This is a genomic window from Mesorhizobium sp. WSM4832, from assembly GCF_055811115.1.
This window is the reverse complement of sequence record NZ_JBVVQH010000026.1, coordinates 55,741-103,898: the sequence shown is the minus strand read 5'-3', so window position 1 is coordinate 103,898 and position 48,158 is coordinate 55,741. Positions and strand designations below refer to the sequence as shown.

The window sequence follows — 48,158 nt, the reverse complement described above, 5'->3', positions numbered from 1 at the left end:
TGGCAGAGGTGAAAACCTATGAAGCCGGCTGCGCCGGTGACCAGAATCGGCCTGCTTGACGTCAATGCATGCCCCTAGCATTAAGCCGCCCTTCCACCCTCGCCTCCATAATCCCGGGAAGCATCATCAGAATGATCGATGAAACATCTGGGGAGGCGATCCATAACCGAACCTGATCTCTAGCTCAGGCAAGCCATGCTCCCGGCATATGTGAAGGCACCCGCAGCGGACCAGGATCTTGATGAGGCTCCTCTTCCACCGGGGCCCGCCAAGTGGGTAGAAGTGCGTGATTACGCCCTGGACCAGGGCGGACCTGCGCTGCGGCCATATCCGCGATTGCCAGCCGGGTTTGCGGATATGGGGATCGGTCCTCGGCTGGCCGCCGTTGTAGGGCAGCATCCGCATAAGATCGCTATCCATGACGGCACGGACGAACTCTCATATTCGGCGTTAGGCGCCGCCGTCGAGATTCTATCGCGCCGCGTTGCGGGTGCCGTTCCCGAAGGTAGGCCGGTCGGCATCTGTCAGCCATGCTCCGTCTGGAGCATCGTCGCCATGCTCGCGACGATGGCAGCCGGACGGATTTCAATTCCGCTTAATGCGAGAGATCCCGGTCACCGGGTCAAGGAGATCATGTCAGCGGCCAAGCTCTCGGCCATGCTGGGCATGGGAGACAGGCCCCGCGACCTGACTACGGATATCCAATGGATCGATATGGGCATAAGTTCGGCCTCTGAGCGAGATCTGTTGGCGACGCCCCTTCCAGGACCCTCAGTCGACGAGCCGGCCATCGTTCTTTATACCTCGGGGAGCACAGGGCGCCCCAAGGGCATCGTTAACAGCCAGCGCAGTTTGCTGTGGCGCGTGCAACAATATGTCGAGGCCTGTCACATCAGTTCGGAGGATGTTTTCCTCCCCCTGGCGGGTCTGGCCACGATAGCCGGCTGTCGTGAGATTCTGGCGGCCATTCTTACTGGCGCCACTTTGCAGCTCGTCGAATTGGAAGCGATCGGCCTGCGCGGCGTTCGCACGAGGATGCAAGACCAGGGCACGACCGTCACGTATCTCGTGCCCGCTTTGCTTCGGACGCTGATGGCCGACGCTCCTGCCGATACATTCAGTTCGCTTAGAGTTGTCCGCGTCGGGGGTGAGAAAGTGCTTTGGACCGACATTGCCCTTCTGCGCAAAGTCGTCCAGCCGCATTGCCTCATCCAGATAGGCTATTCGTCCACGGAAACGACAGGATCGCAATGGTTCCTGCCGCCGGAGCCACCGAACGCCGAGCCCGATGTGCCGGTTGGACGCCTTTTGCCGGGGATAGCCTTCTCTGTCGTGGACGAAGCGGGATACGTCGTCCCGCCCGGTGAGGCGGGGGAGCTTGTAATCAAGAGCCCCTATGTTCTCCTTGGACATTGGGAGAATGGCGCCGTCGTCAATGTCGAAGCGGACACCGGCAATCCGCACGAGCGGATTTTTCCGACGGGCGATCTCGTGCGATTGGACAGCGATGGTCTGTTGAGGATCATCGGGCGAAAAGGCCGGCAGATAAAGATCAATGGTCGACGTATCGAGCCGGCTGAGCTGGAAAGGGTACTGCGATCCGCCCCATCGGTTCAGGACGCTGTAGCGATCGTGACTGAGGCAAGGGAACTTGTCGCATTCGCTGTGCCAAGCGATTGCGCGGGTCTGAACTTTGTGGATGACCTGCGCCAGTTGATTGCAAACGCCTTGCCCCCACCGTTGCGGCCTCTGCGGCTCCACCGGGTCGGCGAGATTCCATACCTTGGCGGCGGAAAGATCGACCTGGGCAAACTTGGCAAGATGGACCTCCTGGCCAGGAAGCCGGCTACCGTTGTCCATTCGTCAAACGCTGGTGCCGGTAACGATCCGGCAGTAGGTCCGGCGGTGCGGAAGGCATGGATGAAAGTTCTCAACACGCCAGCAGCCGTGGGCAGGTGGGACGAGGCCGGGGGAGACTCGCTGAAACTGCTGCACTGCGTGATGGAGATCGAGAATATCATCGGCCAGGAACTCGGGCTTGAGAGCTTCACAGTCGAGATGAGCGCCGACGAGATGGTCAAGGCGGTCGTGGCAGCGCAAGCAGCCGCTTCTGGCAACGTCGCGCCCGAGCACAACCCGCCGCTCCTTTTCCTGTTTCCCGGTTCTGTCGGCTACGGTCCAAGTCTTGCCGCCTTTGCCTCGGCTATGGGCAAAACAGCAAAGGTGGTTCCAATCAGGTATCCGGGCCTCCCGTTCATCCTCAGCGGGCAAAACGATCTCGCGAACATGGCAGACGCCGCGGTCCTACAAGTCAGCCGAGCTCAGCCGTCGGGACATGTCAGACTGCTGGGCCACTCGCTCGGCGGAGCGGTCGCGCTGGAAGTCGCGGTGCGCTTGCTGAAGGCGGGACGGTCCGTCAAGTTCTTCGGCATCCTCGACACAAGCCTTGAGGGCGAGCGCAGCCGCCTCTGGGATACGGTCACCCGCACAGCGCGCCGGCTCCGGTCCAACCGCATCTCGTTCCATCGCGTCGCCTGCCGCGCCCTGGCGAAGATCGCGGTCAGAATGGGTTGCGAAGCCCGTCTCGCTGGCGCGATCGACCGCTACACCGAAGGCCAGTTCAACGGAGCATGCTTCCGCATCAAGCTGGAACTGCAGGAAGTGTTGCGGGCTCAGGCGTTTTTCCGCTGGCTGGAGGAACCCAAAGCCGTGCTTCCGATCAATGGCACGCTGTTCCGCTGCGCTCGCCCGGGCATGTCCCGCGCCATCGGCTGGGATCAAGTATTTCGCGACCTGCAGGTGATTCCTATCGTCGGCACACACATCGACCTCGTCGTGGAGCCTCACGTCGCGACCAACCGTCCGCTGATCGAAAAAGCCGTCCTACAAACCTACACGACGGCCGAAACTCTGCAATTGGAGGGCCAGCCGGCGTGATCTCGGGATTTACCAGGGAAGTGCTGGCATTGGATGCCGCCGCGGAGGCGGACCGCATCGTGTCATCGACGCGTGAGCAGGTTCTGGTCACGCTTCGTCGGCGCGGCGTGGTCGTCGGGCTGTCGGGCGGCATCGACAGTTCCGTCGTCGCAGCGTTGTGCGTGCGCGCCTTCGGCAAGGACAAGGTGCTGGGGATCTTCATGCCGGAGCGCGACTCCTCCGGAGACTCGCTGAGGCTCGGGCGCGTCGTCGCGGCCCAGCTAGGCATCGACACTCTGGTTGAAGACATAGCCCCTGCGCTTGATGCCATCGGCGCCTATCGCCGGCAGATCGAAGCCATCCGCTCCGTCGTTCCGGACTATGACGAGGGTTGGAAGTGCAAGCTGGTGCTTACCTCGGTCCTGGAGAGCCAAGGCCTCAACATCACCCGTCTCACGGTTCAAGACCCCGAGGGCAATGTCAACACGGTTAGGCTCCCTATGGCGGCCTATCTGCAGATCGTTGCTGCAACCAACTACAAACAGCGCATCCGCAAGATGACCGAATACTATCACGCGGATCGCCTCGGCTACGCTGTCGCGGGAACGCCGAACCGGCTCGAATACGACCAGGGTTTCTTCGTCAAGCAAGGCGACGGCATCGCCGATGTCATGCCGATCGTGCACCTCTACAAAACCCAGGTCTATCAGCTGGCGGAATATCTCGGAGTGGACGAAGAAATCCGCCGCAGGCCACCGACCACCGACACGTTCTCCATGGCGCAAAGCCAGGAGGAGTTCTACTTCGCGCTGCCTTACCATCTGACAGATCTATGTCTCTATGGCGTCAACCATGGGTTATGCGCCGACGAGGTCGCAGCGGCTGCGGGCCTCACCGGTGGCCAGGTCGAGAAGGTCTTCAAGGACATCGAAGCCAAGCGCCGGGCAGCACGTTATCTGCACGCCCGGCCCTTGCCGGCCGTGCCGATGGATGTGGACTGACGCCTATGTGCGGGATCGCCGGAATACTGGCGCTGAACGCCACCGCCGAACCGCCTTCACGCGAAGCACTGTTGCGCATGGCTGGCGCGCTGGCGCATCGCGGTCCCGACGAACGCGGGCTGTACCGCGACAGGCGCGCAGGGTTGGCGCATGCCCGTTTATCGGTCGTCGATCTTCAGCATGGGCAGCAGCCCCTCGCCGACGCAGACGGCCCGGCGTGGATTGTTTTCAATGGCGAGATTTTCAACTATCTCGAACTGCGCGACAGGCTGTTCGCCCTTGGCCACCGGTTCTGCACCCGCAGCGATACCGAAGTCGTCCTGCATGCCTATCGGGAGTGGGGCCAGGCCGCCTTCGAGCGCATGAACGGCCAATGGGCGCTGGCAATCTGGGATCCGACTGTAGGCCGGCTGGTATTGTCGCGCGACCGCTACGGCATTTGCCCACTGCATCTTTGCGAGCATGGCGGCCGCCTGTTCTTTGCGAGCGAAGTCAAAGCGATTTTCGCGGCCGAGGCCGCAATCCCCCGCGCCTTCGATCCGGCAGGCATAGATCAGACCTTTACCATGTGGGCGGCCGTTGCTCCGCGGAACGTGTTCCAAGGCATCCGCGAACTCCCGCCCGGACATGTGCGCCTCTATGAGAAAGGTGTGGCGCGAGAATACCCGTTCTGGCAACCGCGCTTCCCGCAAACTCCTGATCAGGACCAAGGCCCATTTAGCGGCTCCTTGGACGAGGCGGTCGACGAGGTGCGGCTGGCTCTCGAAGCCGCGACGGCATTGCGAATTTTGCAGGCCGATGTGCCTGTTGGCTGCTATCTGTCCGGCGGGCTGGACAGTTCCTTGGTCGCCACACTCGGCAGACGCTTCGCCGGTGAGCGCTTCCAGACCTTTTCGCTGCGTTTTGCGGATGCCGAATATGACGAGACCGATTTCCAGCGGCTCGTTGCCGCCCACACGGGGAGCGAGCACCATGAACTGATCGTTTCGCGCAGCGACATCGCGGAGATATTCCCCGAGGTGATCCGCCACACCGAGCGGCCGATCCTCAGGACCGCCCCGGCACCGCTCTTCCTGCTGTCAAGACTGGTGCGGGAACACGGCATCAAGGTGGTGCTGACCGGGGAAGGCGCCGACGAGATGTTCGCCGGTTATGACCTGTTTCGCGAGGGCAAGGTGCGCCGCTTCTGGGGACGCCAGCCGGCTTCGACGGGGCGCGCTCGGCTGCTCGAACGGCTCTACCCTTACCTGTCGCGTTCACCGGTCCATCAGCAGGCGCTGGCCCGGCAATTCTTCGGCCGCAACATCGAGGCCCACGCCGTGGCCGGATTTGCGCATGACACGCGCTGGCGTACCACCAGCGCCATCAAACGCCTGTTCTGCCCGGATATGTGCGCCGCCTGCGAACGCCACGACGCCGTGACTGAACTGCTCTCCACGCTGCCGGCCGAATTCAAGCGCTGGAGTTTCCTCGCCCAGGACCAGTATCTGGAGATCCGGACTCTGATGTCGAGCTATCTGCTCTCCTCGCAAGGCGACAGGATGCTGATGGCCCATTCCATCGAGGGCCGGTTTCCCTTCCTGGACGATAACGTCGTCGCGTTGGCGAATGCGCTTCCGGACGCTTACAAGCTGCGGGGTCTCGACGAGAAGCACGTGCTGAAACGCGTCGCATCGCCCATCCTACCGCCGCCGGTTGTCGCCCGAAAGAAGCAACCCTATCGGGCGCCGAATGCAATGAGCTTCTTTGCCCACGCCGCGCCGGCCTACATCGGTGATGCCTTGTCCGAGACGGCAGTGCGGGCAGTCGGCGTCTTCGATCCGCAGTCGGTGAGCCGGCTGGTCGAAAAGTGCCGGGCTCGAACCGGCGGGGGCGACATGTCGAACTCCGACAACATGGCCCTGGTTGGCGTTCTGTCGACACAGCTTCTGCACCAACAATTTGTCGCAAACCGCCCCGCCGGCGCGACAAGGCGGGATCTCAGCATCGACATCGACTACGAACATCGGGAAAGGGCGCCGGCATGATCGATGGTGCCGTACCGCTGCTGCATGATTACCTGATCCACGCCGCCGGCCGGCTCGGCGGCAAGGTGGCGTTGGTTTGCAACAGGAAACGCGTCTCCTACGCCGAAATCGACGAGCGTTCCAACGGGCTCGCACAATGTCTGGTAACAGCCGGCGTGCAACGCGGCGACCGCGTGATGATCTTCGCCGACAACACGGTCGAGACGGTCGTCAGCTTCTGGGCGGTGCTGAAGGCCAACGCCGTCGTATGCATCGTCAACCCGCTCACCAAAAGCCAGAAGCTCGACTACCTTCTTAGCGATTGCCGACCGGCGGCGCTGATCACCGACCAGCATCTGCGCTCCGTGTTCGACGGGCCGGCACACAATTGTCGCTCGCTGCGCAAGATGATCGTGTCGGGGCCGATCAATGACGACCAGTTCAGCCGGCTGCCCTGCGCGATGCGCTGGGAAACAGCGGCCGAAAGAACACCAGCCGCACCGGAACGCAAATCGATCGACATCGACCTCGCCGCGATCATCTATACGTCGGGGTCCACAGGTGAGCCCAAAGGCGTGATGCTGACGCATCGCAACATGACCGCGGCATGCACGTCGATAGCGTCATATCTGGAGCTTCGCGAAGATGACGTGATCCTCAACGTTCTGCCCCTCGCCTTCGACTACGGCCTCTATCAGATGCTGATGGCGTTCCGCACCGGAGCTCGGCTCGTCCTCGAACGCTCTTTCGCCTTTCCGGCGCAGATTCTACAGATCATCAAGGACGAGAAGATTACAGGCTTCCCTGGGGTTCCGACCATCTTCGCATCGCTTGCGGAGCTAAAATCGCTGAGGGATCACGACTTTTCGAGCATCCGCTATGTAACCAATACCGCGGCTGCCCTGCCGCTCAAGCACATCGCCATGCTGAGGGATCTGTTTGCGGGCGCCCGCATCTATTCGATGTACGGCCTCACCGAGTGCAAGCGCTGCACCTACCTGCCGCCGGAAGATTTGAAGCGAAAACCGCTGAGCGTGGGGATCGCGATCCCCAACACGGAAATGTGGATCGTCGACGAGAACGACAGGCGCGTCGAGCCCGGGACTGTCGGCCAGCTTGTTATCCGCGGCGCGACGGTGATGAAGGGCTACTGGGGCAAACCGGAGGCGACCGCCAGGAAGCTCAAACCCGGTCCCGTGCCGGGCGAGCAGGTGCTCTACACAGGAGACTACTGCCGAATGGACGCGGACGGCTATCTCTACTTCGTCGGTCGCGGTGACGAGATCATAAAATCCCGGGGCGAGAAAGTTGCCCCGAAGGAAGTCGAAAACGTCCTGGTGAATATTCCAGGCGTCAAGGAGGCTGCGGTGGTCGGTGTCCCTGACGAGCTTCTGGGCCAGGCGGTGAAGGCCTTCGTCGTTGTCGAGCAGGGAAGGGTTATCGGCGAGAAGCAGCTACAGTTGGAATGCCAGAAGCAGCTTGAAAACTTCATGGTCCCGAAGTCCATCGTCATCGTACCCAGCCTGCCGATGACCGACACGGGGAAACTCAAGAAGGCAGCTCTTTCCTAGCGCTTATTGGACGGCGCGGACCGTATTTTCCTTTTTGCCGGAGGTGGATTGATGGATTCGATTTTGGTGACGAAGCCCGCGGGCGACATTTATACAAAACAAATCCGGGATTTCCTGGCATCGAACTTCTACATCGCCGACGTCAAATCCCTCAGCACGACGGAATCGCTGCTCGACCAGGGCATCGTCGATTCCACCGGCGTGCTCGAGATCATCGGCTTCATCGAGGAGACCTTTGGCATTATCGTCGAAGACAGTGAACTCTTGCCGGAGAACCTCGACTCCATCCAGGGAATAGCGCACTTCATCGCGCGCAAGAGAGGATGAAATCCGAGCTGCGGGTTGCTCAGGCCTGCGGCTTTGCGCATCCGAGCACGACGCGCGGCTCGCCGGCTAGGTTGCTGATGACGCGGATATTGTCGTAGCCCTTGCTGCGCTCCAGCAGGCTTGCGACCTGGCGATCCTGACCCAGGCCGACCTCGAACAGGAGGGCGCCACCGGGCCGCAGATAGCGGTGGGCATCTTTCACTACCCGCATATGGATAGCGATGCCGTAGGGCCCGGCCGCGAAAGCCTCGCGCGGCTCGAGAGCGACCAGATGAGAGCTGTCGCCCTCAAGCCGTTTTTCCGAAATGTAAGGCGGATTGCATACGATAACGTCGATCGTGCCTTGCGGCACCACGGTGGAAAGAGCCTCGAACAAATCGCCCTGCAGCACCGAAACCCGGTCGGCTAGCCCATGGTGGACGACATTCCGGCGCGCCACCTCGACACATGCATCGGTAAGATCGCTTGCCCATACCCGCGCCGTCTGGAGCTGATGGGCGATAGCGCAGGCAAGATTGCCGGCGCCGCAGCACATATCGACAACGCGCGGAGCCGGCAGGTTCATTTGATGCAAGACGTCGACGGCAGTCGAGCCTAACAGCTCCGTCTCCGGCCTCGGGACAAGCGCGCCGGATGCAACAAGCATCTCCACTCCCATGAAGGTCGCGCTACCTTTGCTATAGGCGTCAGCGACATCGACATCTTTGCTCAAGGCTTGCCTCCACAACGAGATCGGGCGCTCGCCGGACGACGCAGAAGCACGAAGCTTATGCTATTGTGCCGCTGCACTCTCCAATTCGTTGCTGAATCTGACTTCGATCGTATCTCCCGGCGCCACCTCGGCGTCCTCGCCGGAAACCTGCTTGCGCCATTGCCCATCGACGTTGCGGACGATCGTCATCTGAGCTCGAACGGTTTCGCCGGCGATTGAAAGCGGCGCGGCGGTTGCACCGAGTGGCTGCAACTTCTGGCTTGCTGCGCGAAGCCTGGTGCCGATGTCGGCCAGCCGAACCTCGGCATCCCGCAATTCGTTCAGCAAAGCGATGCGCCTTTGGTTCTCGTTGCGCTCGAGCTGCCTGGCAAAATCATCCTGCTGGCGCCGTGTTCTCATGAGCTCGACCGATGTTTCCAGCGCCCGGCTGGACGAAAGCAGGACGGCGCGCCGCACGTCGGCGAGCCTGTTATTCGTCAGGTTGCCAGCCTTGAACAGCTTGGTGACCTGCTCCAGGTCCTCTTCGTCAGCCTTTACCCCATCCGATTCATCTTGCGCGCGCTTCATGAGCGCTTCGATCTGCGCTGCGGCATCTTTGGCGCCTTTTTCGACAAAGCTCTGCTCTTGCCGAAAATTGCCGAGGGAAAGCTTGAGCGCCTCCGCTTCGGCCTTCGCTATCCCCGCGGCGAGCGAAGGGGAAAGCGGCGATCCTTGCGGAGGCTGCATGTCGAAGCTTTCCTGCTTGTCGAGCTCCGCGCGCAGGCGCGCGCTGTGCAAGTAGTCCCTGGTGTATTCTCCCCAGATCATCTCATAGTCGCGCCGCAGATCCGTCGGATCCGGGCCCGGCTGGTTGGCCCGCGCCCGCAACAGGCTGAAGCCGCCGGCCACAGCGATCGCCTGTCGCACGGTCATGAGCGGACGATAGGCCTGCTGTCCGGGGGTGAGCACATCGCCGGTTACATAGACGGGACGATATTCGGCAATGACGGCCGTCACGTCGCTCGGTCTGACAACCGCCATCTGTTCACGGCCATCGGGCATGCGGATATGAAAGATCTTGGTCGGCAGAATCGCCTGCATGCGGGTCTGCAATTCGGGAGGAGTCAGGCCGCCGACTGAAACCGTGCCGGCTTCAGGCAGCGCGATTGTGCCATCGATCTGGACAACCGCGCGCTGCGTTCGGTTGGGAATGGATATTATTCCGATTTCGACCGTGTCTCCTGGTGAAATCCGATACGCTGATGAGGGATCGGCCGCCACGGCCACAGGCAGAGTGCTGAGCAGAGCAAGAACCGCAAGGAAGAGTCGGCTAAGGTTGACCATTCGCAACAAGCTCCTTCGGGTCGTGTTGTTTGGGCCAGTCAAGACGGGTCACGAACTCGTAAACTGGCCCGCCAGGCACGCCCCAATTGCTTGACCAAATTACCTGCGAGCCATCCGGAGAAGGCGAGGCATGTGTTTCGCTCCAATAATCGAATGGAACATTTCGTGTCTGCGCAATGCGTCGGACGGCGCCGCTGCCGTCGATCCGAAGCGCAATGACCTCGCGTGCATAGGGAGCCCAGGTTGGATTGGCCGAAACCTCATCCGGGTCGCCCCCATAGCTTACGAATGCCCACCCGGGCCTGTTTAGTGCGCGGGTTGACGCATGCTCGGCCTCGCCGAACGCGGTAAGGGAAGTGACTTTCCCGTCCGACAGCCTTCGTTTGACTATGTGATACTTGTCTGGATCTGATTTGCTGATCCCAACGAAAACCTCGCTTCCGTCGTCGTCGAGTGTCATGTCGCCGTGACCGGGCCGATGATGGTCCGTCCATCTCTGACGCAGAGTGCCGTCAACGGCAAAAATGACTCTTTGTTCGGTGCCGTCAATCTGGTTTGGAGAACACAGAATTGTCGTTCCGAGTGGAGAAATCGTACAGGAACTGGTCGTCCCGGGAACTTGAGCAAGGTCGATGTCCGGGAATTTCAACCGTTGATTTAGATCATAGGCAAAAACAACGTCTTTGCCGTCCTTGCTGATTGCGCGGACCGCGATCCGGCTGCCGTCCCGGCTGGGATTGCCTTTTGATGGCCCAAATCTCAGATCGTGATACGCCGCTGAGATGAACAGGATTTCTTCCTCATTCGTTCGTGGCGCCCAGGTCGAAATCGTCCGGCCTTGAACGCAGATCATCAGGTCGGGATTTCGGGGGTGCCACTCACATTCCCCTCCTCTGTTGCGACTAAACAGCGCCACATAGGTGTGCCCGTCGAGAAAGCACATTCCGTTGCAACCGTTGTCGAGGAGGAGCAATGTCTGGTCCGCGTTCCAGGCTTGGGCGCTCGAATAGCGATGGCTGCAATGTTTAGGCCCGCAGACGACACCATTTCCGAGAGCCCCGGGCTTGGTGATCCGAACGAAGCTTGTGCCAAATGCCGGGTCGGTCGCGGGATGACGATAATCAGGCAAAGCCATCGCCACCGGCGCCACGAAGCCGGTGGATGTGTTGCTTCCTTGACCGCCGGCCGTCCGAAGACTTAGGAGCGCCGCAACGCAAACCAGCAGTAGAGCAGCAAGCGCGGGAAGCCTCATGTCATGTAGCCCATCTCATGACGTACAAGGCCCTGACGGAGGCGTGCCCGCCACCACGCGATGGTCTGGCTCAAGCCCTCGCGCAGACTGGTCTGTGCCCTCCATCCCGTCGCGGCCTCAAGCCGGGATGAATTTGCCAGCAGAGCCCGCACCTCGGAATTTTGCGGCCGCAGCCGCCCCTCGTCGCGATGGACCGGCTTGTTGGACCCGCTCAGCTCCAGTACAAGGTCCAGCACGTCCGATATCGTCACGGCCTGCTGGCTTCCGGCATTATAGGCACGCCCGTATTCCAGCTCGGCAGAGCCTGCACTGAGGAACGCCGCCGCGGTGTCTTCAACGAAGGTAAGGTCGCGGACCGGGCTGGTGTCACCCACCATGATGGCTGGACATTTCGGATCGAGGGCCTGCCTGATGATCGTCGGCACGATTGCCCGTTCGCTTTGCCGCGGTCCGAATGTGTTGAACGGACGAAGCACCACGACGGGCATATGAAACGATCGAGCGTAGGACTCCGCCATCATGTCGGCCCCGATCTTGGAGGCCGAATATGGCGATTGCCCCTGCAACGGATGGGATTCACTGATCGGCATGCTTAGAGCGGTGCCGTAGACCTCGCTGGTCGAGGTATGCACCACACGCTCCGTATCCCACTGGCGAGCCGCTTCGAGAACATTCACCGTGCCCATGACGTTGGTTGCTACATAGGATTCGACGGCTGTGTAAGAGTACGGAATAGCAATCAGCGCCGCGAGATGAAACACGACGGCTTGGCCACGAACGATCCTGTTGAGGAACGCACTGTCACGAACGTCGCCGCGGACGCGCTTTAGCTGGCTTCGGATCTCGTCCGGCAGATCATCCAGCCACCCATGGCTGTCGAAAGAATTGTAGAGAGCTAGGCCCGTCACATCGGCACCGGCGCGAACCAAGGCTTCGGTCAGGTGCGATCCTATGAACCCATCCGCGCCGGTGACCAGAACTCTTTTGCCCTTATAGGTCATGACCAGACAAGTCCTGCACCGCCTTGACCCTCACTTTGCGAATACCGCGAACCATCATCAGAAAGGTTCAAGTACCGCTTGGATGTTCCGCGGCCATGCCGAGGACGATGAAAACACCTCGAATGATGAGGGCTGCGTCCGAGACGATGGTCCGGCGACCATAATAAGAGAGATCGATCCTGGCCTTTGCCGGAAACAGGACTTCCTTGTAGAAAACGGTCGGCTCGACATCAGGAGGATAGAATAGAGCCTCGTGGCGGAACACGATCTGAGCAGGGCCGAACAAGCCTGGCTTGTATTGCAACACGGCTTCGTAGCCGTCCCTGAAGCACTCGGCGAAAGACAAAGTCTCAGGACGCGGGCCGACCAGAGCCATTTCGCCTCTCAGGACGTTCCACAACTGCGGCAATTCATCCAATTTGCTGAAAGCGAGAAACCTGCCCACCGTCGTCATCCGAACGTCGTTGGCAAGGGTGAGCGCAAGGCCTCCCGCATCGCACCGCGGGTAGAATTTTCGGAATTTGTACATCTGGAAAAGCTGACCGCCGGCGCCTATGCGAGGCTGAACAAAAAGCAGGGGACGACCGCCTTCGATCAGCAGCGCCACTGCGACAAACAGCATTAGCGGCGACAGGGCAACGAGGCCGACAAACGCGGCGATGATGTCCATGGCGCGTCGGCAAAGTCCATGGCTTGCGCGGCGCATTGCAAGCCGGCCAAGGGGCATGTCGAACGCATTCATGCCGCAGCCCCTGCCCGAGCGCAACTGTTGAGGGTGGATGCCAGGGCATCCACCACTGCCTCCGCCACGGGAGACGTTATCTGCGGATGGAGCGGAATGGTCAGCTCACGGTCGGCGAAAGCCTCCGTCCGCGGCAGGTGAACTCCGGGAAAGAGCTCCCGGTAGAACGTCATATGATGCACGGGCGGATAGTGAATTGTCGTCTGTATGCCCTGCGCCCGCAATTGATCGATGACATCTTGCCTGTTGACGCCGCGCGGCAAAAGGATCGGCATGATGTGATAGGCAGAGGTGCGCGCTTCGACAAACGGCATCGAGATGGCTGGGCAGCGCATGGCGATGAGGCGTCGATACAGCGCGACGAGTATGCGCCTGACCTCATTCCATTCCTGCAAATTGCGCAGCTGCACCAGGCCGATGGCAGCCCGCATTTCATCCATGCGATAATTGAAGCCCAGCATGGTCACATCATATTGCGCGGTGCGGCTGTTCAGTCTCTGATGCGTGCCGGTGGTCATGCCATGGCCACGCGCCAGGCGAACCTTCTCCCGTAAGTCGGGGTCGCGCGTAATGACAACGCCGCCTTCGGCGGTGGTCATGTTCTTGTTGCCGTAGAAACTGAACGCCGCCGCCGCACCATAGGTCCCCACCTCTTTCAGGCCAGGAGCATGTGCGGCGTCCTCGATGATGTAGAGCCCTCGCACACTTGCGAATGTCTGCCACTCCTGCTTGCTCGCGAGATAGCCGGCGAAATGGACGAGGATCACGGCCCTGGTGCGGGAGGTGCAGCTTGCCTCCGCATCTTCGACCGACATCAGGGGCACGTCATCTGATTCTATATCGACGAAGATTGGCTTGGCCCCGACATACAAGACCGCGTTTACAGTCGCCACGAACGTCAGTGAAGGCACCAGGACCTCGTCACCGGGTCCGATCCCAAGTCCATGGAGGATGAGGTGCAGGGCTGCGGTGCAGGAGGCGACGGCGACACAATCATCGGCGCCGTGCACCGCTGCAAATGCCTCCTCAAATGCTCTGACGCGTTCGCCCATCGTCAGCCAGCCGCTGTCAATCACCTTCGACAAAGCGGCCTTCTCCGGCACACCCAACACGGGGGCACTAACCAAGAGCATCCCAACCTCCCGGTGAACTCTCGCGCCTCGAAACGGCCTCAGGCAGCAGCCGCGGCTACCTCTATGGAAGCCGACTGCTCCTCCCAGGAAATCGTTTGCGCCTTCTGAAAATCTTCGACGCGGCCAATGTCCAACCAAAGACCTTCGTGCTTGTAGACATGCACGATCTGCCCATCTTGCAGCATTTGCAGCATGAGATCGTCGAATCCGAAGGGAATGCCCGATGGAATGAACTGCAGAACGGCTGGATCCATGCAGTAAATTCCCATGCTTACCAGATGCGTAAGCGCAGGCTTTTCGCGAAACACTTGGACAGTGTCATTAACCTCGTCGATGACGCCAAAGTCCATTTTGGTGACACGCGCTGCCGTCGCGATTGTAACCAGATCCTTGTGCGCGCGATGCGCCGCCACGAAACGGCTGAGGCTGAGGTCGGTTAGCACATCGCCGTTGAGGACCAGAAACGGTTCATCCAGTTCCTCTCTGATCAAGGAGAGTGGGCCGATGGTCCCGAGCGGTTCCATTTCCTGTGTGTAGCATATTTTGAGGTTCCATTGCGAACCATCACCGCACACGCTGCGGATCAGATGGCCCAGGTAGCCGGTTGTGACGTAGACGATTTCAATACCGTTGCGCCGTAGCCATTTAAGCAGCAACTCAAGCACCGGCCGAGCGCCGATAGGCATCAGAGGCTTTGGCAGAACCGATGTGAACGGGCGCAGGCGCATGCCCATTCCACCGCATTGGATAACCGCTTTCATATGACACTCCCTGCGCACAAGGCCATACTGTCCAACAATCAAGCTCAGCGTCCGAAAGTTCACGCGTCCGGCTGGATTATGACGTTTGGGCTGCCGGACGTGCTCCGAATTAGGTGCGAAATTACGCTCGGGCAGCAGACCTGTCGTCGTGCGTTCGAATGGCGCGCTGCGGAGGTGGCGGGTGGCAAAACGGTTGGAAGCCGCCATGTCGGGTGCGGTGCAACAGACCAAGGTCTGACTTTGCATCATGGTAAACGCGGAGTAGTCTGCGACCTGGAAAGGTTTACGAGAGGGTTGAGAGGGTCAAGGTTTTTATTGGTCCGGCAAAGGGCCAAGCCGGTATCGTCACAGAACGACTTCGCTACCAAAATAACGTTCTGGACGCCTGCCGGTGTCTGCATGCCGGAGATGTGTGCGTTGGGGTGAGATGTACAAGATCGTCATCGCCGATGATCACGGCCTGTACAGGCGTGGCTTGCGGTTGGCGCTGAGCGCCGGCATCGAGGACATCGAGATATTCGAAGCAACATGTTTCGATGCGGCGGTTAGTCTCCTTGCCGAACAGAAATGCGTCAGCCTGGCGATGCTTGACCTGAATATGCCGGGGCTCTTCTCGCAAGAAGTGCTGAGCGACGTCCTAGCGGCATACCCGGACACGCGGTTTGCGATTGTTTCCGGAAACGATTCACGCTCCGAAATCCTGACTGCTCTGAATGTGGGGTTGCACGGCTATATCGTGAAATCGCAAACGGATGACGAGGTCGTGCTGGCAGTCAAGGAAATTCTGTCAGGTCGCATCTACGTCCCGGCGCTCCTGTCGCGGCACTTGGGAACGCACGAGCAGACGCCCGAGCTCCGTCACGGGAGCAGCGTCGGTACCGGCGCTCTCGAAAGGCTCACATCCCGGCAGAAGGACGTTCTGAGGCTGATGGCCGAAGGATATTCAAACAAGGAAATTGCGAGAGATCTCGACATCGCCGAGGCTACGACGAAGATTCATGCGGCCGCAATTATGCGGGAATTGGGGGTTCGAAACCGCACGGAAGCCGCAGTTCTGATAAAGACTTGGTTGGGAACAGTGTGAGCTAAGCTTGGACTTCCTTCCGCGACAGCCGGAGGGAATAGCGCAATCCATCCTCCCTGATTTCGAATTGCGAGGAATGACCGAGAAGAGGCGTTCCGTCGGCTCCAAGAATCATCGATCCAAAACCCTGGCGCTTGATCGAAGTTGCGCGTCGGCGCCCCGTTTCTATCCAGTCAAAAACAATCTCGTCGCTCTGCTCGCCTGGCGCAAGAGCCCAACGTGCCTCAACCTTGCCTAGCGCATCCCCGAGCACGCCATGCTTGATCGAATTGGTGGTGAGTTCGTGGACTATCATTGCAAAACTCTCCGCCGCCCCGCCTGAAATCTTGATGTCAGGGCCTGTGATCGTTGCCTTGCCCGCTTCTAGGAAAGGCTTGAGTTCCTGAACGATGAGATCATGAATGGTGGATGATCCGTCAGCGCTGTGCATGAGCAGCGTATGCGTCGCCTCGAGCGCGCGAATTCGCTCAACGAGAGTTTCTTTGAAATTGGCGAGATCGCCCTCCGGCGCATCCAGCATCTTCACTATCGCCGTGATGACGGGGAACAGATTGCTGAACCGGTGACGCTGTTCCAGCATCAATTTTTCTTGCTTCCTTAGGGCCGCGGACAACAGTGCGGATTGGCGGCTGGACCGGTCCAAAAGAAAGGCGATCATCCCGCCGGAAAGCACAAGCAGGATTGCGCGTACCCACTCATCGGCGAGAATCTGGCCATTCACAATTATCCGGGAACCCAGGCCGGCGGCCGCCATCAAAAGCGTTGATGCGAGCGCAATCCGGCGGTTTTCCAGGAAGGCGATGACGACGATCGCCGGAATAAATTCGAGGAAGGCGGGGTCTGTGGCGCCCGCTAGGGAAACACTAACCTCAAAGAGCAGCGTAGCGACCAGTACAGCCGTCGACGCCAAGTGAGCTCGCGACAGGATTGTACCTCCCTCGGCACCCTCATCCAACCTAACTACAACTTTCGGCTTAGCCCGTCGAGGTTAGACCGTCGAGCCTGCAGCTAATACGTCTGCATGCTTCCAGGTCGCCAAAAATCGAGGCCTTATAAAAACCAGCACCCAACCTTCTGGCTATCGATCGTCAAGCACGGATAGCAGAGATGGATAACGAGGATGGATGATCCATGAATCTGGTCAGCGGGCACAACGACACGAGAAAGATCGCGACAGCTGGCATGATAGCGGCTGGCTCCGGCAGCAGAACAGCGACTGCTTTCGCCCGAGACGCCTCTCGCAAAACCATCAGGCCGATCACAACCAGCAAATACGTGCGGCCGTGCCTTGATTCCATAACCGGCATGCTCGAGCGCATAGGCTGTGGGTGGCTTGTGCTGAGCGAGTCAAAAAGGGTGCTCGAATGGAATGCGGCAGCCGAAACCATCCTCACCGCCTGTGAGGATTCTCTGGATTCGCCTGGTGACCTATCGGCGGCGCTACGGAGCCTGACAGCGGGCGTTCCTACTCATTTTGTAGCCGGATCATTGTCCTGGATCGTAATCCGCAGTGCCGGGGATCGGCCCGTTGTCATGAATGAAGAAGGCGCTGTCACCCCCGATGGGTCTATCATTGTCGCGCTCCTCGACCGTCAGCCGAGAACCGGGCCTAATCCGGAGACCCTGCGGAAAATGTTCGGATTGACCTGCGCCGAAACGCATCTGGCGTTGCGTTTGGCGAGTGGCGATGCCCCCTTGGAAATTGCCGAGCGCAGCCGGCTCAGCCGGACCACGATCCGCACCCAGCTGGCGTCGCTGTTTGCCAAGACGGAGACGAGGCGCCAGGCGGAACTGGTCGCCCTCCTGGGGCGCATCTCGGTGCTGCCGTAGAGCCGGCACGCTTCCGACTGTCCCGTGCGCCTCGACTTTGCGGAGCGTCACCGGCTCTGGTTTACCCAGGCAAAGGGCGGGCTTCTCCCCACGACACCAAACGTATGGAACGCGCTGATGCGCGACTATGCCAATGGCCCGCGCCGGATGTAGAGCATTGAGCCGCACGCAGTTCTCAGGAGCAGCGCCTGGAGCAATTCCAGGAAGGTATGAAACGGCTTTCCATCCCAAATTGCGCAAAAAAGAAAGAGACAGAGCGGTTCGCCGTTTCCGTGAAACGGTGAACTGCTCTAGCATCTCGCAAGGGGTCGCGTCAGCGTTTGCGGGTCTGCACTGCGCCAAGTTTTGGGCGTATCTTGAACAGGTATTCCAGGGCGTACTGGTTTGCGATCTTCATGACTGACGGCCGAAGGATTTGCACCGCGTCTCGCATTGTCGTTCGCAATGATTGATGTCGGAACCTGGCTGGGATACGAGCGACCCGCAGCGCACGCAAAAGCGGCTCGGGTCTCGGAAGGCCTTTTCTATCCTCGATCAGATGCCAGTTAAGCTGTTTGACGGCAAGCGTGACCTCGTCCACCTCTTCGTAGCTCTTCGACGTCGTTATGCTTGGATGATGTGTAGCATCGTAGAAGATCAGACCTTCGTTGATTGCCACCATCTCCCCATGTCGTGCGAGATCGACAAAGAACAGTTGATCGACACCGGCCGGGATGGATTTATGGGCGCGCATCTGGCATCCGGCGTGAATTACCGCGGCGTTGATCAGCAGCGTCGAAGGTATGATACCTAGACTCCTTGTCACTCGTACGAGATACAGGTCCGTCAGGCACTGCTGGCTTGAATAGAGCGAAATCCGGTTTTGCTCCGGCGGATCCGACCGCGTTACGACCCGGTTCTCCTCCACAACATGCGCCGCGCAGGTCATGAATGCTACCGACGGATATTCAACCGAGATTTCGGCAAATCTTTTCAGCGCTCCCGGGGCTAGCCAATCATCGTCATGCAACAACTTGATCCATTTACCCGTGCAGGCAAGCATGGCATTGTTGGTGTTCTCCACCTGCCCTCTGCCCCTGTGGTTTTCAACAATCCGGATGCGCGGATCGCTTCGCGCATACTCTTCTACAATGGACCAGCTCTGCCCCCCTCGTCCCTCGTCGTCGCTGACAACAAGTTCCCAGTTGGAAAAGTCTTGCCCCACGATACTATCGATGGTGCGCCGAATAGTGTCCGGCCGGCGATACGTCGGGACGGCAACGGAAATGAATGGTCGTTCGCTCGAAGCGCCCGCAGGATGAGCGATATCGGTCACCGGACCGGGCGGCAGATCTGTCTCACTTTTGCCGCCAGCGACGGATTCTGCCGAGGGCACAGCTCCTTCGGAGCTCGCGTCGCTAGTCAACAGGAGCTTCATCGTAGTTTTTCCTCGCGATTGGATACGGACTCGACAGCGTTGCCGGTGCCGGTTCGGTGTCGCGCTTCAGAAGGTACAGCGAGGCGGCGGTTTTGATGGCAAACCCGACCGTCCCGCCTGCCGCCATGAGATAGATGACGTCGATAGGCTCCCAGCCCGCTTCGGCGCCGGCGAGCAGCGGACCGAAGACAAGCACCATCCGCGCGGCGTCGACGACCAGCCGTACCTCCTGCCGCCGCAACAGAGTAGGGACTTCGCTGAGCGGTGTCGACAAGGCCTGGACGGCACCCATGAATGCCAAGGCAGTCATGATTTGGGCCGTCGGAATCCAAGCCTCGCCCAGGAGCGGCACGACAAGATAAGGGGCTGCTAGCCCAAGCGCCAATATCGGCAATGCGGTGAGGCCAGCGGCAAGCAGCAGGAGTCCCCGCGCGATACAGAACATACGGCCACCACTGCTGTCCTTGTTTGCCTCGGCGACGAACACATTGCCTAACGGAGTGGCTATCAGCACGATGGGCCCGGTCACCAGCCGTGTCGCGACGCCGAGATAACCAGCGAAGGCGGCGCCGAACAACGACCCCACGATAATCGCCGGAAGATTGTTGATGGCATAACTGCCGAGGGTCGCGGGGATGTCGAACAATGGGAACTTGTATTCCCTGGCGGCCTTATCGAACGCACTTCTCCATGATGATCGGCAAATGCCGCGCACGTCTTGCCAACTCAGAATCCGGAATCCCAGAAAAGCGAGAAAAATAAACTGGCTGAGGACATGCGCGTGCACCATCGCTTCGCCCCCGAGATGGGCAAGGCCGAAAACCAATTGCAGCAGCGCCATGGTGGCCGGCAGGATGAGACGGCCGAGGGCGAAGTCGCGCAGCAGGCCCGCACGCAAGGCCAAGCAATTCATAGTTTCAACAAGCGCTGCGCCGCTCATCCCAATCGGAACCAGCCAGAACAGATTTCTGAGTTGGGCGGGCGCAAAGCTCAGAAGCACCTGCCCGACCGCAAGGGCCAGCACACCAGTGCTCAATATGGCCAGCACGATGAGCTTGACAGTGACATAGGTCTGCTCGATTTCCTTGACGCCGTAGAGAGAGGGCTCGAAGCGCAGCGCTGCGACCGCGCCGAGGATGTTCACGGTTGAAAGATAGATCGTGAAGACGCCAAACTCCGCGGGGGAATAGAGGCGGGCCAATATCGGAATGGTGGCGACCAGCGTGAGTTGCCCTGCAATTGCCATTGCCGAAACAACGCCCGCAGCGCGGACGATCTTGCTGATCGGGCTTGCTGTCATCCGCTCCTCCCTGGACCTCAGAAAGTCGCTGTAGGACATTGGTTCGCGACTCCGAGAAGCGGCTGGCGACTGGGATGGCGAGCGTACGGTGGCTGCCGCACCTCGCCATCATTCACCTGAATGATGTTGCACGTCCCAATGCCAGCTCGATTCCGCAATGGGTGAAATGAAGCGTCAGTAGCGGCTTCACGAAACTGTGTCGGCGGCAAAACTCAGCTACGTTTTGGCCGGGCTGGATCAGCGGGTTGGATGGGCGCGAGGCGGGCGGCCGGTGGCCCGTGAAGTCCCAATGTTTAGGATGGCTGCTCGACGTTTAGGATGGCCGCTCGACCTGACGGCGCTCACTATCCGGTTTATTCGGAATGTACCTGGCGATGATCGCCTGCTCAACCTCTTGCGTGCTCTTCATTGTCGAGCGTTGGCTTGAAGTTTTCGCACAAATAACGTCCCGCCCTGACATGGCAAGTATGTCGCTCATCGTCTTGAAGACGCTGAGGGAATGCATATTGACTTCGAAATCGGCCTCGAAGAGCCTCTCCGCCGGGGGCTCGCGTTCCATGCGCCGGCGAAGACGAGCCGCCACCGTCGCTCGTGGCGCCACGACTCTAATCGTGAGATCCGCGACCGGTACATTGCCTAGCATCGTTGCGAGAGCGGCTTTGTCCGCACTCCCATTGAGTAACGCCAGAGATCCAACTGCCTGAACGTAACCTTCGTCGAAGATTAGAATATCCTGGGCCAGCTTCGCTCGATCCCAAGCGTGCGACAGTTTCAGTATGTGCTGCCAAATTCGGGCGCGCCAGATTGGTCCTTTCGGAGGTATTGCTCTGAGCATCGACAGAGATTTCGACAGATTTGACCTGCCGGTTCGTGGGAAAAAAATAATCTTGGCCGTAGAAGCGGTTGCCGAGACGATCCTTGTCACGAACAGTAAGACGCCCAGATCAAGTGTCCCGGATCTGGTCGCTGGTTGGTAGCTGCGGACAACTTCGGCACGGTATCCGTCCTCGCGCAGTCGGCTGGCAAGAATGAGGGCGAAAGTTGTCTTGCCCGAACCGGGCGGACCGAAGAGCTCGACGATCACGATTCAACACTCGACATAGCGCCTCGCGGCTGGACTCACGGCATCCGCGGAAGTAACAAATCCGCGCTGTCGCCGAACCGATATCTGACGTGTCGTTTAAGATTGACCCGGGTGAGAACGCTCGCGGCGGGAATCGAAATTGTGCCGTCCCTTTGAGGCAGCTCCAAAACACCGCGAGCGATATCGCGCGGCGTCCTGTTCCAGCTAACGGCAAGAAGGATCGCGTTCGCCCGACTCGTCAGGAACCTTGCTTCCGGCCCGGCAAGGCCGGACGGCCCTTTGATGATGTCCAGGCTATACTCAGCCTGCAGTTCATCCCTGCATACAAGGCTGTCCGCGCGCGCCAGAGCCGGGCTCGGCGGAATATCGATGGTCGCTTTCTTGGCCCTGGGACCCGTGTCGGATCTCGGAATGTCGCTGGCCCTGTCTGACATGAGTTCGCACTTCCGAGAGCCAAAGTCATCACGATATGAGGAGCTTACGATGGGCGCCCGACTTCACCATCATCCATCTGAATGACACGATTCGGCAGCGCGGCTGGATCGCGAATTTGTGTGTCCGCTCAATGCAAATCATGGCAAACGGGTTCATTCTCGAACATCGGCACCCAGCGCGACGCACTCACGGAAACCGGCGCGAGGAGTCAACAATCGCTAGCCTCCCCGCAGGCAGAGGTAGCTCTCGAACTGGCCACCTAGATGCAGGAATTCATCGCGCGCCGTGCCGGACGATGTCATTTAGATGGATGATGGTGACGTTTGGCGCCGGTCGTAAGCTCCATCCGCATTTTGCCTTTTCAGAAGCGCAGATTCATTCGGCAAGGTTTTTGGGACAAGCGAGATGACCATTTGTCCGGCGTGTCGCAGCGTATCAACTGCGAAATTATTCGAAGTGACGGCTGACGAAGCCTCTAGACACTTTCTCAATCCGCGCCAGGAGCCAGTTCGCTTTCGAAAATTGACGAGCCACTTGTCAAACCTCTGGGGCAGCAACATGTGCGATATCCGCAGATGCACAGATTGCGGATTCGGTTTCGCAGATCCGTTCGTCGCGGGGGGCATCGAATTTTACAACCTGGCCTGGGCGCATCCTTCATATCCAAGGATGAGATGGGAGTATGCAAGAACAATCGAAGAACTTGCGGACCTGAGGACCGACGGAAAAACTGTCATGGACGTGGGTGCCGGATTCGGCTTTTTTCTGGACCGCGTCAAAAATAAATTCTTCAAACCTTCGGATATTTTTGCGGTCGATTATAACGAAACATCGCAATCGGTATTGTCATCAAAGGGTTTCACGACGTTTTCAGGCGACGTTCGCGGCGACAGCTTTGATCGGTTGCAGGAGTCATTCGACTTCATCTGCTTGTTTCAGGTGTTCGAACACATGGACGACGTAGACGACGTCTTCACTCGATTGAAGTTCCTGCTGAAGCCGCACGGGTCTGTCTTCATTGCGGTGCCCAACGAAAACAGAACATACTATATGGAGTCTCATGGATCCCTCATTGACATGCCACCCAATCACATCGGCCGATGGACGAAACAAGCGTTCGACGCGATTTGCCGGCGGCATGGCTTGCAACTGACCAAATGTGAGCGGGAACCGTTCAACCTGCTTGGATTCCTCAAACAAGACATCGTGAACAGCTATTTGCGCAAGGGAGAAAAGCCGGGCAGCCTGAGTGAGTTCGTCCGCGCCCTGCCGCGAAGCAAAGCTCAACGGATTGCACAGGCTTTGACCGCTTTGGCGATTTCACCATCGCGCCTGCCAGCATGGGCATATGCGGTCAGCAACGCGTCGACGCTGGGCGGGAACGCACTCTGGGCGAGGATCGACAAAGTCTCCTCGCCGACCGACGCTACGGAGACATCAAGCCTGGCTGCAATGAACGGCCAAGAGCAATTCCAAGAAAGTGCGTAACGGTCTTCCGTCTGGAATTTTTTCAAATAGTGAGAGCAGTTCGGGACCGTCCGTTATGGTTGGGATCTCGCCCTGAACCGCAAAGTCATCAAAGGCCAGCCGGGCGAAGCATCGAAGCTGACCGTATGCGTTCGAATTGGTTGTTGATGTAACGACGCGCTGGTCGTTCGACAACAAAGTACCTCAACACCGACCGGGCGATGCGGCTCCAAGGCCGAGAACCCTTCCAATTATCCCTGGAAACTGAGCAAAGGGATGCTGCCACAGATACATTGAAAAGGGCAGCATGCCGATAACTACCAGGGCTTCGAACCGAGCAGGCGAAGCAAGGCGGCGGGCGCTTGCCCAAGGTAGACCATGGCCAGGGCAAGAAGGGCACTTCCCACCCCAAATTTGATGGGTCGGGAACCAGGGCATCCCCCGCAGGTGCTGGTGACGCTAGCTAGATGTCGCCCTTCCGGCGCAGAAGAAGTTCCGCGACAAGGCGATTGAAGACGCAACGGCGCGCAATTGCCGCAACTCGCCCGCCCAACCGGTTCCACGGCTTGTGTCCGACAGCGGCAGGAAATCCACTGGATGCTCGATGGTTTACCCAGCTCGATAAGGTGTTAGATCGGATGAAGTCCACCGAGTATCGGGTGTTGACCTCCCTAGCACCCGTCGATCGGCCGCACGGTATTCGCAAAGACTTGGCGATACTCTCGCTCGTGCCGGAGTACGAGCCGGCGGTCCTCAAATCACCTTCTCGCGCAGGAGGTCGGCGCTGTCGCCGAGCCGATATCCGGCATGTTTTTTGAGATTCACCCGCGTAAGAACGCTGCCGACGGGCACCGGAATGGAATCATCTCCCTGAAGCAGTTCCAGAACACCGCGTGCGACATGGCGTTGCGTCTTCGCCCACCGGACGGCGAAAAGCACCACGTCCGCCCATTCGGTGAGGAATCTGGCTTCCGGCCTCCCAAGCCCCGATGGTCCATTTAAGACAACTACGCTGTAAACCGAGTGTAGATCTTCCATCACTTCAGACCCGTTCCCGCGTGACAGAAGCGTCAGCAGATCCTCCGAAGGGCCGAGGGTCATCAGGTCGATGCCGATTTCTGGCATGCTGGTGACAGCACCCTCCAAAGTGCACCGATTGCAAACATAGTCCGCGAATGAATGGCGAGCCTTAGGCCCACCATACTGGTCCAGAAACTCAAGCGTGAGTTGAGCGCCCTTGGGTTCAAGATCGACCATAAGGACTCGGCCGCCCAGGCGCGTCGCAACTAATGCCAAGCTCCAGGCGAGCTCGGTCGCGCCATCATCGGGCATGCTGGACGTCACAAGCATGACCTGCGCGGAGCGAGATCTCAGTTGACTTGGTGCCGCGGCGACAAGCAGCGACGTCACGGCGCGGCTGTATCCGGACTCCTGCTGGCCTAGCACCAGCTGCTTCAGTCGCTTGGCGTGCGTGACGGCGGCCCGAGGTATCAGCGCCAGGCACGGAACCTTAAGCGCTGCTTCAGCTTCAGCCTCGCCGCGCAAAGTACGATCGAAATGTCGGCGGAGGAGTACGAGAATTCCTCCGATCAGGCCGAACACGATCATGCCCGGCGGAACGAGGAAAATTGGTGGAAGGGTCGTTGGATTGGTAGGCGGCCAAGCGGCGGAAAGAACCCCGACTCCAGCGGACGGATTTGCAATCCGCCGCTTCAGATCCTGTTGACGGGCCAATAGGTCGTTGTATCGCTGGGTCAGGATGCTCACCTGCGGCTCAAGCGCACGCAATCCGGAGAGCCGACCGGCTGTATCGGCCACAACGGCATCGAGAACCTTCTTGCGATATTCCAGAGCCCCGACCTGAGAGCGATAAATGTCGACCTCAGCGGCAACACGAGCCAAACCTTGCTCTACTGCATTGTCAATCGCTTTGCTTATACCCTTGTCTTCCGGCGCACGGGCCTGGCGAGTTGCAAGGTCGGTCAACTCGGACGTACCGATCGCTTCGACCAGCGACGCCAATGGTGCTTTCTGCTTGCGAAGGTCCTGAATGCGTTGAAGGCGGGATACTTGCGCGGCGAGGTCCGCTTTGGACATCGATATCTGCTGGGTAAGTTCGGCAGTCTCCTTGGCCGCGTTGTCCGCCGCACCTTGATCCGCTGCGCCATGGCTCAGCCGATATCTTTCCAGACGATCCGTCGCTTCCGCGAGACTGTCTCGTATAGCCGGCAGCCCGGCAACTATCGAGTCGAGCTCCTGTTCGTCTGAAGCCTGACTTCGGCTTGCAAGATCGGCAATATACACATGGACAAACGTATTGGCCACAAGAGCGGCGCGCGTAGGATCCTTGTCGGTAAAGCCGACACTGATAACTCTGGACCTCAATTCCTGCCCAATCCTTATACCGTCGCGCAGCACCTTTAGTTCAGCCGCATCTGGCCCTGCCGGCGTGCTTTGCGGCCAGATTTTCGCCAGCAAATCGTCCAGAACGGAGCGCGATTTCGGCGGCTCGACGCGAGCCGGATCGGGAGAAGAGGTTGCGGTCGCGACATCAGCCTGTTTTGTACCGTCGGCGGCTTTGGCAACATTGGCGGCATCTGTTTTGCGCAACGCCGCCACGACACTTCGCAGATGGCTCTGCGACGAGAGCATGGTTATATGGTCGTCGATGCTGGATTCCAGCAGATCCTGGGTGGAACTCAAACCGCCGACCGGAGCCGCCCTGCTGGGCGCATCAACGAGTATCTGTGTGGTGGCCTCGTACAGGGAAGGTCGCGCAAGACCCAAAAGGGCGGCCAGGACACCGCCCGCGACGACCATGGCAAGCAAGAACCATCTCTTCCGCTGAAGGGTAACGAGGAGCTGATGGAGCGGCGTTTGCGTGTCTACCTGCTCTCGCAACGGCCGTCTCATGCGATTGGTTTCGGGTACGGGCGGGGGCACTTGCGAAAGATGGATGTGGCTAATTTTGGACCCTTCCATCTTATACTCCTGTAGGTTCGGGCACTCGAGAAAGCACCCCTTCTGACACCGACGATCCGCTCGCCTCTTTGCGCCAGGCCTGGAACATTAGAGCTGGCCACAATTCGCGGGAATGATTGTGCTTTCCGTCGACGTGGTCGCGCCAGCACGCGTCCACCTTGGCAAGGTCGAATATCCCGTCTCCGGAACTGCGCATATCGGCGATAAGGTCGTTGGCCCAAATGCGCAGCGGGCCTCTCAGCCAGACTGCTATGGGCACATCAAAACCTTGCTTTGGCCTGTCGATCAACCGCTCCGGAAGATAGCGGCGCAGCAAGTGACGAAGTATCCACTTACCGCCGCCATTGCGAACCTTCACATTGGACGGAAGGCGCCAGGCAAATTCGACGACCCGATGATCGAGAAGCGGGCATCGTCCCTCGAGGCTGTTGGCCATAGTGGCGCGATCCAGCTTCACCAGTATGTCGCCAGGCAGGTAGCCCGCCATGTCGTCATACAAGAGACGGGACAGCAATCCGTCGAGCTGTTGTGCACTATCGTTCGATGTGGGCAGCTGCTGCCGGGTGAGGTTTTCGACCGCCGATCCCTTCAGCCTCTGATACAACTCGTCTTCGCTAATTGCGGCGAGCAGCGGACCAAGCCGATCGAGCCGGTCACCCCGTAGCGCATGCCTGACACTCGCCGAAAGCGGCAGGTTTTCAACGATATCTGAACGGACCGCGCGGGCAAGCAACCCTGCCCCAGCCGCCAATGCCCGGCGCAGTCGTATGGGCAGCCGCTGATGCCGCTTCAATCTCTCCGCCATGAAATGACGGGCATATCCCGCGAAACATTCATCGCCACCGTCACCCGATAGCGCCACAGTCACATGCTGGCGGGCGAGCCGCGCCACCAACAGCGTTGGAATCTGTGATTCGTCGGCGAAAGGCTCGTCCCAGATATGCGGCAATTCTGGAATGACCTCGCGTGCGGCGGTCGGTGAAAGGTGAAGTTCTGTGTGATCGGTTCCCAAATGCCGTGCTACTTCGGCCGCATAAGGGGCCTCGTCGAAGCCGGCCTCTGCAAAGGCGATCGTGAATGTGCGTACCGGACTTTTCGATTGGGCTTGCATCAGTGCCACCACGGTGGAGCTGTCAATCCCACCTGACAGAAAGCCGCCCAATGGCACGTCAGCGATCATCCGTTCACGAACGGCGAGCCGAAGCAGGTTGTCCAGTTCGTCGGTCAGATCCTCGTCGTTGCCGGCGATCTGATTTTCCCGGCCTGCGGCGGCGACCCCGGCCAGCGACCACCACTGTTTCACCCGCCGGCGAAGAGCGTCGGCGCAGCCCGCTTGAGCAAGATCAGTGGGTCTAACGGAGAGCAGGGAACCGGGCGGTAGCTTGAACACACCCTGCCAGATGCATTTATGATCCGGTATCCACCCTCTCGAAAGCATGACTGCGGTCGCATCAAGGTCGAGTTCGGCCGAGAAGCCCGGAAAGCAGCGGATCGCCTTCAGCTCGGATGCAAACACCAGGGCATGCCCGACCAACGCAACGTAAAGTGGTTTTTTGCCCATTCGATCCCGTACGAGATGAAGGGTTCTGGTCTTTAGGTCCCACAACGCAAACGCAAACATGCCCGCAAAGCGTTTAAGGGCGGCCCCGATGCCCCAAGCCTCGATGGCGCACAGCATAACCTCCGTGTCACCAGTGCCGCGAAATCGATGCCCGGCCACTTCAAGTTCGCGCCGGAGGTCTCTGAAATTGTAAATCTCGCCATTGAAGGCGACTACATACCGGCCGCTAGCGGAATGCATGGGCTGACGCCCCGTCGCCGACAGGTCGACGATCGCCAGTCGCCGGTGGCCCAGCGCAATGCCCGCTTCACGATCTGTCCAACGTCCTTCGCCGTCCGGCCCACGGTGCCGAAGGGGCGTCGTCAGCAGGCTTATTGCCTCGAGCGGCTTCATATTCGCGGCGGCGTCTGCGAGAAGAATTCCAGCAATCCCACACATCACGCAACCCTTTTGGGCTCGAGCCGCGGAGCGAACTCGCGAGGCGTACCCGCAACAAGGCACAGGGTCAGCGCAAACCACACGATCGGGTGACGGATAATCAGGTGTGGCATGCTGAAGATGACGATCGACACCATGAGCGCCAACAGCGCGTCCAGCTTCACGCGCCACGCCGACATAATGGCTACGCCAACGAGCCAGGCCAGCGCCAGAACCGAGATGGCGCCACCTTGAGTGTATAGATCGAGTATCGTGTTGTGAGCCTCGAAGGGTCGTGTAAGAAAATCAAACTGTCTCTCCCAGGTTGCCGGGCGGCTGACATGCGGACCCGGACCGAGGCCCATAGACCCTGATTGCACGCCCTTCTCCAACGCCGCGCTCCAAAGATATAAGCGGAGCTCGGCGGTTTCGGCTGTCGCTTCGCCGCCATTGTCCTTGGTCAGGCTCTTGGCGAAGCTTTCGAGAGTGTTGGCCTCTGACAGAACATAGGGGGTGATCGAGACGGCCATCGGAAAACTGCCGATGAGCAATAGGAGCAGGGCCTGCCGTGAAAGGCTGACCTTATTGCCAGCTGTTTTGAGCCATGTCCTGAATCGCAGCCCGAGGAATGTGAGGCAAGTCAGGATGCTGGTGTACAAGTAGGCGTCACTCTTGGTCAGCCGTCCCACATAGAAGGTGAAGAACACGCTGGCGATGCCAAGGAGCCTACCCCAACCGTTGCGGGTGGTCGTCGCAAGATGCAAAGCCAGTGTTCCAAAGATCGCGCAGTAGAGCGCGAGTTGATTTGGATTCTCCGACCAGCCACGAAAGCGATCCCAGTACCATAACTCGATACCAGCCTGGGGGAGCCACCCCCAGCCCTGCACCACCTGAATGGCAAGTGTGACATTCGCGATCGCGATCAGCCACCACGCACTGCGACGCAAATGGCGGCCGGCATCGGGTTCCGCGGCAGCCAGACAAGTAATGCAGGCCAACAGAAGATAGGCTTCGGTATCGTGTACCAGCCCGGTCGGGTATAGGATCGAGGTGAAATAGGCGACGATGGTGCCGAAAGCCAAAGCGCCCGTCATCACCAGCCAGAAGCCGGCGAGTTTGGTCAATGCGACTGTCAGCACGGTGCGGCCGCCGACGAGTATCCGTCCGATCGACAGGATGATCCAGAGGACCAGGAACAATTCGCCGTAGCCGAAAGACGAGCCAGGAAGGCTAAGCTGCGTCGCACCGGCAATTACGACCCCAAGGGCGAGGAGCGCGTCCCGGCTCATCCGTTCATTCCACCGAGCCGCTGATCCGCGAGGTGGCGCCGAGGCGCGGTCGTGGGGCGCAGCCGAACAGACCCGCCTTGGGATCTGGCGTTGATCGTATTGTCGTACAGCTCGCAGTACTGGTCGACTATCAACGGCAGTGCAAATCGCTCCCTGACAACTGCGGCGGAGCGGCTGCCGAAAATCGCTGCGAGGGGCCGATCCGACAGCAGGTCGACTATGCGATCTGCGAGCGCATCCGGGTCGCGCGGCGCGACGAGGTAGCCGTTCCATCCGTCTTCGATGAAATCGCTACAACCGGGCATTCTGGAAGCAACTGTCGGCAATTCCGCGAGACCCGCTTCCAGCAACACGCGCGGAATTCCCTCGCGGTATTCGGTTGGGAAGGCGAATATGTCAGCCATGCCCAGAAGAGCAGGAACGTCCTGCCGTTTCCCAAGCACGACGACGTGAGGCTCGAAGCGCTCAAATTCCGACGCTTCGACGGCAAACGGACCCTCGGACTGCCACGGGCCGACAAAGACGAAGCGCGTATTTGGTCTTTTGGCGAGGACTTTTGGAGCCGCCGCAAGAAGGGTCGATATCCCTTTTTGACGAGTCAAGCGCCCGACAAACATGACGACCTCAGCCGACTGCAGCCCGAATTCCTGACGCAACCTTGCTGCCGATGAACCAAGCCGTCTCGCGGCTGTGAACGCGCCGATGTCGATGCCGGATCCGCCGATAAGAAGACTGTCCCCGCGTCCGATCAGCCGATAGCGTTCAAAAAATGCCTGGTCGTCGCGGTTTTGGAAGACCGTCGCAGCAGTCCAGAAGGACGCAAGCCACTGCAGCCCGCAAAAGACAGGACGAAGTGCCAGGGCGCTCGGCCGGAGTGATGAGAACGTCCAGCCCAACCCGTTGATGGTGCGGATGACCGGTGCCTGTCCGCGCACGGCCAGCGGTGTCAAGAGATTGGGCTTCGTATCGAAACTTTGGACAATGTCCGGGCGCAGTTCCGATATCAATCTGCGAAGTGTTCTGATCGTGCCTGCATCACCGCCACCGGTGGCAAAGCGGTCAAAGCTATAGCTTCGGTGCGCTATACCGTGGCGCAGGAATGGAGCTTCCTCGCCACTTGAGATAGCCGTGACCTGGAAGCCTCTCTCGCGCATTTCCATGAGAAACGGAATTCTCAGCGCGTGATCCTCGCCGCCGACGCAGACCAGGTGCGGCTTCATTTTGCTACCCCCAAAACGCTGCGGTCCACCAGCTGCCCAAAATGGCTGGAACTTGGATAGTCTCTCATGGCCCGCTATCTTTGCGAGGAATGCGTTCGATCGGCCATCAAGCTACGGACGGACCCGAAGCTTGTCCTCGTCCGTTTAAATGACGGAACCGGTCGGTTCAGCGGCGCGATCAGGATAGTATGATGCTGGAGCCGGTGCAGGTTGGGCGACAACGCTCAGCTCGGTCTAATGCTGGCTGGTTAACGGGGATCCCTCGCCATCGAGCGTCCGGCTGGAGCTGCAGGACCTGCGATGACGCATCAAAAGCCATCGTTAATTCCGATGCGAGGACCGGACCGATGTGCGCAGACTTGGGACTATGATGGCTCACCGTGCGAAGCAAACCGGGGTCGCTCAATGACGGTATATTCGTACGCCCGATGCCGTCTATCTTCTTCGAAGACCCGTATCCATCGGACCTCGGAATTGCGCAGCGTAATATCCCGGTTCGTCGCGAGCTTGGCGGCCCGGAATGGCGTTGGCGCAACAACCTTGTGGGAGACCATCACCTTTCCGGCGAAAATCTCCTCAACCTCGTAATTCGGCATGTCATTCTCCCGCACCCTTGTCCCGCGACCAGATCATCAACCTCGGTCCGGGCAAAATGTTCCACAAAGCCACGAAACGCGCGGAGGCGTCGGCCCGCGCACGCAAGGGGTGATCTGATTTTGAAAGGTGGACCTGATGTCTAGGGGGAAAAGCAGCAGCTGCAAAGATCATACAGGAGGAGAGGCGACCAAATGGACGAGAGCTAAAGTTCGTCATCCAGACGAGGGTTACTCCCGTTGGCCGAACCCTATGCATAGAACGGCGCGAGAACGGTTTCACAGACCGAACCGGTAGGAGTGCTGAGTCGCTCCTACCGGCAGGGCGCCTTGTCAGATTACAAGAAAGGAGTGCTCGCCCAAGTGGAGATGTGGAGCAACCGAGGCAAATTGTATCTGGGCATGCCCGCCAATTCCGTCGCCGTCGAAGGAGAGCGCCCCGGTCGTACTGTTGTAGATGATGTGATCGCTCGCATCATGTGCACTGCGACCGATGTGGAAATCGCCGGCTGCAAGCGCGCCCTTCTGAAGCCCGGCGAATATGGCATGGTCGAGATGGATCTTGTCTTGCGAAACGTTGAAGTCGGCGATCCTGTCGATGTTGTACTTGCCAAGGGCCGTGTTGAACACGAAGGCATCGTGGCCCCCATGGCCCTTCAACAGGTCTGAGCCGCCGCCGCCGTTTATCTTGTTGTCGCCGTTGTTGCCGTTGATCGTCTGGCCGAACTCGTTGCCTGTCAGATCGATGGCAGTTTTGCCGCCCGTCTTGGAGGTGGCGAGCTGTTCGATATGCGAGCCGGCGGATAGGGCATAGCTGACCGAGGCCATCACCTTGTCGAAGCCGCCGGTGACGCCTTCCATTATTTTGTCATGCGCATTGTTGACGTGATAGGTGTTATTGCCCTTGCTGCCGTGAACAACCTGATCGACGTGTGAAGGGTCTGTGGTTGTCGGCGGGGGCGTCGCATCCGACGTTGGCGGCGTGGGCTCGGAGGTTGCAGGCGGTGTCGGTTCAGTGGTCGTCGGCGGCGTCGACGAAGTCGAGTTGGTATTGTGCTCGCGGAAGACCGCCTGCAACGCCGCAGAGTTCTCAAGGGCGGTATCGCCGTTTTGTGAGCCCCATGCATAGGTATAGTCGAACGCCGGCGACGGGACCAGCTTGGCCCAGTGATCAAACACAGCCTTCGCCTGCTCAGCGGTCGGTACAGCAAAGGCGGAGCCACTTTCGCTCACCCAATTCCCGCCGCCGAAAGCCTGGAATTCCGGGACGATACGGTCAGCCGGAATGCCTGATGCAACCGCGGCCGCGACGAGGCGATCGATCATCGAGTAGTCAGGATTACTGCCCGTATTGGAATGGATAACGTAGGCACCCATGCCGTAATAGTCGATACCCGTGTTTGCCGGATTGTAAGTATTGGCGAAACTCGGATCGGCGTTGGACCCCATGTTCATCATCGAGATGAAGGTCTTTGCGCCCGGGAAATTGGAATGAATCCAGTCAGATTCGGCCTTCAGATTTGCCGCGGTCGTCAGCGAATGCCAGTGACCAGTCGGGTCAGGCTCATCGCAGAGATAGAATCCGAACACCTTTGGATTGTTGAGGAAGGGAGTGACTTGATCAATGAAGGACGAGGTGGCGCCATCATGGGCGTTGAGATACACCAAAGCTTTCATTCCGTCAGGCAGTGCGTTTACCTGCGAAAGATATTGGACGTCGACGAGATTGAATCCGGCCGTTGCGACCTCGGCGGTCGAACCGCCCGATGCATAGTGAAGAGTTGCCATGCTTATTCCTTCTTGTGATTCGGCAACGCGCCCCGCCCCGCTCCGCCTGCCTAATTGAAAGCTACATTAGACAAAAATCACATACAGATTTCGTCGGTCAAAATAATTGATCGCGCCACCATTCGTTGGTTGGCGCCTTGCAGAAAAAAACACAGCGTTTTCAGTTCGGTCACGCTTCGTTAGTCAACGTATCACGAACCGTATCCTTCAATATTGTCCCCGCTTTCCACTGATTCAGCCGGTCCCATTTTGGCACAGCGCCACGATTTCGCTTCATTTCGATTAAAGTAGGCTACATTAGCGAGGCCTCACGTCCGGCATATCGATCGGGCCTGACAATCCATTCAGTGAAGGCTTCCAATACGGGGCAAGGCCAAAATAAATGCGCGGTTATCCGCGTGAGAATAAGAAGGCAAATGAAGATCAAGCAAGAATCATCCTCACTTTTACGAACCGCAATGTCCGACTGCGCACCGGGATTGTTTGGGGTTGGGCTTTTTTCCGCAGTGACGAACCTCCTGGCATTAACCGGATCTCTCTATATGCTCCAGGTCTATGACCGGGTGCTGCCCTCCCAGAGCGTTCCGACTCTGGTTGGATTGACCGTTGGCATGCTGGGTCTATACGCAGCCTACGGACTGCTCGACTTCGTGCGGCTTCGTCTATTGGTCCGCGTTGGCAGCCGGCTCTACAGGAACCTTCACCAAAGAGCCTTCGCCATATCGGTGCTTTTACCGCTCAAGGCCGGTCGGGAGGCAGACCGGCTGGACCCCTTGCGAGACCTCGACCACCTGCGCGGCTTTCTGTCGGGATCGGGGCCTACTGTCGTCTTCGATGCGCCCTGGATTCCGTTTTATCTGCTGGTCATCTATATGCTGCACCCGTCGCTCGGTGTGCTGGCGACCATCGGTGCTCTTGCCGTCGTGGCGCTGACCGCGGTCGCGGAAATTTTCGGTCGCAGGCCTGCCAAGCTGACATCCGAAGCCATGATCTCGCAGCGTGCTCTTGCTGAGTCCGGCCGTCGCAACGCAGAGGTCGTCCAGGCCATGGGCCTGTCTTCCAGGCTGGCCGGGCGCTGGAGCGACATCGTTCATAGCTACCTGGCCCATCAGGAGCGGCTCTCGGACATCATAGGCGGGACCAGCTCGTTGTCGAAGGCGCTGAGGATGGCGCTGCAGTCTTCGGTGCTCGGCCTTGGCGCTTACCTTGTCGTCGGCGGGGAAGCATCCCCCGGGGTGATCATCGCATCGTCCATATTGCTGGGCCGCGCGCTTGCTCCGGTTGATGCGGCGATCGCAAACTGGAAAAGCTTTCTGGCGACACGGCACAGCTATTTCCAACTCAGGGCCATGTTGGATTCCTTTGAAAACCCGATCGACCTCATGGAATTGCCCCAGCCGCAAACGCGGCTGGCGGTCGAGAATTTGACGGTGGCGCCGCCCGGCATGCCAAAGCCGACCGTGCTTGACGTAAGCTTCCAACTGTCCCGCGGCGCGGGCATGGCCATTGTGGGCCCAAGCGGTTCCGGGAAGACGACGCTCGTGCGGGCACTGGTCGGAGCCTGGAGGCCGCTGCACGGCACGGTGAGGTTGGATGGGGCCCCTCTCGATCAGTGGAACCCACATTCGCTCGGCGCTCACATCGGCTATCTGCCTCAGGACGTCGAGCTTTTTGACGGAACCGTAGCGGACAACATCTCCAGATTCGGCGGCAAGAGCGATCCCAAAGGCGTGCTTGCAGCCGCCAGGGCCGCAGGCGTCTACTCAATGATCATGCACCTGCCGGAGGGTTTCCAAACACGCATTGGCGAGGGCGGCAGGGCTTTGTCGGCAGGTCAGAGACAATTGATCGGCCTCGCCAGGGCACTCTATGGCGAGCCTTTTCTCGTTGTCCTGGACGAGCCAAACTCAAATCTGGATGTCGAAGGTGATGCCGCACTTGCCGGAGCCATTCTGACCGTGCGTCAGCGTGGAGGCATCGTCATTGTCGTCGCACACCGTCCGTCCGCTCTTACCAACATTGATCAGGTTCTGGTGCTGGCCAATGGCATGGTCCGCTCGTTTGGCTCCCGCGAGGAGATCTTGGCGAGCATGGGGCGACCACCCTCTCCTGCGACGGTCCGCCCATCCCCGGTCGTTCCAATTCAAAGGGGTGTAAGCGGACATGCATGATGTCCTGTCTCGGGTCTTTGCGTTCCTGCCGTCTCACGCCTGGCTTGATGGTGGTCAGCGCGGCACGGATGCGAAGTCGCTCAAGTCCCCCGGCAGCCTCGGACCCAGCCTGGCTCTCGGAGTGGCAGTGACTTGCCTGCTGGTCGTCGGCGGAGGACTGTGGCTTGGCTTGACTGAGATTGCGGGCGCCGTAATCGCACCCGCGACGGTGGTGGTTGAGAGCAACACCAAGAAGGTCCAGCACCAGGCTGGCGGCACGATCAGCGGCATCTTTGCGCAAGATGGCGATCATGTTCGGGCCGGCGACGTGTTGGTCAGACTGGACGATACGCTGGCGCGGGCAAATCTTCAGATTATCAGCGAGGATTTCGACCGCGCCACAGCACGGCTTGCCCGGCTGGAGGCGGAGCGACAGGGGCGGGAGACAATGCAGCTTCCAGCCGCCCTTCAGGCGGAGATGGACAAGCCAAGCGTGGTAGCGCTGATCGATGGCGAGCGCGCCTTGCTCGAAACGCGGGCGTCGGAATTGGCGGGCCAAAAAACGTTGCTTCGGAGCCAAACCGAGCAGATCCAGCGTCAGCTCGAAGGCCTGAAGGCACAGCAGGCTGCGATGGACGAATCCGCGGCTTTGCTGGGCCGCGATCTTACCGATGTGGATACTCTCTACTCCAAGAAACTGGTTTCGAAAGAGAGGCTCAGCAACGTCAGGCTGGACGCGACACGGGCCAAAGGCGAATCTGGGCGGCTGGCGGCGGCCGTCGCGGAAGCCCAGGTCAAGATCACCGAAACCGAATTGCAGGTTCTGCAGCTTGACGAACAAAGGCGCAGCGAAGTGACGAAAGAGCTGCGTGAAACGGAAGCCAAGCGAACCGAGCTCGACGAGCGCAAGATCGTGGCGCAGGACGAGTTGACCAAAACTGAAATCCGCGCGCCGCAATCCGGAACGATACAACAATCCACTGTCCATACGGTTGGCGGTGTAATCGCTCCAGGGGAGTTGCTCATGACAATTGTCCCCGATGCGGACAATCTTGTCGTCGACGCGCTTATTCCCCCGCCGAGAGTGGATGATATTCGTTCCGGTCAACCGGTCTCAATTCGTTTCCCGGCATTCGATGCCGGCACGACACCCGCCTGCCAGGGCACGGTGAAATGGATTTCTGCAGACCTGATCAAGGACCAACAGCGCCAGCTCTCCTATTTCTCGGCTCGCATCAGTGTCGAGAACAAGACCGATTGCCTGACAGACGCGAAAGTGCTCAAGGCGGGCATGCCGGCCGAGGTTCACATAAGCACGGGTCAGCACAGCGTCTGGTCTTATCTGCTGAAGCCACTTACCGACCAGATGTCACGCGCTTTCCGGTAGGTCGGTCCTCGTTCGGACCATTCTTCCTCACGCTGTTGGCGTCCTTCGTTCGCATGGCGGAGAAATTAGCAAAGACTGATATGTCTTCGGGGTAGCCGGTGCCATGTTTTTCGTCCTAGCCCCCGCCGGTCAGGTCCGGCGCGCGGCGGCTGATTCCGCCAGAGCGCCGGGCCGCTGCTGGGTGCAGAAGCCGCCGGGTGCTGATTGGGCTAGCCCGGCCAAGAAATACTTTTTGGCGTTGTCTCCGGCGACCTGAGTTCGCCGGACGAGCCTTTTCAATGCACGAAGCGGCTTCTGAGCCAGGCCAGAATCCGGTTTCCGGTGATGAGCCTGCGAACCCGCGCGGCAGCCCAACTGGCCTGCATCGTGGCGCCGGCGTGACAGCTGCAGACGACATCGTGCAACTGCCAATCGGAAAGTTCGAAGAAGCGTTTGGCTTCGCCATACGTGTCCGACTGCAATCCGGCGGCGCGCAGCAATGGATCATCGAACGCAACCGCGAGCGGCGACCCGTCCGCCCGCACCCGTTCGCGAACCTCGGGATCGACATATTCGGTGCCCGTTAGCGCCGAGAGGCACCGCATGGGATTTCGATCGAGCAAATCAGCCCACCGCTCTATCCGCTGCGCTCTCGTTGCAAGAGGGATCAATCCAAGCCGGTCAATGGCCGCAACCGATTGAAGTTCATATGATGTCTGATGCTTCATTGCTGTCTCCTGTTCTAATAGCGGCGACATCTGCACAGCGCGCGGCAGGTTCTGCCGGAGCGCTGAAGCCCCCGCATGCGAGGGACACGCACGGGCTGATCAGGTGTTGCCCACCGATCTTCAACAGACGCCTTGGCGAGGCATCCGAAGTAAAGCCGAACTGTCAGCGATCTCCGATGTTCCCGCACAGACTTCACGCCAAGCGGTTTTCTCAGGCGCCGTCGCGGCTGCGCCTGGCGCGCGAACCGACCGGCGGTTCAACGACTGACCGGATCGCTTGAACCGCGAGGTCGCCGTGATCGTCGCGGTGGTTGACAGCCCAATTTGGAGGTCGTTCGCAAAATGTCCGTCCAAAGGCGCATCTGAGGCTTCGAACAACCAGAACGTCATCGTTATCGGCGCGTCGACGGGCGGCATCGAGCCGCTGAAGCGGATTGTTGGCAACCTGCCCGTCGATTTCCCGGCGGCCGTGTTCATCGTGCTGCACAACGGCCAGTTCAGCTATCTGCCGGATCCTCGACCGCGTGGGCGCTCGACGCGATAGCGGCCAGCAACGACGCGGCTTTCAAGACAGGCTGCATCTATGTGGCGGCGGCACATTTCGCGCCATGGATAATTTCCTAATGTGAGACAGTCCCGCCCTATGGATGGCGGGGGCGGGAGTATAATCGCCTTCAGCCGGCGCCATGTGTTGTGAGCCCCCGCCGGTCAGGCCCTGTTCGTGCTACCCCCGCAGCCGGCCGGGCCGCCGGTCATCGCGCTGCGGCGTGGCATCCGTGATAGAAGATCACCTCGATCAGATCCCAGTGCAGGCATCCGTGACCGGCCCGAGCCGCTTGACCAGTTCGGCAACGTCTAGAGTCGCCTTACGCTTGCACGTCAGGCAGTCGACCGAAAGGCCCTACAGTACTAATTAGGGTGTACTAATACACGCATTACTTGTGCGACCTACCTCGTTGTGCAGCCGATGTCGGCCCGTTATCGACATGATGCCGAACGGGCTTGGTTGGCGTGGCGCGCCGGCAATAGGCAGGCGAGCCTCTCACGGCCTTTGCAGGCCTGCAGCTTCTGGCCGAGCGTGTCTTCGACGAAGGGATATTTGTTCGACGTTAGCGGTCCCCGTGAGTGGATCGCCGCACCGAGTGTAGAATATATTCCTGCACGCCCTGCTGCCAAGAGTACGCGATCACGTCGTTTGGACATAGCAATTTCCCCAACGAGAGGCGCCGGCCACCTTAGACCGCTGCGGTGATGGTGAAACATCCGCGGCGGACCATCGGCACTTCCGCCCCGAGTTGGACGACTGAAACGAAACGGGCCCGCCCGGCGTGGGTCAACCGGGCAGGCCCGTCTCGGAGCCAAAGGGGATCGAGACTCCTAGCGGCCGGAGATATCACGAACCGTACCGCGCGGCCCCAACAGGGTGGCCGGTCGATTGTTCCATTAGCGATCGCTTTAGAACTAACTCCCCTGTTCGGAGTTAAATGCGCATGGCTAAGGGCAGCATCAACATCGGCGATGAGGTCGCCATCACGGCGAAGGTGCGCAGGCGGGTCACAGAGGACCGGGTGAGCGTATCGATCCCATCCTATGCACAGCCGCACTCGATTGTTGATCGAACGTCGAAGGTGACACACGGCCAGGAGATCGAGCTTCGAGGGGACGTGACGCGTGTTGATGACGGCAAGGTCACGATCAACCTCGGGATTCCGGTCACCGTGAACGCCGATACAGTCAGGCTGGTGATCGCCTACAAGCCACCGACAAGAAAGAAGCCGCTGGTAGACAAGCCAGCCTAGGTTCCCTTCCAACGGCTTGCATGCGTTTCGACCTTGCGCATAGATTCGGGTCCAAACACGTTGAAGGGGCGAACGATGGCAGGCGCGAAGCTCGGCATAGGCGGCTTTCGGCACCGCAGGATCGGATTGCCTCGTGATTGGTCTGACTGCCGTCGATGACGATAAGGTCTGGCTTTGCTGTGCGTGGATGGGGTCGACACCCCGTCACCGCAGATTGCAGGCTGGCCTTGGCTGCCGCAGGCGCCGCCGCCAGCCTGGAAATGAATGCCTCCTTGCAACGCCGTGCCATCCTGGCAGCCTCGTTTCTATCCGTTGGTGTGCTTCCTCGACGCGTGGCGACGGCAGTTCTATCGTCAAAGCTTGTCGCGTCGTCCAGGCCAGCTTTGCATTTACGGATGTCAAGGTTCGTCCGTTACGCAATGAGATAGGAGAGTACCAAAGTGTGGGGTCAATGGACCATGGTGGTCTCCGAAGAGGAGTGCTTTTGCTGACGGCCAAGCCTAGCCGAATTGCACCTCTATCGCCCACACTTTTCGACCTCGGTCTTAGCGACAAATCAGAAACTCTCATTTCGCTGAAGCAATTGCCCTGCGGCCGGCCGGACAAATGAGAGTCTAATCCGGCCAGCGCAGGGCGCCGGCGGAATCCTTGCGCGCCGCCTTTATCGCATCCGCTGGCCGCTCCTTCGCCGCCAGCACCGCCCTCAGCCGGTCGGCCACGATCTCGGCCTCGCCGGGATGGAGGTTGCATGGGTCGAGGAAGAAGTGGCCGCGCTCGACCTCGTGGTTGCGCACGATGATCGGCGGCGAGCTGGCGGCAAGCGCGGAAGCCAGGCCAGCTGCGGTGAAGCGGCTTTCGGGCCGCACGAAGACCTGCAGGCGGTCGAGCGGGTTGGCGGTCGGGTCCGGAATGATCTGCGCACCGATGCCGGGAATGTCCTGCAGCGCCTCCTTCCACAGGCTGAGCGCCGCCTCTTCGCGTCGGCGGATGCCGGCATGGTCGCGCTTTTCCCAGGCTTCGAGCGCCGCCATGGTGCCAGCGATGCTTTCCTTGCCGACCTTCATGGCACGCGCGACGCCGCGGTTCTGCAGATAGGCGGCCCGGACAAGGTCCTTGCGGCCGGTGACGATGCCGCTGGTCGGCCCGCTGAGGAATTTGTGGCCGCTGTAGACGACGATATCGGCGCCGCGCGCGAGGAAGCTTCGCAGATCGTATTCGGACGCCGCGTCGACGATCACCGGAACTTTTTTGGCATGACAAATCTTGCAGAATTCCTCCAGCGAAAGCATGCCGTATTGAACCGTGTGGTGCGCGACGACGTAGAGCGCTGCCGCCGTGCGCTCGTTGATCGCCTCGCGCACATGATAATCCTGCGTGACGCTCACCGTGCCCGCGGGCACGACCTTGGCGCCGGCGACCCGGGCCGACTGATCGATCGGCGCGCCGTAGTTGACGATATGGCCGAGCTGGATGACGACCTCCGACTTCAGCCCTTCGGTGTTGTCCGGCAGCCGTTCGATTGCCAAAAGGTTGGTGCCGGTCATGGTGCCGGCGACGGCCATGGTGATGCCGGAGGCGCAACATGCGGTAATGAAGCCGGCTTCGCCGCCGGTCAGGCGCGCGACGACCGTGCTCGCGGCGCGCTGCAGGTCATCCATCTCCACCCATTGTGAGGCGATCTCCGCCATGGCGCTGATCGCCTCGGGGATGATGATCGAGGCTCCGAGCGTCGTCATCGTGCCGGAGACGTTTATGATGGGCCTAAGCCCCAGCCGCTCGCGGATCGTGGTGTTGGAGCCGGTTTCGGAAAAGGTTTTCATGACAGCAGATCCTAATGTCAGGAAGCGATCTCGACGACCGCTTCGATTTCGACAGTGATGTTTCCAGGCAGCGAGCCGACGCCGATCGCCGAGCGCGCATGGCCGCCGATCCGGTCGAAGACATCGGCGAACAGGTCGGAGCAGCCATTGACCACTTTCGGGTGGTCGCTGAAGGTCGGCGTCGCGTTGACGAAGCCGAGCAGCTTCACCACGCGCACGATGCGGCCGAGGTCGCCCGCCGCCTCATGCATGACAGCGAGCAAATTGAGGCCGGTGAGGCGGGCATGCTCATAGGCCTGCTCGACGGTGACGTCCTCGCCGACCTTGCCGGTGCAAAGCGTGCCGTCGGCGCGCAGCGGCCCCTGGCCGGACAGGAAGATCAGCCGGCCGCTCTCGGCATGAGTGACGAAGTTGGCGATGGGCGTCGGCGGTTCGGGCAGCGTCAGGCCGAGTTCGGCGAGCCGGATGTAAGGCGTCATGGAAGAAGGCTCCCTAGGATGGCTTAGCCATCCGCTGTCGACAATGGGTGGCTCTCGCCACCAATGTCAGAAATGCGAGGCGCGAAAACGCGCCAGGAAAGAGCGGAGGCGCTCGTTGGTGGTCTCGGCGGCAAGCACATCCCTCGGCGGACCGACGGCGCTGACGCCGCCATCGGCCATGAAGACGATGCGGCTGGAGGCATCGCGCGCGAAGGCCATTTCGTGCGTCACCATGACCATGGTCATGCCGTCCTCGGCGAGGCTTTTCACCACGGCCAACACCTCGCCGACGAGCTCCGGATCGAGCGCCGAGGTGATCTCGTCGAGCAGCAGGATTTTAGGTTCCATGGCGACCGCACGCGCAATGCCGACGCGCTGCTGCTGGCCGCCGGAAAGCTCGGCCGGCAGGCTGTCGGCCTTGTGGGCGAGGCCGACGCGGCCCAGCCAATGCTCGGCGATCGCGCGCGCTTCCGATTTGCTCTTGCCGCGCACTTTGGTGAGACCGAGCATGATGTTGCCGGCGGCCGTCAGATGCGGGAAGAGGTTGAAGCTCTGGAACACCATGCCGGTCTCGGCGCGCATGCTGGCCAAGTCGCGCTCGCTGCGCCGCTGGCGCTGGCCGCCGTCGCGAAAACCGACCTCCTTGCCGTCGATGCGGATCGAGCCGCTGTCATAGCTTTCGAGGAAGTTGACGCAGCGCAGCAGCGTGGTCTTGCCGCTGCCGGACGGGCCGATGACGGTGACCACCTCGCCCTTCGCCACTTGCAGGCTCACCGAGCGCAGCACCTCGACGGAGCCGAAGGATTTCGAGACCTCGGCAATATCGAGAAGTGCGGCGCTGTCGCTGGAACTGGTGGCCATCGTGCTATTCCCGAATGAAGGCGAAGCTCCGCTCGAGCCGGCGGCTGGCGAGCGAGAGCGCATAGTTGACGGCGAAATAGAGAAGAGCGCCGAGGATGTAGAGTGGCATCGCCTCGTAGGTGCGGCCGATGACCTGGTTGATGGCCTGCATCAGGTCGGTGATGCCGAGCAGCGAGACCAGCGCGCTGCCCTTCACCGCGTCGGTGACGCCGTTGATCCAGGGCGGCAGGAAGCGGCGGAAGGCTTGGGGGAAGATGACGTAGGCGAGCCGTTGGCGGAAGGTCAGGCCGATCGCCATCGCCGCTTCCGACTGGCCCTTGGGAATAGAGGCGACCGCGCCGCGCAGATATTCCACGACCTGGGCTGTCTTGAACAGGGTGAGCGCCAGCACCGCGGCCCAGAAGGATTGCAGGTGAACGCCGACCGCCGGCAGGCCATAATAGACGAAGAAGATCAGCACCAGGATCGGGATGCCGCGAATGGTGTCGCTAAAGATGCGCACCGCCCAGCGCAGCGGCGCGGGGCCGTAGACGAGGCCGACGCCGAGAATGACGCCGGCAATCAGCGACAGCACCACGACCAGCAAAGACACCCAGAGCGTCAGCGCGAAGCCTTGGGCAAGGAACGGCAGGGCATAGGCGATCTGGCCAAGCATCAGTGCGCCGTCCTGTACCAGCGCTCAATCAAGCGAAGCGCGAAAAGCAGGACGTAGCCCGTCACCAGATACATCGCCGTCACCACCAGATAGACCTCGACGATGCGGAAGGTGTTGAAATTGATCCATTGTGCGCCATAGGTCAGTTCGGGCACCGAGATGACGGACGCGACGGACGTGTCCTTGAACAGCGATATGAAGGTGTTGGAGAGCGCCGGCAGCGTGATGCGCATCATCGTCGGCAGGCGCACATGGATGAGCCGCTGCCAGGGTGTAAGCCCGATCGCCTTGCCGGCGTCAATCTGGCCGCGCGGCACGGCCTCCAGGCCGGAGCGGAACACCTCGACAAGGTAGGCGCCGCTATAAAGCGCAAGTGTGGCGACGAAAGAGGTCTGCGCGCTGTAGGCGATGTCGACGACGGTCGGCAGACCGTAGAAGACCAGATAGACCAACAGGATCAGCGGCACGTTGCGGATGAATTCGACGTAGGCCGCGATGACGCCACGCACGACGCGCCCGGCCGAGACATACCAGACCGCCAGTACCAGCCCGATAACGATGCCGATGGCGATCGAGATCACGGCAAGCTCGAGGCTGAGCAGCAGGCCGCCCGAAAGCTTGTCGAAATGCCGCCAGATCAGATTGAAATTGAGCGTGTAGCCCATGTGTCCGTCTCAATGGCCTGCGGTGACGGATCAAGCATCCGCCACTCGCCAGGCCCGTGTCGAGGATAACGGCGTAAGGACAGCACCTCCCGCCGGCTTTGCCAGATAGGCTTCGTCAGATGACCGGGAAGCCCGGATGGCGTGGCGGCGGCTCCTGGCCAAAGTATTCCTTGAAGGCGGCGTCGTAGAGCGCCGTCTCATGGCCGAACATGGCGATGGTGAAGGTCTGGTCGACGAAGGTCAGCCAGTCGAGATCGCCTTGTCTGAGCGCCGCGCCGTAGAGCATCGAATACCAGCTTTTGCCGGCGTCGAAATATTTGTCCGGGTTGCGCGAGGCGAGCCAGCGCACGGTGGACAGGTCGACCGCGGCAGCATCGACGCGCTTGGATTCCAACGCCTGCAAGACGTTCGCCTGGGTGTCGATCTGCATCACCTGCGCCTGCGGCAAGGCACAATGCACCGAGCTTTCGGCATCGACATTCTGCAGGATCGAGATGCGGGTGGCGGAGCCCCCTGCAAGCAGCTTGTCGAATGTCTTGTTCTCGGAGCCGGGCAGCGTCAGCAGCGCGACGCCTTCGATGTAGTAGGGCCGCGAGAAATGGATCAGCTGCGAGCGCTGCGCGGTCATGGTCATGAACTGGATGGTGATGTCGACCTTGTTAGTGGTCACGTTCGGAATGCGCTGCGCCGGATCCTGCATGACGAACTCGACCTTGGTCGGATCATCGAAGAGGCCCTTGGCGAGGATGCGGCCCATGGTGATGTCCATGCCGACCAGCTCGCCCGCATCGTTCTCGAAATGCCACGGCGCATTGGTGCTGCCGGTGCCGACGATCAGCTTGCCGCGATCGAGCGCGGTGCGCAGCACGCTGTCGGACGCGGCTTGCGCGGCGGCCTTCTCGGCGCTGATAGCGGTCAGCACGCCGGCGGTCGCTAGTCCTGCCATTCCCAATTTCAGAAAATCACGTCTTCCGGATGTGTCGTTCACGGCGACCTCCTTTTGCGTTGTGTTCCCCTTGTGAATACATGCGGCAATAAAACGATTGTCTCTTACAAAAGACACATGTATCCTGTACAAGACAGATACTAACACTGAGAATCGACAATGCAAGATGGCAAAGCGCTGAGCGAGTGGACGACAGACCACGCGGAGGCGGAGAAACCCGCGAGCTCGCGCGAGAAGGGCCTCAACCGGGTGCTGCACATCCTGGAGTTCCTGCACGCCACGCAACGCGCGATCGGCATCGGCGAGCTGGCCAAGGGGCTCAACGCCCCGCGCTCGACGACGTACACGCTGGTGCGCGAACTGGTCGACGCCGGCCTGCTGGAGATGGCCGGCGACGGTAATCGCGTCTATTTCGGCAAGAAACTCTACCTCTACGGAATGGCTTACATGCGCGGCAACGACCTGCTCAGGCGCGGGCGGCAGGAGGTCGACATGCTGTCGCGGGAGACAGGCGAGACATCGGAGCTGTGCACGCTGCAGAGCGGCCGCTACACGATCGTGCATTCGAGCCCCGGCACGAGGCCGTTCCGCATCAGCTCGGCCACCGGCCTGCAGATACCGCTGCCCTGGACCGCATCCGGCCGGCTGCTGCTCGCCGGCCTCGAACGCAGCCGGATCGAGGCTATGATCGCCGAGGACGACCTTGTGCTGCCGGACGGCCGCAAGATCGAGCTCGAGGACTTCATTGAAGACATCGCTAAAGCGCGTGTCAGCGGCTATTGCATGACCTCAGGCCTTGTCGACGCCTATACCAAATGCTTAGCGGCGCCGGTTTTCTCGGCGCCCGGCAAAGTCGAGGCGACGATGTGCCTGGTAGTCCCGATCGACACGTCGGAAGAGCGGACGGGCGAGCTGGTCGCACTGCTGCGCGAGCGCGCAGCCCGGTTTTCGATCTCGTGATAGCAGCGTTTAGGGGCTTCCGTTCAGGCGGTGATGTCGGGGATGATCCGGTCTTCCAGCGCCATCAGCCGGTAACGCAGGATCCGCCGTGCACCAAGTGCCTCGGAATTTTCCGATACCGCAGCGTAGCCGCAGATGGCAAGCAGCGCCGTCTCGTCCCTCCGGGCTGACTCTGGCGGAGTCGCTGCTGCCATCGCCTACTTCATGCACGGCTTCGATGAAGGGGCGTACGCTATCTCGTGCGCCCTAATCAGCGTTCGCATTTATGGGATGGTTCCGGGGTAGTGGCCCGCCGGGTCAGTGCCGAGTGCAGTTGCCATAACCGTTCGAGGCGCTTTCCTGTCAGGATGGAAGATCCGATGTCAGCCGACAGCCCACCGCCGGCTGGGCGATGCGTAGCGCCAGTATGTCGGAGAGGAGGCCACGCCCTACAAAGCCGCGATGGACGCTTGGGTCGGGGCACGCTTGTCGCAGCCGGGCGCTTCCATGAGCCATGAAGCCTGTACATCCGTCGTGCGACGGAGCCCGCCGCCGACAAGCCTGCGCTCGGCCGCCATCCTACGGCCGACGCTGGCGATGTCGGCTGCCGCCGAGCCGCAAACGACAGCCCTCCAGACAGCCGTGCCGACCAGAGATCGCGAGTTACCGCAAGCCAGGTCGACGAGATTCTGACATTGAGAATGCATCGGCTCAACTGCCTGCGGACAAGAGGTCACCAAAGAGACCGCTTCCCTCTCCAAGACCGGGTTTCCGTCGAGCGTCTCGCCGCCGTCTCAGACTATGCCCCTTCCCGCCCCCCTTTCAGCTGCCGGCCGAGCCGCCGCACACTGCATTAAACCGAAGCAATCGCTCAGAAATCGCGATTCTTGCAATGTGCAGCAAACATGCACGCATTGTGAAATAATTGTCTAGCCTACTGAAAAACAACCGCCACCCCAAAGCGCAATGTGCGCCTTTTCTTAATCGGTTGTGCTTCCGATGACCTTGTGAACTCGTCGTTACCCTTCAATGTTGCGATAATACACGAATCTATGCTCCGCGCGACGATCCCGCGTTCTGGCGTCGATTTCCAATGCACCGTGCAGTCTTCCGCGCACTGCGACGGGTGACTTGGCCGCATGCATCGAAGAGTCCGACTGCCTGGGCCGCGACGTCAGTCCGAAGTAGGCGGCGACGTCGCGCGACCGGCGGAAGCGCGTCGGATCGTCGATCGCCGTCATGAACGAGAGCGCTGTCACCGGACCAACGCCGGGGATGCCATGAAGCGTCGACATGGCTCGCTGCGCGCCACCATTTTGACGAGGAGATCTTGCGGTCGGCCCACAGCGCCGAGCGCGCCGGACACCATCGCGTCCATCAGCTCGGCCGATAGCGGATCGTCCGCCACAGCCTGTCGCAACACCCGCTCAAAGGCCGCGCGTCCGACCTTGCCCAGTCGGACGGATGCCGAACGACTTCAGCGAGCGACGGATGGCGTTCTCCGGATCGAGGAACTTGGTCTTCAGATTGCGCCGGTGCGTCAGCAGAAGCCGGTTTGGAAGGGTCACGTCGCGATTGTGGGTGACCGAGATCATTCCTGACCGGCACCTTCAATGTGGAGAGCCAACCTGTGGAACCATCGGGAAGAAGCTCGGGCTGCTCGATGGTCGCGTGTTTCCCATTTCTGAGGACGGCGAGTTCATCGTCACAAAGGCGAAGGTTGCCACATGGCCACCAGAAATTCTCCTTGGCGCAAGCGATGGACCGATATCGTTGCGGATCGCAACTTCCGAAGGGTTACGTCGGGCAAATTATTGACAGACTGGTTAGCGTGCCGGATCGCTCTTTGCGCAAATTGTCTCTAATATATGGGACAACTAAGCAGAGGCGCGAGACCGATGGAGCAGCCCACCAAATTAGAAAGCTTGCGCTTCGTGCAGGCGATGTTGCGAGAGATGAGGCAATTGACCCAAGCAGATGGAGAGTACTTTCTCACCTATCTAATTGATGTGGCGTACCTTGAAGTGAGCGACCGCGTTCGGGTCAGTTGGGCGGATGGTTTAGGGTCGCCACTTCAGATCACGCGCCTCACGTAGCAGAGCCAGCCGGTGCGCCGTGCATCACGGCAGCGGTTCACCCCCTACCTGCAGCACTCCTACAGCGCGGTTGCTCCTCGTAGTTTGCGTGGTGCCGTTCGCGTTGAACTTGTAGCAACAAGCCGCCCTCCGTTTCGCGTCTTTGTTATGCTGGCAAAATATTGGGCAATAAAGTCTGAGCGGAGGATCGGGCAACCTGCCTGCGCAAACACCCCTTGCCCCCCGCAACGTTAATCGTTTGGGGACCCTTCCTCCCTTAGCACGGCGAAGCGACATCCAGCTATCGTGTCGCGGGTCTTCTCGAGCTCGTGAGCGTCTTGTTTTTGATCTCGGCTGGCTCCGGCCTAGTGCAGCAATACCCGGTTTCGGCCCGTTTGCTTGGCCAGGTAAAGTGCAGCATCGGCTTGAAGCTGCTCGAGTTCGGCGTTCGGCCAGCCGGCGG

42 protein-coding genes and 1 pseudogene are annotated in these 48,158 nt (G+C 60.0%); 15 read left to right on the top strand and 28 right to left on the bottom strand.

Translation table 11 applies throughout. The features are described from left to right. Window positions 1-195: 195 nt before the first annotated feature. The 5 genes from AC0L2L_RS29275 to AC0L2L_RS29255 are packed head-to-tail and all read left to right on the top strand — an operon-like array spanning window position 196 to window position 7,821. Entirely contained in the window at window positions 196-2,937 is a 2,742-nt protein-coding gene (locus AC0L2L_RS29275; protein WP_473583343.1) for an AMP-binding protein, read from the top strand. Window positions 2,938-2,957: 20 nt separating this feature from the next. Then, window positions 2,958-3,917: an NAD(+) synthase gene (gene nadE / locus AC0L2L_RS29270; protein WP_473583349.1), complete on the top strand. Its 960-nt coding sequence runs from the start codon at window positions 2,958-2,960 to the stop codon at window positions 3,915-3,917. A 5-nt stretch (window positions 3,918-3,922) separates the two neighbouring features. Continuing rightward, window positions 3,923-5,944, top strand: a complete 2,022-nt coding sequence (asnB, locus tag AC0L2L_RS29265; protein ID WP_473583342.1) for an asparagine synthase (glutamine-hydrolyzing) — start codon at window positions 3,923-3,925, stop codon at window positions 5,942-5,944. Then, on the top strand, window positions 5,941-7,494 hold the full coding sequence (locus AC0L2L_RS29260) for a class I adenylate-forming enzyme family protein (protein ID WP_473583341.1): 1,554 nt from the start codon (window positions 5,941-5,943) through the stop codon (window positions 7,492-7,494). The genes asnB (AC0L2L_RS29265) and AC0L2L_RS29260 overlap by 4 nt, the downstream gene beginning before the upstream one ends. Window positions 7,495-7,545: 51 nt before the next feature. Further along, window positions 7,546-7,821, top strand: coding sequence for an acyl carrier protein (locus AC0L2L_RS29255; protein WP_473583340.1), 276 nt, complete (start codon window positions 7,546-7,548; stop codon window positions 7,819-7,821). A 19-nt stretch (window positions 7,822-7,840) separates the two neighbouring features. On the opposite strand, the gene AC0L2L_RS29250 is transcribed toward AC0L2L_RS29255, so the two are convergent. The 7 genes from AC0L2L_RS29250 to AC0L2L_RS29220 form a co-directional block, all read right to left on the bottom strand. Continuing rightward, window positions 7,841-8,533, bottom strand: a complete 693-nt coding sequence (locus tag AC0L2L_RS29250; protein WP_473583339.1) for a N5-glutamine methyltransferase family protein — start codon at window positions 8,531-8,533, stop codon at window positions 7,841-7,843. Between the two features lie 60 nt (window positions 8,534-8,593). Then, on the bottom strand, window positions 8,594-9,856 hold the full coding sequence (locus AC0L2L_RS29245) for a polysaccharide biosynthesis/export family protein (RefSeq protein WP_473583338.1): 1,263 nt from the start codon (window positions 9,854-9,856) through the stop codon (window positions 8,594-8,596). Then, window positions 9,843-11,108 carry a hypothetical protein gene (locus AC0L2L_RS29240; protein WP_473583337.1) on the bottom strand — a complete coding sequence of 422 codons (1,266 nt, stop codon included), beginning with the start codon at window positions 11,106-11,108 and terminating at the stop codon, window positions 9,843-9,845. The genes AC0L2L_RS29245 and AC0L2L_RS29240 overlap by 14 nt, the downstream gene beginning before the upstream one ends. After that, complete coding sequence (locus tag AC0L2L_RS29235) at window positions 11,105-12,109, bottom strand: SDR family NAD(P)-dependent oxidoreductase (protein WP_473583336.1); 1,005 nt, start codon at window positions 12,107-12,109, stop codon at window positions 11,105-11,107. Before AC0L2L_RS29235 ends, AC0L2L_RS29240 begins: the two co-directional genes overlap by 4 nt. 67 nt (window positions 12,110-12,176) lie before the next feature. Beyond that, a complete protein-coding gene (locus AC0L2L_RS29230; RefSeq protein ID WP_473583335.1) occupies window positions 12,177-12,851 on the bottom strand; it encodes a sugar transferase in 675 nt (224 codons plus the stop codon). Beyond that, window positions 12,848-13,984 (bottom strand): DegT/DnrJ/EryC1/StrS family aminotransferase, encoded by a 1,137-nt coding sequence (locus AC0L2L_RS29225; RefSeq protein ID WP_473583334.1) that lies wholly within the window; start codon window positions 13,982-13,984, stop codon window positions 12,848-12,850. Before AC0L2L_RS29225 ends, AC0L2L_RS29230 begins: the two co-directional genes overlap by 4 nt. Window positions 13,985-14,022: 38 nt before the next feature. Further along, window positions 14,023-14,745 carry a nucleotidyltransferase family protein gene (locus AC0L2L_RS29220; protein ID WP_027168625.1) on the bottom strand — a complete coding sequence of 241 codons (723 nt, stop codon included), beginning with the start codon at window positions 14,743-14,745 and terminating at the stop codon, window positions 14,023-14,025. 427 nt (window positions 14,746-15,172) lie between these two features. Between AC0L2L_RS29220 and AC0L2L_RS29215 the strand changes: the two genes are divergently transcribed. After that, a complete protein-coding gene (locus AC0L2L_RS29215) occupies window positions 15,173-15,829 on the top strand; it encodes a LuxR C-terminal-related transcriptional regulator (protein WP_473583333.1) in 657 nt (218 codons plus the stop codon). 1 nt (window position 15,830) lies between these two features. Here AC0L2L_RS29215 and AC0L2L_RS29210 read toward each other — a convergent pair whose 3' ends face one another. Beyond that, window positions 15,831-16,739 carry an HWE histidine kinase domain-containing protein gene (locus tag AC0L2L_RS29210; protein WP_473583332.1) on the bottom strand — a complete coding sequence of 303 codons (909 nt, stop codon included), beginning with the start codon at window positions 16,737-16,739 and terminating at the stop codon, window positions 15,831-15,833. 221 nt (window positions 16,740-16,960) lie between these two features. Between AC0L2L_RS29210 and AC0L2L_RS29205 the strand changes: the two genes are divergently transcribed. Continuing rightward, complete coding sequence (locus AC0L2L_RS29205) at window positions 16,961-17,659, top strand: helix-turn-helix transcriptional regulator (RefSeq protein WP_473583331.1); 699 nt, start codon at window positions 16,961-16,963, stop codon at window positions 17,657-17,659. A 313-nt stretch (window positions 17,660-17,972) separates the two neighbouring features. Here the strand turns inward: AC0L2L_RS29205 and AC0L2L_RS29200 are convergent, their stop codons facing one another. The 4 genes from AC0L2L_RS29200 to AC0L2L_RS29185 all read right to left on the bottom strand — a co-directional run bounded on the left by AC0L2L_RS29200 (window position 17,973) and on the right by AC0L2L_RS29185 (window position 21,894). Further along, on the bottom strand, window positions 17,973-19,076 hold the full coding sequence (locus AC0L2L_RS29200) for a glycosyltransferase family 2 protein (RefSeq protein ID WP_473583330.1): 1,104 nt from the start codon (window positions 19,074-19,076) through the stop codon (window positions 17,973-17,975). After that, entirely contained in the window at window positions 19,057-20,376 is a 1,320-nt protein-coding gene (locus AC0L2L_RS29195) for a lipopolysaccharide biosynthesis protein (protein WP_473583329.1), read from the bottom strand. Before AC0L2L_RS29195 ends, AC0L2L_RS29200 begins: the two co-directional genes overlap by 20 nt. A gap of 313 nt (window positions 20,377-20,689) precedes the next feature. Further along, window positions 20,690-21,460: a hypothetical protein gene (locus AC0L2L_RS29190; protein WP_473583328.1), complete on the bottom strand. Its 771-nt coding sequence runs from the start codon at window positions 21,458-21,460 to the stop codon at window positions 20,690-20,692. Between the two features lie 35 nt (window positions 21,461-21,495). Beyond that, window positions 21,496-21,894 carry a hypothetical protein gene (locus AC0L2L_RS29185; RefSeq protein ID WP_473583327.1) on the bottom strand — a complete coding sequence of 133 codons (399 nt, stop codon included), beginning with the start codon at window positions 21,892-21,894 and terminating at the stop codon, window positions 21,496-21,498. A 406-nt stretch (window positions 21,895-22,300) separates the two neighbouring features. Between AC0L2L_RS29185 and AC0L2L_RS29180 the strand changes: the two genes are divergently transcribed. Beyond that, a complete protein-coding gene (locus tag AC0L2L_RS29180) occupies window positions 22,301-23,383 on the top strand; it encodes a class I SAM-dependent methyltransferase (protein ID WP_473583326.1) in 1,083 nt (360 codons plus the stop codon). A 732-nt stretch (window positions 23,384-24,115) separates the two neighbouring features. Here AC0L2L_RS29180 and AC0L2L_RS29175 read toward each other — a convergent pair. The 6 genes from AC0L2L_RS29175 to AC0L2L_RS29150 all read right to left on the bottom strand — a co-directional run bounded on the left by AC0L2L_RS29175 (window position 24,116) and on the right by AC0L2L_RS29150 (window position 33,212). Then, complete coding sequence (locus AC0L2L_RS29175) at window positions 24,116-26,344, bottom strand: GumC family protein (RefSeq protein ID WP_473583325.1); 2,229 nt, start codon at window positions 26,342-26,344, stop codon at window positions 24,116-24,118. Window position 26,345: 1 nt separating this feature from the next. Continuing rightward, complete coding sequence (gene asnB, locus AC0L2L_RS29170) at window positions 26,346-28,343, bottom strand: asparagine synthase (glutamine-hydrolyzing) (RefSeq protein ID WP_473583324.1); 1,998 nt, start codon at window positions 28,341-28,343, stop codon at window positions 26,346-26,348. Then, a complete protein-coding gene (locus AC0L2L_RS29165; RefSeq protein WP_473583323.1) occupies window positions 28,343-29,611 on the bottom strand; it encodes an O-antigen ligase family protein in 1,269 nt (422 codons plus the stop codon). Before AC0L2L_RS29165 ends, asnB (AC0L2L_RS29170) begins: the two co-directional genes overlap by 1 nt. Further along, window positions 29,608-30,831: a glycosyltransferase family 4 protein gene (locus tag AC0L2L_RS29160; protein ID WP_473583322.1), complete on the bottom strand. Its 1,224-nt coding sequence runs from the start codon at window positions 30,829-30,831 to the stop codon at window positions 29,608-29,610. The genes AC0L2L_RS29165 and AC0L2L_RS29160 overlap by 4 nt, the downstream gene beginning before the upstream one ends. A 365-nt stretch (window positions 30,832-31,196) precedes the next feature. After that, on the bottom strand, window positions 31,197-31,427 hold the full coding sequence (locus AC0L2L_RS29155; protein WP_473583321.1) for a hypothetical protein: 231 nt from the start codon (window positions 31,425-31,427) through the stop codon (window positions 31,197-31,199). A gap of 330 nt (window positions 31,428-31,757) precedes the next feature. Further along, complete coding sequence (locus tag AC0L2L_RS29150) at window positions 31,758-33,212, bottom strand: calcium-binding protein (RefSeq protein ID WP_473583320.1); 1,455 nt, start codon at window positions 33,210-33,212, stop codon at window positions 31,758-31,760. A 416-nt stretch (window positions 33,213-33,628) separates the two neighbouring features. Here AC0L2L_RS29150 and AC0L2L_RS29145 point away from each other — a divergent pair, with 416 nt between their 5' ends. Both AC0L2L_RS29145 and AC0L2L_RS29140 read left to right on the top strand, forming a co-directional pair. Then, the gene (locus tag AC0L2L_RS29145; RefSeq protein ID WP_473583319.1) at window positions 33,629-35,383 is read left to right on the top strand and encodes a type I secretion system permease/ATPase; all 1,755 of its coding nucleotides are present in this window, start codon (window positions 33,629-33,631) and stop codon (window positions 35,381-35,383) included. Further along, on the top strand, window positions 35,376-36,749 hold the full coding sequence (locus AC0L2L_RS29140) for an HlyD family type I secretion periplasmic adaptor subunit (RefSeq protein ID WP_473583318.1): 1,374 nt from the start codon (window positions 35,376-35,378) through the stop codon (window positions 36,747-36,749). The genes AC0L2L_RS29145 and AC0L2L_RS29140 overlap by 8 nt, the downstream gene beginning before the upstream one ends. A 275-nt stretch (window positions 36,750-37,024) precedes the next feature. Here AC0L2L_RS29140 and AC0L2L_RS29135 read toward each other — a convergent pair whose 3' ends face one another. Continuing rightward, a complete protein-coding gene (locus tag AC0L2L_RS29135; protein WP_473583317.1) occupies window positions 37,025-37,456 on the bottom strand; it encodes a hypothetical protein in 432 nt (143 codons plus the stop codon). 277 nt (window positions 37,457-37,733) lie between these two features. Here AC0L2L_RS29135 and AC0L2L_RS29130 point away from each other — a divergent pair, with 277 nt between their 5' ends. From AC0L2L_RS29130 to AC0L2L_RS29120, 3 genes and pseudogenes are all read left to right on the top strand, one after another. Then, the gene (locus AC0L2L_RS29130) at window positions 37,734-38,000 is read left to right on the top strand and encodes a chemotaxis protein CheB (protein ID WP_473583316.1); all 267 of its coding nucleotides are present in this window, start codon (window positions 37,734-37,736) and stop codon (window positions 37,998-38,000) included. Between the two features lie 946 nt (window positions 38,001-38,946). Beyond that, a complete protein-coding gene (locus AC0L2L_RS29125; RefSeq protein ID WP_473583315.1) occupies window positions 38,947-39,255 on the top strand; it encodes a hypothetical protein in 309 nt (102 codons plus the stop codon). Window positions 39,256-39,423: 168 nt separating this feature from the next. Then, window positions 39,424-39,683 (top strand): annotated as a pseudogene (locus AC0L2L_RS29120) (glycosyltransferase family 2 protein); the annotation flags it as partial. Window positions 39,684-39,869: 186 nt separating this feature from the next. Here AC0L2L_RS29120 and AC0L2L_RS29115 read toward each other — a convergent pair. The 6 genes from AC0L2L_RS29115 to AC0L2L_RS29090 form a co-directional block, all read right to left on the bottom strand. Continuing rightward, on the bottom strand, window positions 39,870-41,075 hold the full coding sequence (locus AC0L2L_RS29115) for an aminotransferase class V-fold PLP-dependent enzyme (RefSeq protein ID WP_473583314.1): 1,206 nt from the start codon (window positions 41,073-41,075) through the stop codon (window positions 39,870-39,872). Window positions 41,076-41,092: 17 nt separating this feature from the next. Next, window positions 41,093-41,554, bottom strand: coding sequence for a RidA family protein (locus tag AC0L2L_RS29110; protein ID WP_027168643.1), 462 nt, complete (start codon window positions 41,552-41,554; stop codon window positions 41,093-41,095). Between the two features lie 66 nt (window positions 41,555-41,620). Continuing rightward, a complete protein-coding gene (locus AC0L2L_RS29105; protein WP_027168644.1) occupies window positions 41,621-42,415 on the bottom strand; it encodes an amino acid ABC transporter ATP-binding protein in 795 nt (264 codons plus the stop codon). A 4-nt stretch (window positions 42,416-42,419) separates the two neighbouring features. Then, on the bottom strand, window positions 42,420-43,070 hold the full coding sequence (locus AC0L2L_RS29100; RefSeq protein WP_473583313.1) for an amino acid ABC transporter permease: 651 nt from the start codon (window positions 43,068-43,070) through the stop codon (window positions 42,420-42,422). Continuing rightward, complete coding sequence (locus tag AC0L2L_RS29095; RefSeq protein WP_473583312.1) at window positions 43,070-43,735, bottom strand: amino acid ABC transporter permease; 666 nt, start codon at window positions 43,733-43,735, stop codon at window positions 43,070-43,072. The genes AC0L2L_RS29100 and AC0L2L_RS29095 overlap by 1 nt, the downstream gene beginning before the upstream one ends. Before the next feature lie 115 nt (window positions 43,736-43,850). Next, window positions 43,851-44,681: a transporter substrate-binding domain-containing protein gene (locus tag AC0L2L_RS29090; RefSeq protein ID WP_473583311.1), complete on the bottom strand. Its 831-nt coding sequence runs from the start codon at window positions 44,679-44,681 to the stop codon at window positions 43,851-43,853. A 159-nt stretch (window positions 44,682-44,840) separates the two neighbouring features. Here AC0L2L_RS29090 and AC0L2L_RS29085 point away from each other — a divergent pair, with 159 nt between their 5' ends. Next, complete coding sequence (locus tag AC0L2L_RS29085; protein ID WP_473583310.1) at window positions 44,841-45,641, top strand: IclR family transcriptional regulator; 801 nt, start codon at window positions 44,841-44,843, stop codon at window positions 45,639-45,641. A 23-nt stretch (window positions 45,642-45,664) separates the two neighbouring features. Here the strand turns inward: AC0L2L_RS29085 and AC0L2L_RS29080 are convergent, their stop codons facing one another. From AC0L2L_RS29080 to AC0L2L_RS29070, 3 genes are all read right to left on the bottom strand, one after another. Beyond that, window positions 45,665-45,835: a hypothetical protein gene (locus tag AC0L2L_RS29080; RefSeq protein WP_473583309.1), complete on the bottom strand. Its 171-nt coding sequence runs from the start codon at window positions 45,833-45,835 to the stop codon at window positions 45,665-45,667. An 804-nt stretch (window positions 45,836-46,639) separates the two neighbouring features. Continuing rightward, window positions 46,640-46,915, bottom strand: a complete 276-nt coding sequence (locus AC0L2L_RS29075) for a transposase (RefSeq protein WP_473583308.1) — start codon at window positions 46,913-46,915, stop codon at window positions 46,640-46,642. Window positions 46,916-47,047: 132 nt separating this feature from the next. Beyond that, entirely contained in the window at window positions 47,048-47,215 is a 168-nt protein-coding gene (locus tag AC0L2L_RS29070; protein ID WP_473583307.1) for a hypothetical protein, read from the bottom strand. Window positions 47,216-47,518: 303 nt separating this feature from the next. Here AC0L2L_RS29070 and AC0L2L_RS29065 point away from each other — a divergent pair, with 303 nt between their 5' ends. Continuing rightward, window positions 47,519-47,716, top strand: a complete 198-nt coding sequence (locus tag AC0L2L_RS29065) for a hypothetical protein (RefSeq protein ID WP_027168649.1) — start codon at window positions 47,519-47,521, stop codon at window positions 47,714-47,716. The last annotated feature ends 442 nt before the right edge of the window (window positions 47,717-48,158 follow it).

Bases quoted from the DNA above. Each gene is read 5' to 3' on its own strand.
- AC0L2L_RS29275 (WP_473583343.1), top strand. From the start codon at position 196: ATGCTCCCGGCATATGTGAAGGCACCCGCAGCGGACCAGGATCTTGAT.
- asnB (WP_473583342.1), top strand. From the start codon at position 3,923: ATGTGCGGGATCGCCGGAATACTGGCGCTGAACGCCACCGCCGAACCG.
- AC0L2L_RS29260 (WP_473583341.1), top strand. From the start codon at position 5,941: ATGATCGATGGTGCCGTACCGCTGCTGCATGATTACCTGATCCACGCC.
- AC0L2L_RS29255 (WP_473583340.1), top strand. From the start codon at position 7,546: ATGGATTCGATTTTGGTGACGAAGCCCGCGGGCGACATTTATACAAAA.
- AC0L2L_RS29245 (WP_473583338.1), bottom strand. From the start codon at position 9,856: ATGGTCAACCTTAGCCGACTCTTCCTTGCGGTTCTTGCTCTGCTCAGC.
- AC0L2L_RS29240 (WP_473583337.1), bottom strand. From the start codon at position 11,108: ATGAGGCTTCCCGCGCTTGCTGCTCTACTGCTGGTTTGCGTTGCGGCG.
- AC0L2L_RS29235 (WP_473583336.1), bottom strand. From the start codon at position 12,109: ATGACCTATAAGGGCAAAAGAGTTCTGGTCACCGGCGCGGATGGGTTC.
- AC0L2L_RS29230 (WP_473583335.1), bottom strand. From the start codon at position 12,851: ATGAATGCGTTCGACATGCCCCTTGGCCGGCTTGCAATGCGCCGCGCA.
- AC0L2L_RS29225 (WP_473583334.1), bottom strand. From the start codon at position 13,984: ATGCTCTTGGTTAGTGCCCCCGTGTTGGGTGTGCCGGAGAAGGCCGCT.
- AC0L2L_RS29220 (WP_027168625.1), bottom strand. From the start codon at position 14,745: ATGAAAGCGGTTATCCAATGCGGTGGAATGGGCATGCGCCTGCGCCCG.
- AC0L2L_RS29215 (WP_473583333.1), top strand. From the start codon at position 15,173: ATGTACAAGATCGTCATCGCCGATGATCACGGCCTGTACAGGCGTGGC.
- AC0L2L_RS29205 (WP_473583331.1), top strand. From the start codon at position 16,961: ATGAATCTGGTCAGCGGGCACAACGACACGAGAAAGATCGCGACAGCT.
- AC0L2L_RS29200 (WP_473583330.1), bottom strand. From the start codon at position 19,076: ATGAAGCTCCTGTTGACTAGCGACGCGAGCTCCGAAGGAGCTGTGCCC.
- AC0L2L_RS29195 (WP_473583329.1), bottom strand. From the start codon at position 20,376: ATGACAGCAAGCCCGATCAGCAAGATCGTCCGCGCTGCGGGCGTTGTT.
- AC0L2L_RS29185 (WP_473583327.1), bottom strand. From the start codon at position 21,894: ATGTCAGACAGGGCCAGCGACATTCCGAGATCCGACACGGGTCCCAGG.
- AC0L2L_RS29180 (WP_473583326.1), top strand. From the start codon at position 22,301: ATGACCATTTGTCCGGCGTGTCGCAGCGTATCAACTGCGAAATTATTC.
- AC0L2L_RS29175 (WP_473583325.1), bottom strand. From the start codon at position 26,344: ATGGAAGGGTCCAAAATTAGCCACATCCATCTTTCGCAAGTGCCCCCG.
- asnB (WP_473583324.1), bottom strand. From the start codon at position 28,343: ATGTGTGGGATTGCTGGAATTCTTCTCGCAGACGCCGCCGCGAATATG.
- AC0L2L_RS29165 (WP_473583323.1), bottom strand. From the start codon at position 29,611: ATGAGCCGGGACGCGCTCCTCGCCCTTGGGGTCGTAATTGCCGGTGCG.
- AC0L2L_RS29160 (WP_473583322.1), bottom strand. From the start codon at position 30,831: ATGAAGCCGCACCTGGTCTGCGTCGGCGGCGAGGATCACGCGCTGAGA.
- AC0L2L_RS29155 (WP_473583321.1), bottom strand. From the start codon at position 31,427: ATGCCGAATTACGAGGTTGAGGAGATTTTCGCCGGAAAGGTGATGGTC.
- AC0L2L_RS29150 (WP_473583320.1), bottom strand. From the start codon at position 33,212: ATGGCAACTCTTCACTATGCATCGGGCGGTTCGACCGCCGAGGTCGCA.
- AC0L2L_RS29145 (WP_473583319.1), top strand. From the start codon at position 33,629: ATGAAGATCAAGCAAGAATCATCCTCACTTTTACGAACCGCAATGTCC.
- AC0L2L_RS29140 (WP_473583318.1), top strand. From the start codon at position 35,376: ATGCATGATGTCCTGTCTCGGGTCTTTGCGTTCCTGCCGTCTCACGCC.
- AC0L2L_RS29135 (WP_473583317.1), bottom strand. From the start codon at position 37,456: ATGAAGCATCAGACATCATATGAACTTCAATCGGTTGCGGCCATTGAC.
- AC0L2L_RS29125 (WP_473583315.1), top strand. From the start codon at position 38,947: ATGGCTAAGGGCAGCATCAACATCGGCGATGAGGTCGCCATCACGGCG.
- AC0L2L_RS29115 (WP_473583314.1), bottom strand. From the start codon at position 41,075: ATGAAAACCTTTTCCGAAACCGGCTCCAACACCACGATCCGCGAGCGG.
- AC0L2L_RS29110 (WP_027168643.1), bottom strand. From the start codon at position 41,554: ATGACGCCTTACATCCGGCTCGCCGAACTCGGCCTGACGCTGCCCGAA.
- AC0L2L_RS29105 (WP_027168644.1), bottom strand. From the start codon at position 42,415: ATGGCCACCAGTTCCAGCGACAGCGCCGCACTTCTCGATATTGCCGAG.
- AC0L2L_RS29100 (WP_473583313.1), bottom strand. From the start codon at position 43,070: ATGCTTGGCCAGATCGCCTATGCCCTGCCGTTCCTTGCCCAAGGCTTC.
- AC0L2L_RS29095 (WP_473583312.1), bottom strand. From the start codon at position 43,735: ATGGGCTACACGCTCAATTTCAATCTGATCTGGCGGCATTTCGACAAG.
- AC0L2L_RS29090 (WP_473583311.1), bottom strand. From the start codon at position 44,681: ATGGCAGGACTAGCGACCGCCGGCGTGCTGACCGCTATCAGCGCCGAG.
- AC0L2L_RS29085 (WP_473583310.1), top strand. From the start codon at position 44,841: ATGCAAGATGGCAAAGCGCTGAGCGAGTGGACGACAGACCACGCGGAG.
- AC0L2L_RS29080 (WP_473583309.1), bottom strand. From the start codon at position 45,835: ATGGCAGCAGCGACTCCGCCAGAGTCAGCCCGGAGGGACGAGACGGCG.
- AC0L2L_RS29075 (WP_473583308.1), bottom strand. From the start codon at position 46,915: ATGTCGACGCTTCATGGCATCCCCGGCGTTGGTCCGGTGACAGCGCTC.
- AC0L2L_RS29070 (WP_473583307.1), bottom strand. From the start codon at position 47,215: ATGATCTCGGTCACCCACAATCGCGACGTGACCCTTCCAAACCGGCTT.
- AC0L2L_RS29065 (WP_027168649.1), top strand. From the start codon at position 47,519: ATGGAGCAGCCCACCAAATTAGAAAGCTTGCGCTTCGTGCAGGCGATG.